At 55.3% G+C, this 56,073-nt stretch carries 57 protein-coding genes (2 of these 57 only partly in view); 26 read left to right on the forward strand and 31 right to left on the reverse strand.

Annotation, left to right across the window (positions count from 1 at the left end; translation table 11 throughout):
• Nucleotides 1-523: the 5' portion of an HNH endonuclease gene (locus tag HEQ61_RS04085; protein ID WP_168019364.1), read on the reverse strand. 101 nt of this gene lie to the left of the window's left edge; 523 of the gene's 624 nt are visible here — the first part of the coding sequence; its start codon is at nt 521-523; its stop codon lies beyond the left edge, outside the window.
• Between the two features lie 86 nt (nt 524-609).
• Here HEQ61_RS04085 and gluQRS point away from each other — a divergent pair, with 86 nt between their 5' ends.
• Nucleotides 610-1,449, forward strand: a complete 840-nt coding sequence (gene gluQRS, locus HEQ61_RS04090) for a tRNA glutamyl-Q(34) synthetase GluQRS (protein ID WP_168019362.1) — start codon at nt 610-612, stop codon at nt 1,447-1,449.
• Here gluQRS and pgsA read toward each other — a convergent pair whose 3' ends face one another.
• The 4 genes from pgsA to HEQ61_RS04110 form a co-directional block, all read right to left on the reverse strand.
• The gene (gene pgsA, locus HEQ61_RS04095) at nt 1,450-2,046 is read right to left on the reverse strand and encodes a CDP-diacylglycerol--glycerol-3-phosphate 3-phosphatidyltransferase (RefSeq protein ID WP_168019527.1); all 597 of its coding nucleotides are present in this window, start codon (nt 2,044-2,046) and stop codon (nt 1,450-1,452) included.
• Between the two features lie 46 nt (nt 2,047-2,092).
• Nucleotides 2,093-3,982 (reverse strand): excinuclease ABC subunit UvrC, encoded by a 1,890-nt coding sequence (uvrC, locus tag HEQ61_RS04100; protein ID WP_168019360.1) that lies wholly within the window; start codon nt 3,980-3,982, stop codon nt 2,093-2,095.
• Between the two features lie 429 nt (nt 3,983-4,411).
• Nucleotides 4,412-4,894 carry a dihydroneopterin aldolase gene (folB, locus tag HEQ61_RS04105; protein ID WP_168019358.1) on the reverse strand — a complete coding sequence of 161 codons (483 nt, stop codon included), beginning with the start codon at nt 4,892-4,894 and terminating at the stop codon, nt 4,412-4,414.
• Between the two features lie 46 nt (nt 4,895-4,940).
• On the reverse strand, nt 4,941-5,732 hold the full coding sequence (locus tag HEQ61_RS04110) for an SDR family oxidoreductase (protein ID WP_322099185.1): 792 nt from the start codon (nt 5,730-5,732) through the stop codon (nt 4,941-4,943).
• Nucleotides 5,733-6,079: 347 nt separating this feature from the next.
• Here HEQ61_RS04110 and HEQ61_RS04115 point away from each other — a divergent pair, with 347 nt between their 5' ends.
• Nucleotides 6,080-6,493 (forward strand): hypothetical protein, encoded by a 414-nt coding sequence (locus tag HEQ61_RS04115; protein WP_168019356.1) that lies wholly within the window; start codon nt 6,080-6,082, stop codon nt 6,491-6,493.
• A gap of 70 nt (nt 6,494-6,563) precedes the next feature.
• Here HEQ61_RS04115 and HEQ61_RS04120 read toward each other — a convergent pair whose 3' ends face one another.
• From HEQ61_RS04120 to HEQ61_RS04150, 7 genes are all read right to left on the reverse strand, one after another.
• Nucleotides 6,564-7,043, reverse strand: a complete 480-nt coding sequence (locus tag HEQ61_RS04120; protein WP_168019354.1) for a CreA family protein — start codon at nt 7,041-7,043, stop codon at nt 6,564-6,566.
• Nucleotides 7,044-7,089: 46 nt separating this feature from the next.
• Entirely contained in the window at nt 7,090-7,455 is a 366-nt protein-coding gene (locus tag HEQ61_RS04125; RefSeq protein WP_168019352.1) for a hypothetical protein, read from the reverse strand.
• A gap of 50 nt (nt 7,456-7,505) precedes the next feature.
• On the reverse strand, nt 7,506-8,318 hold the full coding sequence (gene murI / locus HEQ61_RS04130) for a glutamate racemase (RefSeq protein ID WP_168019351.1): 813 nt from the start codon (nt 8,316-8,318) through the stop codon (nt 7,506-7,508).
• Nucleotides 8,319-8,374: 56 nt separating this feature from the next.
• Nucleotides 8,375-9,247: an ABC transporter permease subunit gene (locus tag HEQ61_RS04135; RefSeq protein WP_168019350.1), complete on the reverse strand. Its 873-nt coding sequence runs from the start codon at nt 9,245-9,247 to the stop codon at nt 8,375-8,377.
• On the reverse strand, nt 9,247-10,239 hold the full coding sequence (locus tag HEQ61_RS04140; protein ID WP_168019349.1) for an ABC transporter permease subunit: 993 nt from the start codon (nt 10,237-10,239) through the stop codon (nt 9,247-9,249). The genes HEQ61_RS04135 and HEQ61_RS04140 overlap by 1 nt, the downstream gene beginning before the upstream one ends.
• A complete protein-coding gene (locus tag HEQ61_RS04145; protein ID WP_168019348.1) occupies nt 10,236-11,399 on the reverse strand; it encodes an ABC transporter ATP-binding protein in 1,164 nt (387 codons plus the stop codon). Before HEQ61_RS04145 ends, HEQ61_RS04140 begins: the two co-directional genes overlap by 4 nt.
• Before the next feature lie 196 nt (nt 11,400-11,595).
• Entirely contained in the window at nt 11,596-12,729 is a 1,134-nt protein-coding gene (locus HEQ61_RS04150; RefSeq protein WP_245183117.1) for a polyamine ABC transporter substrate-binding protein, read from the reverse strand.
• A 229-nt stretch (nt 12,730-12,958) separates the two neighbouring features.
• Between HEQ61_RS04150 and HEQ61_RS04155 the strand changes: the two genes are divergently transcribed.
• From HEQ61_RS04155 to HEQ61_RS04170, 4 genes are all read left to right on the forward strand, one after another.
• The gene (locus tag HEQ61_RS04155) at nt 12,959-14,230 is read left to right on the forward strand and encodes an NAD(P)/FAD-dependent oxidoreductase (RefSeq protein ID WP_168019346.1); all 1,272 of its coding nucleotides are present in this window, start codon (nt 12,959-12,961) and stop codon (nt 14,228-14,230) included.
• A 91-nt stretch (nt 14,231-14,321) separates the two neighbouring features.
• Nucleotides 14,322-14,840, forward strand: coding sequence for a MarR family winged helix-turn-helix transcriptional regulator (locus HEQ61_RS04160; protein WP_168019523.1), 519 nt, complete (start codon nt 14,322-14,324; stop codon nt 14,838-14,840).
• A 4-nt stretch (nt 14,841-14,844) separates the two neighbouring features.
• Nucleotides 14,845-15,549 (forward strand): response regulator transcription factor, encoded by a 705-nt coding sequence (locus tag HEQ61_RS04165; protein ID WP_322099186.1) that lies wholly within the window; start codon nt 14,845-14,847, stop codon nt 15,547-15,549.
• Between the two features lies 1 nt (nt 15,550).
• A complete protein-coding gene (locus HEQ61_RS04170; RefSeq protein WP_168019345.1) occupies nt 15,551-16,891 on the forward strand; it encodes an ATP-binding protein in 1,341 nt (446 codons plus the stop codon).
• Nucleotides 16,892-16,954: 63 nt separating this feature from the next.
• On the opposite strand, the gene HEQ61_RS04175 is transcribed toward HEQ61_RS04170, so the two are convergent.
• Together HEQ61_RS04175 and HEQ61_RS04180 are read right to left on the reverse strand one after the other, a co-directional pair.
• Nucleotides 16,955-17,917, reverse strand: coding sequence for an RNA polymerase factor sigma-32 (locus HEQ61_RS04175; protein WP_168019344.1), 963 nt, complete (start codon nt 17,915-17,917; stop codon nt 16,955-16,957).
• 56 nt (nt 17,918-17,973) lie between these two features.
• Complete coding sequence (locus tag HEQ61_RS04180) at nt 17,974-18,492, reverse strand: Hsp20 family protein (RefSeq protein ID WP_168019342.1); 519 nt, start codon at nt 18,490-18,492, stop codon at nt 17,974-17,976.
• Nucleotides 18,493-19,036: 544 nt separating this feature from the next.
• Here HEQ61_RS04180 and HEQ61_RS04185 point away from each other — a divergent pair.
• Nucleotides 19,037-19,747 carry a cytochrome b/b6 domain-containing protein gene (locus HEQ61_RS04185; protein WP_168019340.1) on the forward strand — a complete coding sequence of 237 codons (711 nt, stop codon included), beginning with the start codon at nt 19,037-19,039 and terminating at the stop codon, nt 19,745-19,747.
• A gap of 78 nt (nt 19,748-19,825) precedes the next feature.
• Here the strand turns inward: HEQ61_RS04185 and HEQ61_RS04190 are convergent, their stop codons facing one another.
• Nucleotides 19,826-20,272, reverse strand: coding sequence for a c-type cytochrome (locus HEQ61_RS04190; protein ID WP_168019338.1), 447 nt, complete (start codon nt 20,270-20,272; stop codon nt 19,826-19,828).
• Nucleotides 20,273-20,519: 247 nt separating this feature from the next.
• On the opposite strand from HEQ61_RS04190, the gene HEQ61_RS04195 reads away from it, so the two are divergent.
• The 3 genes from HEQ61_RS04195 to HEQ61_RS04205 all read left to right on the forward strand — a co-directional run bounded on the left by HEQ61_RS04195 (nt 20,520) and on the right by HEQ61_RS04205 (nt 22,994).
• Complete coding sequence (locus HEQ61_RS04195) at nt 20,520-21,122, forward strand: TIGR00730 family Rossman fold protein (protein ID WP_168019336.1); 603 nt, start codon at nt 20,520-20,522, stop codon at nt 21,120-21,122.
• 177 nt (nt 21,123-21,299) lie between these two features.
• Complete coding sequence (locus tag HEQ61_RS04200; RefSeq protein ID WP_066132465.1) at nt 21,300-22,517, forward strand: NADP-dependent isocitrate dehydrogenase; 1,218 nt, start codon at nt 21,300-21,302, stop codon at nt 22,515-22,517.
• A gap of 51 nt (nt 22,518-22,568) precedes the next feature.
• Nucleotides 22,569-22,994, forward strand: coding sequence for an organic hydroperoxide resistance protein (locus HEQ61_RS04205; protein WP_168019334.1), 426 nt, complete (start codon nt 22,569-22,571; stop codon nt 22,992-22,994).
• A 35-nt stretch (nt 22,995-23,029) separates the two neighbouring features.
• Here the strand turns inward: HEQ61_RS04205 and HEQ61_RS04210 are convergent, their stop codons facing one another.
• The 6 genes from HEQ61_RS04210 to HEQ61_RS04235 form a co-directional block, all read right to left on the reverse strand.
• Complete coding sequence (locus HEQ61_RS04210) at nt 23,030-24,160, reverse strand: hypothetical protein (RefSeq protein ID WP_168019332.1); 1,131 nt, start codon at nt 24,158-24,160, stop codon at nt 23,030-23,032.
• A gap of 87 nt (nt 24,161-24,247) precedes the next feature.
• Nucleotides 24,248-25,108: a carboxylating nicotinate-nucleotide diphosphorylase gene (nadC, locus tag HEQ61_RS04215; protein ID WP_168019331.1), complete on the reverse strand. Its 861-nt coding sequence runs from the start codon at nt 25,106-25,108 to the stop codon at nt 24,248-24,250.
• The gene (locus HEQ61_RS04220) at nt 25,105-26,706 is read right to left on the reverse strand and encodes an L-aspartate oxidase (protein ID WP_168019330.1); all 1,602 of its coding nucleotides are present in this window, start codon (nt 26,704-26,706) and stop codon (nt 25,105-25,107) included. The genes nadC and HEQ61_RS04220 overlap by 4 nt, the downstream gene beginning before the upstream one ends.
• A gap of 1 nt (nt 26,707) precedes the next feature.
• Nucleotides 26,708-27,709, reverse strand: a complete 1,002-nt coding sequence (gene nadA / locus HEQ61_RS04225) for a quinolinate synthase NadA (protein ID WP_168019329.1) — start codon at nt 27,707-27,709, stop codon at nt 26,708-26,710.
• Between the two features lie 176 nt (nt 27,710-27,885).
• A complete protein-coding gene (locus HEQ61_RS04230) occupies nt 27,886-28,926 on the reverse strand; it encodes an NrtR DNA-binding winged helix domain-containing protein (protein WP_322099187.1) in 1,041 nt (346 codons plus the stop codon).
• A 16-nt stretch (nt 28,927-28,942) separates the two neighbouring features.
• A complete protein-coding gene (locus HEQ61_RS04235) occupies nt 28,943-29,185 on the reverse strand; it encodes a hypothetical protein (protein WP_168019328.1) in 243 nt (80 codons plus the stop codon).
• A 31-nt stretch (nt 29,186-29,216) separates the two neighbouring features.
• Here HEQ61_RS04235 and HEQ61_RS04240 point away from each other — a divergent pair, with 31 nt between their 5' ends.
• Nucleotides 29,217-30,950, forward strand: coding sequence for an ATP-binding protein (locus tag HEQ61_RS04240; protein ID WP_168019327.1), 1,734 nt, complete (start codon nt 29,217-29,219; stop codon nt 30,948-30,950).
• Between the two features lie 38 nt (nt 30,951-30,988).
• Here the strand turns inward: HEQ61_RS04240 and htpG are convergent, their stop codons facing one another.
• Entirely contained in the window at nt 30,989-32,869 is a 1,881-nt protein-coding gene (gene htpG, locus HEQ61_RS04245) for a molecular chaperone HtpG (RefSeq protein ID WP_168019517.1), read from the reverse strand.
• 387 nt (nt 32,870-33,256) lie between these two features.
• Here htpG and HEQ61_RS04250 point away from each other — a divergent pair, with 387 nt between their 5' ends.
• The 7 genes from HEQ61_RS04250 (at nt 33,257) to HEQ61_RS04280 (ending at nt 40,300) form a co-directional block, all read left to right on the forward strand.
• Nucleotides 33,257-33,595, forward strand: a complete 339-nt coding sequence (locus tag HEQ61_RS04250) for an HPF/RaiA family ribosome-associated protein (protein ID WP_167805152.1) — start codon at nt 33,257-33,259, stop codon at nt 33,593-33,595.
• 173 nt (nt 33,596-33,768) lie between these two features.
• Nucleotides 33,769-34,614, forward strand: coding sequence for a hypothetical protein (locus tag HEQ61_RS04255; RefSeq protein ID WP_168019326.1), 846 nt, complete (start codon nt 33,769-33,771; stop codon nt 34,612-34,614).
• A 214-nt stretch (nt 34,615-34,828) separates the two neighbouring features.
• Nucleotides 34,829-35,656, forward strand: coding sequence for a substrate-binding periplasmic protein (locus tag HEQ61_RS04260; RefSeq protein ID WP_168019325.1), 828 nt, complete (start codon nt 34,829-34,831; stop codon nt 35,654-35,656).
• Between the two features lie 266 nt (nt 35,657-35,922).
• Complete coding sequence (gene trpB / locus HEQ61_RS04265) at nt 35,923-37,143, forward strand: tryptophan synthase subunit beta (RefSeq protein WP_168019324.1); 1,221 nt, start codon at nt 35,923-35,925, stop codon at nt 37,141-37,143.
• Nucleotides 37,144-37,157: 14 nt separating this feature from the next.
• Nucleotides 37,158-37,994, forward strand: coding sequence for a tryptophan synthase subunit alpha (gene trpA / locus HEQ61_RS04270; protein WP_168019323.1), 837 nt, complete (start codon nt 37,158-37,160; stop codon nt 37,992-37,994).
• Between the two features lie 71 nt (nt 37,995-38,065).
• The gene (accD, locus tag HEQ61_RS04275; protein ID WP_168019322.1) at nt 38,066-38,962 is read left to right on the forward strand and encodes an acetyl-CoA carboxylase, carboxyltransferase subunit beta; all 897 of its coding nucleotides are present in this window, start codon (nt 38,066-38,068) and stop codon (nt 38,960-38,962) included.
• 24 nt (nt 38,963-38,986) lie between these two features.
• Entirely contained in the window at nt 38,987-40,300 is a 1,314-nt protein-coding gene (locus HEQ61_RS04280) for a bifunctional folylpolyglutamate synthase/dihydrofolate synthase (protein WP_168019321.1), read from the forward strand.
• A 38-nt stretch (nt 40,301-40,338) separates the two neighbouring features.
• Here the strand turns inward: HEQ61_RS04280 and HEQ61_RS04285 are convergent, their stop codons facing one another.
• Nucleotides 40,339-41,199, reverse strand: coding sequence for a prephenate dehydratase (locus HEQ61_RS04285; RefSeq protein ID WP_245183118.1), 861 nt, complete (start codon nt 41,197-41,199; stop codon nt 40,339-40,341).
• A gap of 26 nt (nt 41,200-41,225) precedes the next feature.
• On the reverse strand, nt 41,226-42,005 hold the full coding sequence (locus HEQ61_RS04290) for a 3-deoxy-manno-octulosonate cytidylyltransferase (RefSeq protein ID WP_168019319.1): 780 nt from the start codon (nt 42,003-42,005) through the stop codon (nt 41,226-41,228).
• A gap of 137 nt (nt 42,006-42,142) precedes the next feature.
• Here HEQ61_RS04290 and HEQ61_RS04295 point away from each other — a divergent pair, with 137 nt between their 5' ends.
• Both HEQ61_RS04295 and HEQ61_RS04300 read left to right on the forward strand, forming a co-directional pair.
• Nucleotides 42,143-42,406, forward strand: coding sequence for a hypothetical protein (locus HEQ61_RS04295; RefSeq protein WP_168019318.1), 264 nt, complete (start codon nt 42,143-42,145; stop codon nt 42,404-42,406).
• Nucleotides 42,407-42,427: 21 nt separating this feature from the next.
• Nucleotides 42,428-44,329 carry a Crp/Fnr family transcriptional regulator gene (locus tag HEQ61_RS04300; protein WP_168019317.1) on the forward strand — a complete coding sequence of 634 codons (1,902 nt, stop codon included), beginning with the start codon at nt 42,428-42,430 and terminating at the stop codon, nt 44,327-44,329.
• Nucleotides 44,330-44,390: 61 nt separating this feature from the next.
• On the opposite strand, the gene HEQ61_RS04305 is transcribed toward HEQ61_RS04300, so the two are convergent.
• Nucleotides 44,391-44,867 (reverse strand): tRNA (cytidine(34)-2'-O)-methyltransferase, encoded by a 477-nt coding sequence (locus HEQ61_RS04305; RefSeq protein WP_168019316.1) that lies wholly within the window; start codon nt 44,865-44,867, stop codon nt 44,391-44,393.
• A 222-nt stretch (nt 44,868-45,089) separates the two neighbouring features.
• Between HEQ61_RS04305 and petA the strand changes: the two genes are divergently transcribed.
• From petA to HEQ61_RS04330, 5 genes are all read left to right on the forward strand, one after another.
• Nucleotides 45,090-45,641, forward strand: a complete 552-nt coding sequence (petA, locus tag HEQ61_RS04310; RefSeq protein ID WP_168019315.1) for a ubiquinol-cytochrome c reductase iron-sulfur subunit — start codon at nt 45,090-45,092, stop codon at nt 45,639-45,641.
• 14 nt (nt 45,642-45,655) lie between these two features.
• Entirely contained in the window at nt 45,656-46,882 is a 1,227-nt protein-coding gene (locus HEQ61_RS04315; protein WP_168019314.1) for a cytochrome b, read from the forward strand.
• Nucleotides 46,882-47,655, forward strand: coding sequence for a cytochrome c1 (locus HEQ61_RS04320; RefSeq protein WP_168019313.1), 774 nt, complete (start codon nt 46,882-46,884; stop codon nt 47,653-47,655). The genes HEQ61_RS04315 and HEQ61_RS04320 overlap by 1 nt, the downstream gene beginning before the upstream one ends.
• Before the next feature lie 80 nt (nt 47,656-47,735).
• Nucleotides 47,736-48,512: a substrate-binding periplasmic protein gene (locus HEQ61_RS04325; RefSeq protein ID WP_168019312.1), complete on the forward strand. Its 777-nt coding sequence runs from the start codon at nt 47,736-47,738 to the stop codon at nt 48,510-48,512.
• 120 nt (nt 48,513-48,632) lie between these two features.
• Entirely contained in the window at nt 48,633-48,887 is a 255-nt protein-coding gene (locus tag HEQ61_RS04330; protein WP_322099188.1) for a DUF3253 domain-containing protein, read from the forward strand.
• Nucleotides 48,888-49,169: 282 nt separating this feature from the next.
• On the opposite strand, the gene HEQ61_RS04335 is transcribed toward HEQ61_RS04330, so the two are convergent.
• The 3 genes from HEQ61_RS04335 to HEQ61_RS04345 all read right to left on the reverse strand — a co-directional run bounded on the left by HEQ61_RS04335 (nt 49,170) and on the right by HEQ61_RS04345 (nt 51,920).
• Entirely contained in the window at nt 49,170-50,087 is a 918-nt protein-coding gene (locus HEQ61_RS04335; RefSeq protein ID WP_245183119.1) for a LysR family transcriptional regulator, read from the reverse strand.
• Nucleotides 50,088-50,192: 105 nt separating this feature from the next.
• Entirely contained in the window at nt 50,193-51,140 is a 948-nt protein-coding gene (trxB, locus tag HEQ61_RS04340; protein ID WP_168019309.1) for a thioredoxin-disulfide reductase, read from the reverse strand.
• A 156-nt stretch (nt 51,141-51,296) separates the two neighbouring features.
• On the reverse strand, nt 51,297-51,920 hold the full coding sequence (locus HEQ61_RS04345) for a peroxiredoxin (RefSeq protein WP_168019307.1): 624 nt from the start codon (nt 51,918-51,920) through the stop codon (nt 51,297-51,299).
• Between the two features lie 281 nt (nt 51,921-52,201).
• On the opposite strand from HEQ61_RS04345, the gene HEQ61_RS04350 reads away from it, so the two are divergent.
• Nucleotides 52,202-52,741, forward strand: a complete 540-nt coding sequence (locus HEQ61_RS04350) for an Lrp/AsnC family transcriptional regulator (RefSeq protein WP_168019305.1) — start codon at nt 52,202-52,204, stop codon at nt 52,739-52,741.
• Here the strand turns inward: HEQ61_RS04350 and HEQ61_RS04355 are convergent.
• The 3 genes from HEQ61_RS04355 to carB form a co-directional block, all read right to left on the reverse strand.
• Nucleotides 52,694-54,568, reverse strand: a complete 1,875-nt coding sequence (locus HEQ61_RS04355) for a potassium transporter Kup (protein WP_168019303.1) — start codon at nt 54,566-54,568, stop codon at nt 52,694-52,696. The genes HEQ61_RS04350 and HEQ61_RS04355 overlap by 48 nt on opposite strands.
• Nucleotides 54,569-54,881: 313 nt before the next feature.
• Nucleotides 54,882-55,355, reverse strand: a complete 474-nt coding sequence (gene greA, locus HEQ61_RS04360; RefSeq protein WP_066132382.1) for a transcription elongation factor GreA — start codon at nt 55,353-55,355, stop codon at nt 54,882-54,884.
• A gap of 110 nt (nt 55,356-55,465) precedes the next feature.
• Nucleotides 55,466-56,073, reverse strand: partial view of a carbamoyl-phosphate synthase large subunit gene (carB, locus tag HEQ61_RS04365; RefSeq protein WP_168019301.1) — the end only. 2,704 nt of this gene lie beyond the right edge of the window; 608 of the gene's 3,312 nt are visible here — the last part of the coding sequence; its start codon lies beyond the right edge, outside the window; its stop codon occupies nt 55,466-55,468.

Raw genomic sequence — 56,073 nt, forward strand, 5'->3', positions numbered from 1 at the left:
TGGACGGGCGGAACGGTTCACGTATCAGGGGCATGTAGGCTTCCGAGGGAGTCCGGTTGGCTTTGCGGAGATTGCAGCACCCGCACGCAGCCACCACATTGATCCAGTTCGTCCGCCCTCCGCGAGAGCGGGGAATAACATGATCGAAAGTCAGATCGTGTGTTGGAAGTCGTCGTCCGCAGTACTGACAGCGGAACTGGTCGCGCAGGAAAACATTGAAGCGGGTGAAGGCGGGGTTTCGGGCGGGGGGGGCGTAGTCTTTAAGGGCTATGACACTGGGGAGTCGGAATTCTACGGATGGCGATCGAACAACCCTGTCATATTCCGATATTACATTGACCCGTCCCAGAAACACGGCCCTGACGGCATCCTGCCAAGACCACAGGGAGAGCGGGAAGTAACTCAAGGGCCTGAAATCAGCATTCAGGACCAAGGCCGGGGATTTTTCGAGCGTTGCCAGCAAGGTCGTTCCCCTCTTGCTTTGGGAACGGGGCTGTGCGATGTCCGTTCCCGATGCTCCCATGGTGCGCGTCTTGTCTGTTCTTGTCAAAGCCCTGGGGTGGGTTGCTGTTGACGGGACATGTCAGCCCGCAATCCCCGGAAAACAAAATGCCTGATGTTACCCGCTTTGCCCCCAGTCCTACGGGCTATCTCCACTTGGGCCATGTTTTTTCCGCGTGTTATGCCTGCCGGCAGGCGGGTCCCGGTGGGCGATTCCTGCTGCGGATTGAGGACATTGATCAAACACGCTGTCAGGACAGGTATGCAAACGCCCTGATTGATGATCTGGCGTGGCTTGGATTGTCTTGGGAGCATCCCGTCCGTTACCAGTCGCAGCATCTTGGTACATACAGTCTTGCCTTGGGACAGCTTGAAAATCAGGGGCTGATTTACCCTTGTTTCTGTACCCGTTCCGATATTATGCGGGAAGTGGGGGATATTCACCGTGCTCCCCATGGTCCTTATGGCCTTTTATACCCGGGGACATGCCGCTCCTTGCCGCGTCATGAGTCTGAGCGGCGTCGGGAATCAGGGGTTCCATATGCCTTGCGGCTGGATATGCAAGCGGCTCTGAGCCGGACTGGCTCTCTCAGCTGGAGAGACGGCAGCCGGGGTCTTGTCGGGGTGCCAACGGATGGACTTGGCGATGTTGTCCTGGCACGCAAGGATACGCCGACCAGCTATCATCTTGCTGTTACCCTGGATGATGCTTTGCAGGGTGTGACATTGGTAACGCGGGGCGAGGACCTGTTTCAGGCCACCCATGTCCACCGTATCCTGCAGGCGCTTCTGGAGCTTCCGGTCCCGCAGTATCACCATCACCCCCTTCTGTTGGATCCGCAGGGGCGGCGCTATGCCAAGCGCGACCGGTCTGTCACGATACGATCCCTCAGGGCAGCCGGGGCCACCCCTCAGGATATTCTGGCCATGATCGACCGGAAGGGGTGATCAGGTTTCCGTTGCGCGTACCGTGTTTTTATCATGCGTTGGTGTCTGATCCATGTGGTGCAGTCCGGCACGAAGGTAATCCCACCCGGTTACAGCTGTCAGAAGGGCGGCAATCCAGAGCAGGACCGTTCCGATATGTTCTGCCGGTAACCAGGATGGCGCAGCTGATCCCACCAGCAGAACCGGCAGGGCAACCATCTGAACGCCGGTCTTCCACTTGGCCAAGTTGGTCACGGGCAATCCCACCTTGGCTTCAGCCAGAAATTCCCGCAAGCCTGACACCAGAATCTCCCGACACAGGATAACCAGCGCCGGGAGAACACCCCATGCATCGATCCGGTGAAAAGCAACCAGCATCATCAGGACAGAAGCAACCAGAAGCTTGTCGGCAATCGGGTCCAGGAAACGTCCCAGACTGGACACCTGTTGCCATCGGCGCGCCAGCCAGCCATCCAGAAAATCGGATATTCCGGCCAAGGAGAACAGCCCGAGGGCAATCCAGCGCATGGTTGGTGAATCAAGGTAAAACGTGGCAACCAGCAACGGGATTGCCACAATGCGGAACAATGTCAGCAGGTTTGGCAGGCTGGACACGATGCAAGAAGCTCCCCGGAGCATGGACAATGAAACAATCCGGCACAGTTTAGCGGCCGGGATGGAAGTAACCATAGATTTTTTTTGCCAGCGCCTGGCTTATTCCCTCTACAGCAGATAAATCACTGATGCCGGCTGCGGCTATGCCACGTGCTGAACCAAACGCGTTTAAAAGGGCTTTTTTACGGCGAGGACCAATGCCTGGCAGATTGTCCAGGGTTGAGGTACCGATCGCCCGTGATCGTTTTGCCCTGTGTGTGCCGTTGGCAAAGCGATGCGCTTCATCCCGCAGTCTTTGCAGGAAGTAATGTACTGGATGGGATGGTGGCAGGGTAAACGGCTCCCGTCCGGGTTGGTGATAGGTTTCACGTCCGGCATTCCGGTCCGGACCTTTGGCAATACAGATCAGGTGGACGTTGTTGATGTTCAGGCTTTCCAGAACGCCCAAGGCGGCATTCATCTGTCCGGCACCGCCATCAACCAGGATAACATCTGGATAGGTACTGCCTTCGTTATCCCCAGCCTTGCCACGGCGAAAGCGTCGGGCAAGAACTTCCCGCATCATGCCAAAGTCATCGCCGGGTGTTATGTTGTCTCCACGAATGGAGAATGTGCGATAAGCCTGTCGCACAAAGCCTTCCGGTCCTGCGACAATCATACCGCCTACAGCGTGGGTACCCTGGATATGGGCATTGTCATATACCTCAATGCGTTCCGGCGGAGCAGGAAGGGCAAAAACTGTGGCCATCTCCTGAAGAAGAGTGCGCTGGGCCGATGTTTCGGCCATGCGCCTTCCCAAAGCTTCCCGGGCGTTGGTCAGAGTGTGTTCAACGGCCTTCATTTTGCTGCCACGGCGCGGAATGCGTACATCAACCCTGTGTTCGCATCGCAAACGCAGGGCATGCTCGAGTGTTGTGTGATCCAGTACATCTTCTGACAGCAGTACCAAGGGGGGAGGTTGGTGGGTTGCGTAGAACTGTCCGACAAAGGCCTCCAGTATGGCGCCGGATTTGTCTTCGAACGCATGATATGGAAAATAGGCCCGGTTGCCCCAGTTCTGCCCACCCCGGAAAAAGAAAACCTGGATACAGGTTTGTCCACCAGCCTGGTACAAGGCGATGACATCGGCATCGGCCAGTCCTTCGACATTAATATCTTGGTGTGCCTGAACCTGCGACAAGGCTTTCAGCCGGTCGCGCAAACGGGCGGCCTGCTCAAACTCCAGTGCTTCGGCATGAGCTTCCATGTGTTGCACAAGCTGCTGGCGAATTTCGGTGCTGCGACCTGACAGGAAAGACCGGGCCTGGTCCAGCAATGTTGCATACTCGCTCTGTTCGACGTGGTTGACGCATGGTGCGCAGCATCGCCGTATCTGGTGTAAAAGGCAGGGGCGGCTGCGGTTGGCAAAAACCGAGTCTGTACAGGTACGGAGCAGAAATGCCTTTTGCAGGATGGACAAGGTCTCGGTGACAGCTCCGGCTGATGCAAAGGGACCAAAATATTCCCCGGGAAGGTCGCGTGCTCCGCGGTGTTTGACCAGCCTGGGAAAGTCATGCCCACTCGTGATGACAACATAGGGGAAGGATTTGTCATCGCGTAGCAGGATATTGAAGCGTGGTTTCAGCTTTTTGATCAGGTTGGATTCCAGAAGCAGGGCTTCGGCTTCGGTATGTGTGGTCACAATGTCCATGGACATTGTTTCCCGTACCATCCGTTGCAGGCGCAAGGACAGGGATTCTGGTCGCGTATAGGCGACAACCCGTTTCTTCAGGCTTTTGGCTTTCCCAACGTACAGGACCACTCCCTGCTCATCCAGCATCCGGTATACGCCCGGAGAGTCCGGAAGGGTCTTCAGGACAGAGCGTATCAACGCCTCGCCGCGCATGGCTTCTGGTGCGGTGTCATGGTTGTCTGATGGAGAGGGTGGGCGCTTGCTCATGGTATGTTCTATCGCACGGGGGTCCCTGATCCGTCAAAGGCCCACGGTGGGCTGACATGGACTCTCTTTTCCGGCTGTCCACGGAATCTGTGGATAAAGTCGTGCATGATATGGGTGCTCTATCCTGAGTCCCCCGTAACGCCTTACTATCAAGCCATTTGCCTAAAAAATAGGCAAATTTTCTGTTTAATGATGGAGGGAAGCTTCAGGCGATACTGGAATACCTTACGATCTGAAACGGCCTTGGTGTTGATAACGTACGGCAAGAGTAGGAGTAAGTGTGTGGATATCCTGTTTGCGTAATTATCCTGTTTTACAAAGAAAGTCAGTATAGCCACCTGTTTGAGACGTCGTGCTATTTTATCCACAACCATGAGGCGCCACCATGATCATGAATGGTCCTTTCCGGGCGGTTGTTCAACAGCAGTCTCAGGGAGGAAGGAGGTGGCTCAGCCGTTCAATTTCCACCCCGACAATGGCATCGGGGATTACATCCAGCTTTTCGATGCGCACCCGGGCCGAGCGGATCCGGCGATCCTGCAGGCAAATGTCGGCAATGCGGGTTGCCATGGTCTCCACTAGGTTGACATGACCGTCATGGGCAACGGACCGGACACAGTGGCAAATGTGTTCGTAACAGACCACTCCGGCCAGGTCATCATGTTGTGTTCCTGGCTGCTCCAGAACCCCAAGGTCAACATTGACACGGACCCGCTGGGGAGCTGTGTGTTCGTGTTTGTAGACGCCGATCAGGCACGATACGATCATGTCGCGTACGAAGACGTGGCGGATCCTGTGCGATGCATTGGCAATGGATGGTATGACAGGCTTTATTGGCGCAAGAACGGGGCCAGAGGGGTGGTCTGTATGGTCTACGGGGCCCGGTTCGGGCTTGGCTAGCCGTGTGGTCATTAAAAACAGTACTCCGGGTACGGAACGGGAATCAAAAGAGCCCCTGTTATCTCTTTATTCTTCGGGGGGGGGTGCCGGGGGCGGGAAAACTCCAACCAAGATGCTGCCCGCCATCCAAGGCTATCATTTGGCCTGTCATGGACCGGGCTGCAACAAGAAAGCGCACAGCATCGGCAATTTCTGACGGGTTGGTCCCGTGATGCAGGGGGACGTTGTCGCACTGCGCACGGAACTGTTCTTCCGTTTGCCGGCTGCTGGGAAGTGTCGGGCCGGGCCCTATGGCATTAACCCGTATGCGTGGTGACAGGGCCAGGGCCAAGGTCTGTGTCAAAGCCCAGAGTCCGGCCTTTGAAAGGGTATAGGTCATGAAATGGGGAGTTAGATTCCAGACCCGCTGGTCAATAATGTTAACAATACAGCCCTGTTGATCAGCTGTCAGCATGGATGCCATGCTCTGGGCCAGGACAAATGGTGCTCTGAGATTGGTCTCCATGTGATGATCCCAGCTGTCCCGGGTGGCCGTTACCACATCGTCATAGGTAAACGTTGATGCATTGTTGACCAAGATGCCGATGGAACCCAAGTGGCTGGTAACTTTTTGGCACATGCTTTCTGTTTCATCATCCCGTGCCAGATTGGCCCGGGCAACAATGGCTTTTCCGCCCTTGGCTTCGATTTCGGCAACAACCTGGTGAGCTTCTGTTGTTGATGTGTGGCAGTGCACAGCCACAGCGATGCCATCGGCAGCCAGAGAAAGGGCGATCTCGCGTCCAATCCGGCGCCCGGCACCGGTCACCAGAGCTGTCGGGGGAAGTGTTGGAGGCAAGGTGCAGGCCACAGGGGTCTCTCCGTCGGGTAGAAAATCAGCCCTCTTTCCTGCCCTGACAAAGGCATTCTGTCCAGTCCTGCCGTGTCGGAACCCGACTCCGGTGCATTGTGGCCCGGCTTTGGGTTTCCATCGCTGGCCTTGTGGAAAGACTGTCGCCCACGGGACACAGGGTATTTCTCTGTATACGAGCGGGTTCACGATGTTTTCGGCGTCCGTTGGGCCTGTTCGTTGCCCCGGGACTATCGTCAGGAATTGACTTGAATATTGGATAAAATTAAGACTTACGCACATAAGCACTGTGGAATGCGCCGGGCCTTGCTGCGGCGCCCTCTTGATTCGGGAAGGAAGCAACGAACATGGCCAGATACTGGATAGTCGGAACGGTCTTCTCGATTGTAGCGGCTGCGGCGCTATATGGATCAGCGGCCCTTGCCAAGACGGCAACCGGGCCTTCTGTTATCTTGCTGATCGTATGCCTTCTGGCAGGTTTCGGGATTTTCCGGACCATATCCATTGCCTTCGCCCCTGATGCCGCGCAAGAGGAGTCACCGGAGCCTTGGCGTGGTACATTGGCAACAGTCGGTGTTTTGCTGGTTGGTCTGGTTGCGCTCTTTCTCTACATCGGCACTTATGTTGCCGGTGTATTTGGTGTTAGTGGCTTCCTGACTTTGCCTGCTGTCTTGTTGACGTTCCTAGCCTTGATCCTGGTTGTCATGCTGACAGGAGGCAAGGTTGAGGGTGAGGGCGAACGTCACGACGGAATGCCCTGAAGATACGGTGTGTTGAGAGGATCAGCGTATGGGGTGTGCCCTTTGGTCGGGCATCACCCCTTTGTTTTCATTATGGTACTGTTTCAATGTCCCACGGCATGACAGGCACGGCTGTCAGGGCATTTTTCGGTGATCCTTCAATCAGCTTGTCAGAATAAACAAGGTATAGCAGAACATTCCGGCTCTGGTCATAGAACCTGACGACCTGCATCGTCTTGAAGAGGATGGATCGCCTTTCGCTGAATACGTTGTCGCCGTCTTTTGCTTTCAGATTGGCGGGGACGGTGATGGGTCCAACCTGACGGCAGGCTATGGATGCGTCCGATGTGTCTTCGGCCAAGCCCAGGGCACCGCTGATGCCACCTGTTTTCGAGCGGCTGATGTAGCATGTAACCCCGGGTACATCCGGGTCATCAAAAGCTTCTATGGCAATTTTGTGATTGGGTCCCAGCAGCTTGAAGGCCGTATCGACGGATCCAATGTCTTCTGCCCCTGAGGGGGTACTCTTTAGCAGGGTGATGCAAGCAAGGGCGGCGGCAAGGTATTTCATCCGTTTCTCTCTCCGTATCGGCTGTCTGTTCAGGTGTGTGCGTCTTTTACGGAGCTACGAATACTATGCACTGGCTGGTACCGTCACGGTAGAAATGATACGTTTTGCCGTCCAGTGCCTTACCATCAACATCAATCAGGTTCCAGCCCTTGAGGGCAATGCCTGTCAGGCCACGGCCCTTGTCACCGGAAAATTGGATGTACATCCGGTTCTTGTATTTCTGATTGAACCGCCCCAGTCCACACAGGCGTGAAAGATTATTGTCGCGCCGCCCGACATCCCAGTATGGCGCGTTGGATTTGGCATAAATACGTGCATTTCCATCCCATGCCTGGCTTGTGGAAGGCCAAGGCAAGGCAAGGGCCAGAGCCGCCCCGTACCACAGGATATGCAACAGAAAAGCCTTGGCCATGCCCTGAAACCCGTATACATGAGGCCATGATACGCCCGCCTTGGGGTAGTCTAGGGATGATTGCTTGCCAAATCCTGAACAGCAGGGTGTTTGTTGATATTCCACACGATTGGTGCCGGGAAGCCATAGTGTGCCATAGCTTTCTCGTATCCGGCAGACAGCCGGGATACCAAAGCCCGGTCCGTGCCACCGGGGCTGACCATGCCAGTCAAGCGTGCGGTTTGCCGGGCTATGGCCGCACCGGAATCAAGCCATGTCACGGGGCGGGGTGCGGTATCTTCCAGAATATGCCGAAGAAGGGGGTAGTGGGTGCACCCCAGAACCACCGTATCCAGATCCGGATGCTGGAAGAGTGGTGCCGCTTCTTCGGCAATATCTGTATCCTTGATCACATCACCCCGCAACCAGGCTTCAGCCATAGCGGCCAGACGGGCGGTACCATGCCGAACCAAGATACAATCCGGTGCTACTTTCTGCTTCAGGGCATCGATATAGGAGCTTGTAATGGTCCCCGGTGTTGCCAGAAGACCGATCACGCCGCTTTTGCTGCCCTGGGCTGCTGGTTTCAGAGCGGGTACGGTCCCAACAAATGCCATTCTGGTGAAGGTATCCCGAAGTGTATCCAAGGCCAGTGTTGAGGCCGTATTGCAGGCGATGACAACAATATCAGGGCGCTCTGTCTCTATAAGATGACCCAAAGTCCTGACAAGATGGGAACGCAGAAACAAGGGGTCGCGATCTCCATAAGGGAAGAACGCTGCGTCTGCGGCATAGGTCAGTGCCGCCCCCGGCAGGGACAGACGGATCTCTGGCACAACAGAAAGGCCACCAAGGCCGGAGTCAAAAACAAGAATACGGGTCATTCTGAGAGAAAAAGGGCTCGTGGATGTGAAAACCAGGAGCCCTTGATGACGGTCTGCTATGATCGTGTCAAGCCTTGTACTGCGATATTTTGCTCTTGCTCCGCAATGGCGCGGGCCATTGCGGCCTTGCGTTGCTTTTCGCGTCGTACCATCAGCCAGCCTGCGACCAAGACACAGATTGTAGCCAACGATATCAGGATGGTTGCCAGTGCATTGATCTTCGGAGTTACCCCCAAGCGGACGCTGGAAAAAACAACCATGGGCAGGGTTGATGACGATGGGCCGGCAACAAAGCTGGTAATGACCAGGTCATCGAGAGAGATTGTAAACGCCAGGAGCCATCCCGCCAGAAGGGCTGGGCTGATGATTGGCAGCGTTATGAACAGGAAGGTCTTGAATGGCCTGGCCCCCAGATCCATGGCTGCTTCTTCCACGCTTTCGTCCATCTGGGACAAGCGTGCTCGCACAACAATGGTGACGTAGGACATGCAGAACGTGATGTGGGCAATGGTAATGGTTGTGATACCCCGTCCGTCCGGCCATCCAATCAGGTCTTCCAGGGCGACAAACATCAGAAGAATAGAAAGCCCGGTGATGATTTCGGGCATTACCATGGGAGCGGTGATCATCCCGGAAAACAGGGTTTGTCCCCGGAATCGACGAAACCGTGTCAGCACGATGGCCGCCATTGTACCAAGCACGGTGGCAAAGGTAGCGGTCAGGGACGCAACAAGCAGGCTGACCTTTGCCGCAGCGATAATTTGCTGGTCACGAAACAGCTCACCATACCAATGCGTTGAGAAGCCACTCCATACTGTTACCAACCGGGATTCGTTGAACGAATAGATGACCAGCAACAGGATCGGGATATACAAAAACGCAAACCCGAAGGCCAGTGTTGTAATGAGAAAGGGAGAGCGACGGTTCATCAGGTTATCTCTCCTTCCTTTCCGTTCTGGCGGTTCTGGTAATGCTGGAACAGCATGATGGGTCCGACCAGGAACAGCAGCATCGCCACGGCAACAGCTGATGCAGCGGGCCAGTCACGGTTGTTGAAGAATTCAGCCCACAATACTTTGCCGATCATCAAGGTTTCTGCGCCACCCAGAAGATCCGGGATGACAAATTCCCCGACGGCAGGGATGAAAACCAGCATGCAGCCAGCGATAATACCCGGCATGGACAGGGGCAAGGTGATGCTCAGGAATGCCTTGAACGGGCGACAGCCGAGATCTTCTGCCGCTTCCAGCAGTGAGGTGTCCATCTTTTCCAAGGTTGTGTACAGCGGCAGCACCATAAAAGGGAGGTACGAATATACAAGGCCGATATAGACCGCGATTTCCGTGTTGTAGATGGGCAGGGGCTCATTGATCAGGCCAAGGCCCATCAGGAAGTTGTTCAGAAACCCTTGTGGCTTCAGGATGCCGATCCAGGCATAGACGCGGATCAGGAAGCTGGTCCAGAACGGCAGAACCACCATCAGCAAAAGGACGCTGCGGATTCCTTCAGGGGATCGCGCGATGCCGTACGCCATTGGGTAGCCGAGCAGCAGCGTCAGCAATGTCGAGATCAAGGCGATCTTCAGCGAGCTGAGATAGGCACCGATGTATAGGGGATCGGACAGAAGGTACTTGTAAGCTTCCAGCGATACGGTCAGCTTGAGATATTGATCATCAACCCACTCAATCAGTGGCGTATACGGCGGAATACCGACCATGAATTCAGCAAAGCTGATTTTCAGGACGATGACAAAGGGAGCCAGGAAGAAAAGCAGCAGCCAGCCATAGGGCACGGCAATTACCAAACGCCGTCCGCCCAGTCCCAAGCGGTTCGGAGGTATTGTGGCGCTGTCACTGCTGTTGTGCCGCGAATGGTGGGGATGAACAGCCCCTTCATCCTCAAAGATGACAGGGTTGCTCATGACGTTACGACCACAACATTACTGCCCTCAAACACGATCCAGACCCTGTCCTCCCACGTGATTTCCGGCTGGGAGGAGCGGGTCTGGTTTTGCATGTCCACGCGTACGATGCGACCGGTATCCAGCCTGACCAGGTACGTGCTCTCACCGCCCAGATAGACAATGTCCTGAACGGTGCCGGCAGAAATGTTGTGACTGGTATCCGTCGGCATTTCTTTTGACAGGGTGATTTTCTCAGGGCGGATTGCCGCGTATACCGTAGCCCCTTCACGGGCGCTGATGCCGTGCCCGACATAGATTGGTGTATCAAGGTCACTTGATTGTGCCACGATATGATCAGGCTCGTCTTCGATCAAGATGGCTTCAAACAGGTTTACGGATCCAAAAAATTCCGCAACATACCGGGTGTTGGGATACTCATACATGGCGTATGGAGTATCAACCTGGAGGATGTGCCCCTGGTTCATGATGGCAACCCGGGTTGACATGGTCATGGCCTCTTCCTGGTCGTGTGTCACAACCACAAAAGTCACGCCGAGACTCTCCTGGATACCAACCAGTTCCAGCTGCGTGCGTTCGCGCAATTTCTTGTCAAGGGCAGCCAAGGGTTCATCCAGCAGCAGGACTTTCGGTCGCTTGGCCAGGGCACGGGCCAAGGCTACGCGTTGACGCTGGCCACCCGATAATTCATGTGGACGGCGGCGTGCCAGATGCCCCAGTTCCACCATATCCAGCATTTCTTCAACCCGGTTGCGGATTTCAACGCGCGACAGGTTGTCCTGCTTCAGGCCAAAGGCGACGTTCTGTTCCACAGACATATGCGGGAACAGGGCGTAGGACTGGAACATCATGTTGACCGGACGTTCATAGGGCGGAACGTCTGTCATGTCCTGTCCGTCGATCAGGATCCGTCCGGCAGACGGGGTCTCAAATCCTGCCAGCATGCGCAGCAAGGTCGTCTTTCCGCATCCAGAGCCGCCAAGAAGGGAAAAGAGTTCCCCCTGATATATGGTCAGGGATACATCGCTGACAGCGACAAAGTCACCGAAACGCTTGGTGACATTTTCAATACGGATGAGTGCTTTTACAGTCTCTTCCGGGCCTTCTCCCTTTTCGGTCTTGCTAACCTTGTCGCGGAGATTTCTGGCAAGTTGTGACATTCCGTGCGTGATCCCTGATTCAAAAGCACGCGGCCGTTACGCCCTGGTCTTCCGAACCGGCGAGAGCGAGGGTCGCCGAGCAGGCATACCGATGACTGGAGCGAATGGTGCCGACCAATACAGGTGAATAGGCCTGCCGTAAAGGGCGAACCGCCTGCCCGGCCACGATTGGGGGCAGGCGGAGACCAAATATTTCTTATATTCCTGTCTTGATCCGATTCCAGATCCGGGTGAAGACCCGTTCAGCTTTTTGATCCGGAACCTTTTTGACAAACAGATGCTTCATGACGGACTCCGGAGGATAAACCCCTGGGTCGTGGCGAATGGCATCATGAATCAGGTCAAAAGATTTGGTGTTTGCATTGGCATAAAACACGCTGTTCGATATTCCGGCCGTAATCTCCGGCTTCAGGATATGATTGATAAACTTCATGGCATTGTCCGGATGTGGGGCATCCTTCAGAACACCCATGAAGTCAAACCAGATTTCGCTGCCTTCCTTGGGAATGACGTATGTGACCTTTACGCCTTTGCCTGCTTCTTCAGCACGGTTGATGGCCTGGAACATGTCGCCCGAGAAGCCCATTGCCACGCAGATGTCGCCGTTGGCAAGGGCATTGATGGACTCCGAAGAATGAAACTTGGTCACGAAAGGGCGAACTTTCATGAGCAGGGCTTCAGCTTTCTCGATATCCTTTGGGTCTGAAGAATTTGGATCAAGTCCAAGATACTTCAGTGCAGAAGGAAAAACCTCGGACGGGCTGTCCATCATATACAAGCCGCATTTTGATACTTTTTCGGCCCACACAGGATCAAACATAAGCGCCCATGAATCCACCGGCGCATCCGGGCCGGCGACTTCGGCGACCTTGGCCGGGTTATAGGCCATGCCGTTGGTGCCCCACATGTAGATGATGCCGTGGGTGTTATGTGCATCGAACTCCTGGGCATCCTTCATCAGTTTTTGGTCTAGGTTGCCCAAGTTGGGGATCAGGTCCTGTTTCAGGGGCTGGTACACGCCGGCCTTGATCTGGCGCTGGAAGAATGCGCCGGTAGGGACAGCAAGGTCATAGCCGGACTTGCCGGCCAGAAGCTTGGCTTCAAGCATTTCATTGGAATCGTAGACATCCACGGTCACCTTGATTCCTGTTTCTTTCTCAAAGCTCTGGATCGTATCTTCACCCAGATAATCCGACCAGATAAACAGGTTCAGCTTCTTCTCTTCCTCGGCCTTCACCGGTGTGACAACCGTCATCAGGGCAAGCGCGGGGGCAAGAAGGCCGGAGAGCGCAATCCGGAACCTGGACATCGATAATTCCTCCCAGATCATGGCCGGTTCCCGCACATCAAACGGGACCGGGAAGTGTTTTGCATGCCATGCAACAGGACACAGCCAAGCAGGACCGACATTGTGTGGACGCCGGTGTGCCCGATTTTACAGCATGGCGCGTACGCGGATGAAATGTCGCAACCTTTTGGATGCTGTGCAAGTTGATATTCTTGCTGAATTCATTCAAGTTACATCTTGCTGATGTGGACGGACAGAACCGGGAGACAACATGCAGAATTTCTCTATGTCGTGGTATGCTGCCTCCGCCCACGAGGCTGCCCCGCGTCCTGCATTGTCAGAAAACTGTCATGTTGATGTCTGTATTGTTGGTGCAGGTATTACAGGGTGCTCTGCCGCCTTGCACTTGGCGCAACGCGGCTATCGTGTTCTGGTCCTGGAAGCTGGACGGATCGGATGTGGTGCATCCGGGCGTTCCGGCGGGCAGATGATTGCGGGCTATAATCTTGGGCAGGACAGGATTACCCGGCTGGTTGGCAGGGATGATGCCCGCCATTTGTGGGATTTGTGTGAAGAGTCCCTCTCACTGACCCGTTCGCTTGTTGCAGAGCATGCCATCGATTGTGACTTTGTGAATGGTCACGTGATGGTCGGGGAGAAGGGCCGGCATGCCTCTGCCTTGCATGCGCTTTGCCGGGAGTGGGAGGACGGTGGGCGCAAGGGGCTGGAGCTGTGGGACCACGCGCAAACCCAGACCCATGTTGCAAGCCCCCGTTATACATGCGCTCTCTATGATCCCGGTGGCGGGCACTTGCATCCATTGAACTATACCCTTGGACTTGCATCTGCAGCCGAGCGTGCCGGGGCTGTTTTTTGTGAGCAAACTCCGATGGTGTCCTGGCAGGATGGCGATCCTGCTGTTGTCCGGACCCCTCATGGGCAGGTTTATGCACGCTTTGTTTTGTTCTGCGGTAATGCCTATCTGTGGGGAAACGAGCCTACCCTTGCCCGTACGATTATGCCGGTTGGTACCTATATTGCGGCGACGGAGCCTTTGGGGGAGGCGCGTGCCCGTGCGCTCGTTCCCGGTAACGAAGCGGTGGCCGACTGTCGCTTTGTCCTGAACTATTTCCGCCGCTCACGTGATCATCGTTTGCTCTACGGTGGGCGCGTCAGTTACTCGCGCCTGGATCCCCCCAGCGTGTCGGAGGCTATGCGAAAAAGCATGGTGGATTGTTTCCCGCAGCTGGCCGATGTGCGTATTGATTACGCATGGGGTGGATTGGTTGCCATTACCATGAACCGTATGCCTCACTTCGGACGTCTGTCACCAAATGTCTTGTTTGCTCATGGTTTCTCCGGTCATGGCATTGCCTTGACCGGATTGGCCGGCAAGTTGATGGCCGAAGTGATTGATGGCCAAGCCGGTCGGTTTGATGTCTTCACCCGTATACCACACCATGCCTTCCCCGGGGGCCGCTGGATGCGCACGCCGTTGCTGGTTCTGGCAATGATGTGGCGTCGTTTGTGTGATGTCTTGTAGCGGTCTGGAACAGGTTAACAAGGGCCGGAGTTGCAGCGTGGCTGTTTTACAGGTATTCCAAGGTAAGGTGAAGGATGACGGTGAGTTCCTCATGACTGATCTCAAGGCGGGTGTGAACCAGCTTTTTCTCCGCGAGGAGGAGCTGCGGCGCGGTATGGAGCTTCTGTTCTTTGCCTATCGTGATTTTACAGCTGAAGCTGATCTTGTGTTACGCAAGCTGGGCCTTGGTCGTGCGCATCACCGGATGATCTATTTTGTCGGGCGTCATCCCGGGCTTAGCGTATCTGATCTGCTCTCGATCCTGAAAATTACCAAGCAAAGTCTTTCGCGTGTTCTGGGGGAGCTGGTGCGTGATGGCTACATTATCCAGAATCCGGGCACCAAAGACCGGCGACAGCGCCTTCTGGATCTGACCGAGAAGGGCTATGCCTTGGAACGCCAGCTTTTTGAGAGTCAGAAAAGTATTCTGGCGCGTTCTTACCGTGATGCGGGGGGAGAAGCTGTTGATGGTTTCCGGCATGTCCTCTCGGGCATGATCCTGCGTGAAACAGACCGTGCAAAGCTTTCTGTGCCCGGTGGTGCCAAGGTACCTGATCTGGACCGGACCTGATGCCGTGAATGATCCAGTCGACGCGCCGGCTCATATTCTGGTTGTGGATGACGATACGCGTTTGCGCGATCTTCTGCGTCGTTTTCTGGGGCAGGCGGGATATATGGTCTCTGTTGCTCCCGATGCGGCCGAGGCCAGAACGCAAATGGCCGCCGTTGAATTTGATCTGCTGATCGTCGATATCATGATGCCCGGTGAAGATGGTTACAGTCTGACCCGTGCAATTCGTCAACAGTCTGATGTTCCCGTTCTGATGCTGACCGCCAGGGGAGAGCAGGAAGATCGGGTTGCTGGCCTTGAGACCGGGGCGGATGATTATCTTGGCAAGCCTTTTGATCCGCGGGAGCTTTTGCTGCGCATCCAGGCTATTCTGCGCCGGCGGCAGCCAAGGCCCGTTGATGTTCAGTCTGCTGTTCGTCATATCCGTATGGGGGAGTGTTCTTTTGACCTTCAACGTCGGGAACTCGTGTGCTGTGGGAGCCGGGTGCATTTGACAACGGCAGAAGCAGATTTGTTGGTGGCTTTGGCCTTGCACAGCGGGGAAGCTTTGCCGCGGGAGGATCTGGCCGATGCCCTTGGTATTGAGGGGGGTGTTCGGGCTGTTGATGTGCAGGTCACGCGCCTGCGGCGCAAGATAGAGGTTGATCCGCGCCAGCCCCTTTATCTGCAGACGGTGCGTGGCACCGGTTACTGTTTGAGGCCGGACTGAGATGCGTTTTGTAACAGGTACACCGCGTGCTCTGCGCAACCTTGTTCCAAGGGGTCTTCTGGGTCGTTTTCTGCTGATTCTTGCCGTTCCTCTTGTCGTGTTGCAGGCTGTGACGGCGCAGGTCTTTTTTGATCGTCACTGGGATACAGTCTTGCGGCGGCTGGCATTGGGTATTGCCGGCGATGTTGCCGTTATCGTCGAGCTTCTGGCCCGTTTTCCGGATGAGGGACAGCAGGGCTGGATTCTTGATTTGGCCCGTAGCCGGATGCACTTGGACAGCGTTTTTGCTCCCGATGAGATTCTTCCGAACCTTCCGCCACCCAGTGCAGGAGAGCAAGCGGCCGATGTTCTGGCTGCCAGCCTGCGTGAGAGCTTGCAGCGTCCGGTTCTGATCGAGGCCAATTTCTTTTCCGGAGATATCGTCATCGCCGTTCAGCTGTCCGATGGTGTGTTGCACGTGGTGGCACCACGCAAACGGCTTTTTACATCGACAACGTATATCTTTCTGCTCTGGATGGTTGGCACGTCGTTGATCCTGCTGGGGATCGCGATCCTTTTTACATCCAATCAGGTGCGCTCCATCCGTCGTCTTGCTGCCAGTGCAGAAGGTTTCGGCAAGGGACGTGACCTTCCACCGATCAAACCGGAAGGAGCGCGAGAGGTCCGGCAGGCTGGCATCGCCTTCAATCAGATGCGGGCTAGAATTCGTAGGCAAATCGATCAGCGTACAGAGATGCTGGCGGGTGTTTCCCACGACTTGCGTACGCCATTGACGCGGATGCGACTTCAATTAGCGATGATGGGGGATAATGCGGAAACGTCTGATCTCAAGGATGATATTGCCGAGATGGAAAGGATGCTGGACGGATATCTGGATTTTGCCCGTGGAGAGGGGACAGAAACAGCCGTCGAGACCGACCTCTCGGACTTGGTTGACAGAATGGCTGGTCGGTTTCGTCGCCACGGGGTGAATATTGAGCTTGTTCCTTTGCCTGATGCGCCGGTCCTTCTGACGGCAAGGGCCCAAGGGCTGGAGCGTGCCCTGGGAAACCTGCTGTCCAATGCAGCCCATTACGGGACGCGTGTGCGTTTGGGGCTTGAAGTGGGGGAAGAGTGGATCAACCTCGTTGTTGAAGATGATGGACCCGGTATACCGTTTCCTGTCAGAGAGGATGTGTTCAGGCCTTTCTGGCGGGGTGATCCTTCACGCAACACCCAGACCGGCGGTGTCGGCTTGGGGTTGAGCATTGCGCGTGAGATGGCCCACGCCCACGGGGGTGAGGTTTTGCTGGATGACAGCACCCTCGGTGGACTGCGGGCCGTTATTCATCTTCCACGCTAAATCTATACCTTCTCTGGCAGGATCTCCTCTTCATGTAGCCCTTTCCATCAGGAACCATCTGTCTCAGGCGGGGCATACTCCCCCCATTTTTGAGTTTGCCAGTATTGGACTCTTCCAGCGTTGCAGGGCCTGTCGGATGTTTCGATGTTCTGTTGCAATCAGCTCGCGGATACGGGTTTCCAGCTTCTGTAGCGCGCGTGCTTCAATCTGGCGTATGCGTTCCCGTGACAGGCCATAGTCTTCGCCCAAGCTTTCAAGAGTGGCCGGATCATCCGTCAGTTTGCGACGTGTCAGGATATCCTTCTCGCGTTCGTTCAGTGTACCGAGCGCCGTGTGTACAAGGTGGTGCGAACGGTCACGTTCCTCGGTTGTCTGCAGCACAGACTCCTGATCTGGCCGTTCATCGACCAAAAGCTCGAGACGCTCTGTATCACTTTCGGCTCCTGCCATCGCGTTCAGCGATCCGTCCCGTCGGTTCAGGCGGGCATCCATAGCCAGCACATCATCTGCGCTGACATCCAGGGTGCGGGCAATCTCCTCGGCCTGTTCATCCCGGAGCGGTTTGTCTCCATAAATGCCAAGCTTGGCTTTCATTCGTCTCAGATTGTAGAAAAGCCGCTTTCTGGTCGAGGCCGTTCCGATTTTGACAAGAGACCAAGAGTTCAGGACGTACTCGTTGACGGCAGCCCGTATCCACCACACGGCGTAGGTGGAGAGGCGGAATCCCTTGTCCGGCTGAAACTTTTGTATGGCTCGTATCAGGCCAAGGTTACCTTCGGCAATAAGGTCTGCCATGGGCAATCCATAGCGTTTGTACTGCATGGCTACCTTGACGACCAGTCTCAGGTGGCTTGTAACCAGACGATGCAAGCTTTTCTGGTTGCCTGTCAGGGTAAAGTCACGTGCCAGTCCATGCTCTTCTTCCACAGAAAGAAGAGGGAACTTCCGTATTTCGGCCAAGTAGAGAGCCAGGCTTTCCTCTATCAGCAACGACGAGCGGGGGGGCGAGAGTGCCTGTGTTGTCATGATGATCATCTCCCTGCTGTGTGGCGATGCAATTATCCCTCATGACCGGGGCAGGATCATGGCGCCTGCCCCGGTACAAGACGGCATCCAGCGGCGCTGGGCAATGTTTTTGCTGCTGTCGCGATGGCAATATGCCTTGGTTTCGATGCCTCAGGGATCTCGCGAACCAGTGTGATGGTCAACAGCCCGTTTTCCAGATGGGCACCTGTAACCGTCATATGGTCTGCCAGCTGGAAGTGGCGCACAAAGCCGCGGAACGCTATACCGCGATGCAAATAGCGACGCTCACCTTGGTCCCCGTCATTCGGGGTGGCATCAGTATCACCGGCCAAGGGAGACCGATTGCCACGGACAACCAGCAGGTCATCGTGCACTTCAACGTCCAGGTCGTTCTCAGGGAAGCCGGCAACGGCCAGCGTGATAGCGTACGAATCTTCGCCTGTCTTTTCAATGTTGTATGGTGGCCAGCTTGTGGCCTGTTCTCCCGAATGCCGCAACGTGGCTTCCGCCAGACGCGCAAGACGGTCAAATCCTACGCCAGAGCGGAACAGGGGAGAAAAATCAAACGCATTCATGTCCATCCTCCTTCGAGCGATGTTACGCTGCCCGTCCTGTAGACCAAGCAGCACCGACTCCAGGTCCGATTCTTGCGATACGAACCCGGTAACTCATGAACGTGTGGTGGAGTGCGCAGGCTCCCTGCCCGTAACTGCAGAGCAGCATTGACAGACCCGCATCGGCGCATCTTTGGCATATGGAAAGCCAAAAAATTGCCGCTTTTCATGTCCTTAATCCGTGATTTCCCATCAATGGACCAAGGCAGGAACTCCGACATGAACAAAGGTGCCATTATGGCCACCACACGTCGTACCACCCGTGCGGGTCAACCTTTTGAAAAGGAAGATTTTCCAGCCCGGGTTTCATCTGGCACCAAGCGCACAGCACCCGCTTTGCGGCGTGTCATGCTACAGTGCAGGCGCAAACCTGCGTTGTTTTGCAGCATTTGCGCGAACGAATTATGGGGGGTACACTGTTATGTGTCAAGGGGAGCTCTTCTCTCTACTGGAATAGTATTATAGCCTTTTTACAAAGCATTGAAGTATGTAGAGGAGGTTATTGATGAGCGGTGATGACAAAGGAGTAGAGGTCTGGGATTTGCCGGTAAGGCTTTTTCACTGGTCTCTGGTCACATGTGTTCTGATACTGTTCTTGACGGGCGAGATTGGCGGCCTTGATTTCAGCATGCCATTTACAGGGATGCTGGTTGGAAATATGGATTTGCACATGACCTTGGGAAGTATTGTGCTGGCCTTGCTGATTTTCAGGGTGTTGTGGGGTTTTGTGGGGTCATCAACGGCTCGCTTCATTCACTTTGTGCGTGGCCCATCTGACGTTCTCGATTACCTGCGTGCACTCCTTCGTGGTGAATTGCCGCGGCATGTTGGCCATAATCCCGCCGGTGCCCTTATGGTTTTGGCTCTGTTGGGTGTGCTCTTCCTGCAGGTTGGAACAGGGCTTTTTTCCAATGATGATATATTCTCCGAAGGTCCCTTGGCGCATCTGGTCAGCAAGGACGTCAGCGATTTGATGACGGAGCTTCACGAGGCTTCGTTCGGTCTTTTGCTGTTGTGCGTGTCGCTACATATCAGTGCAGCGCTGTATTACCGGATACGGGGGGAAGATCTGGTAACGCCGATGATAACGGGACGGAAACATTCTGCCGATATCCCTGCCGATTCCCCGCTGCCAGCTTTTGTCGGGCCGGTCTGGGCAGCAGCTCTTTTTGCTTTTTCGTGTTTCATTGTATGGGGTGTCATTCTGAAGTTGTGATGTGAGCCAAGGCAGGTCTGTGTATGTGTTGTATCACGTGGGAAGGAGCTGTTGCTTCCCACGTGACCGTAAGGCGATCTACTTCTTGTTTCTGAACGTATCGTGACAGTTCTTGCAGCTCTTGCCGACATCCCCGACGGCGGCCTGCACAGCAGACATGTCCCCGGATGCGGCGGCTGTTTCCAGTTTGGCTGTGCTGGTCAGCATCATTTGCATGGCTTCATCAAATTTTGCACTGTCAGACCAGATTGTGTCCTTGGCTGTCGTATCTCCGCCGCTGGTTTTTTCCTTGAAGGCAGCGCTGCTCATTTTAGCTGCTGCCGACAGGCCGCTTGCGTGTGTTGCCAAATGCTCTTTATGCGGAACTTGTTCCTTGATGATGGCCACGATTGAGTTCATGTGAGAACCTATGATCTCCATATTGTTCTCACGGTATTTGATGGTTTCTTTTTCGCCGGCCTGTGCGCAGATCGGAAGCGCCAGCAGGCAGGATGTGACCAAGGCCATGGATTTGATCGCATGCATGAGATGATTCCTTCGTATGATGTTGTCCAGGAATGTGAATAACGAAACTTTACTGACAAATATGGCGGAATTTTACTAATCTTTATTGTAAAGTATCGAAAAAAAATCGTCCATAAAGATGTCCTGTTATGTTAATTGTTTTGATGGACATGATTTGTTGTCATGTTTCTTGATAGATTGAAAGTATTCTGAACATAATCCGTGCGTCGAACATTTGATTTGATGTCTAACAATCGGGAATCCTGACATGTCTTTATTGCAGTCATCCTTACATGCTCTGTGTGTTTTTTGTGGATCCTCTTTCGGTTCCAGCCCACGCTATGCTGATGCCGCAAGTCGTTTGGGAACTCTTCTTGGGGAGAACGGAATTCGCCTGGTTTATGGCGGTGGTGCCGTTGGCTTGATGGGAACTGTCGCCAAGGCATGTCTGGAGGCCGGTGGGAAGGTAACCGGTATTATTCCGCAGCATCTTGCCAGTGCCGAGGTGGCAATGGAAGGCCTGACCGAATTGATTGTTGTACCGGACATGCATACACGCAAGCGCATGATGTTCGAGCGTTCCGATGCCTTTGCTGTTCTTCCCGGTGGTTTCGGGACCATGGACGAGACATTCGAGATCCTGACGTGGAAGCAGCTCAAGCTCCATGATCGCCCGGTTGTTATTGCGGATATCGGGGGGCACTGGACTCCGTTCCTGCGGTTCAATGAATCCATGGCGGCCGAGGGATTCGTGCGGCCCGAGGGCCTTGAGCTGTATTCGGTTGTCAGCGACGTTGATGATGTTCTGCCGGCGGCACGTAATAATCTTGATCTGGCCAGCCGTGTGCATGAAAGGGTCGGGTTGTTTTGATGTCGCGTGTCTTCTTTGTTTTTCAAGTCAGTAGATAATATGGGTTCGGCTCTTGCGTGACAGGTGCTGTTGCGCTTAAGGTTCGTGCATCCGTCTGATTTCCTCAGGTGGGCCGGACCGGGCCGATCCCTCCATCCCGGGCGTGTGGTCATCCTCAAACCGTAAAAGGGTCCGAACATGAGCAAGATCAAGGTCGCCAAGCCGATCGTCGAACTCGACGGCGACGAGATGACCCGCATCATATGGAAGTTTATCAAGGACAAGCTGATCCTTCCGTATCTGGATATTGACCTGAAGTATTATGACCTCAGCATCCAGAAGCGTGATGAGACTGCTGATCAGATTACGGTTGATTCTGCGAATGCGATCAAGCAGTACGGGGTTGGTGTCAAGTGTGCGACCATCACGCCGGATGAGCAGCGGGTTCAGGAATTCAGCCTGAAGAAGATGTGGAAATCCCCGAACGGGACAATCCGCAATATTCTGGATGGAACCGTATTCCGCGAGCCGATTATCTGCCGTAACGTTCCCCGTTATGTCCCCGGCTGGACCAAGCCAATCGTCATTGGTCGCCATGCTTTTGGTGACCAATATCGCGCCACCGATTTCAGGGTTCCGGGCAAGGGCACCCTGACCATGACGTTTACGCCGGATGGTGGTGGTGAGCCTGTCCAGTATGAGGTTTTCAAGTTCCCCGAGGCCGGGGTAGCCATGGGCATGTATAATCTGGATGAATCTGTGCGTGGCTTCGCCCGGTCCTGTTTTAACTATGGACTGATGCGGAGCTGGCCGGTTTATCTGTCCACCAAGAATACTATTCTCAAGGCGTATGACGGGCGCTTCAAGGATCTCTTCCAGGAGGTTTTCGATCGTGAGTTTGCCTCTGAGTTCAAGGCGCGGGGCATAACGTACGAGCATCGTTTGATCGATGACATGGTTGCCTGCGCCATGAAGTGGTCCGGTGGTTTTGTTTGGGCCTGCAAGAATTACGATGGTGATGTGCAGTCTGATACTGTGGCTCAGGGTTTCGGGTCGCTTGGCTTAATGACGTCCGTTCTTCTTAGCCCCGATGGTAAAACAATCGAAGCCGAGGCCGCCCACGGCACTGTGACGCGTCACTATCGTCTGCATCAGCAGGGGAAAGAAACGTCGACAAATCCCATAGCCTCGATTTTTGCATGGACTCGTGGCCTGAAATTCCGTGGTGAGTTTGACAATACGCCACAGGTGATCAAATTTGCGGAAGCTCTTGAGACCGTGTGTGTGGAGGCGGTTGAGGATGGAAAGATGACCAAGGACTTGGCCATCCTGATCGGTCCGAATCAGCCATGGATGACGACAACCCAATTTCTGGAAGAACTGGACGGTCGTTTGCGTCGCAAGATGGGAAGCTGACCAGGGCGGCCTGATGGTCTGTTCGCTTGGGTTCACTACGGAGCATGTTTCATGTCTATTCCGCAGGTTCTTTACCGTGCCCATGCCAAGGCGACGGGCGGTCGCAATGGTCATGCCTCGATCCCGGAAGCTGGTCTTGAGCTTAAGCTGACCAGTCCCAAGGAGCTGAATGGCTCCGGTGGCGAGGGAGCAAACCCCGAACAGCTGTTTGCCGCCGGGTATAGCGCCTGTTTTCTTGGGGCCATGAAGTTTGTTTTGAACCGCGACGGCATAGCGATGCCAGCAGATGCCAGTATAGAGGGGGCTGTTGGCATCGGTCCGATTCCGGACGGCTTTGGGATAGAAGTCGAGCTGAAAATTTCCTTGCCGGGTATGGGTCGTGCAGCGGCGCAGGGCTTGATCGACAAGGCTCACAAGGTTTGCCCGTATTCCAATGCCACCCGTGGGAATATTGATGTTCGGCTGACCCTTGCCTAGTGCCTCAGGAGTCCTGATGGTGCCGGTGCTTTGGATCAGCGGGAGGCGAGTTGCCCGGTTGTATTCTGCGCGGGTTTCTTTCTGCTTTCCATGGGCAGTGATGTTAGCTGGTTGATCATGGCCCGGACGGATCGTATTTGGATACCGTCGCGGTTCAAGTAGTCTTGGTTGGTGTAGCCCCACCAGTCCCAGCATCCTGCCGGGTTATAGAGAGGGGCTGCGCTGACTTGGGGGTACAGCACAACAATCCGGTTGCTGGCTGCCCACTGATTGTAGCCTGTTTCTGTGAAAAAGCGATTTCCTATAAAAAACTGGTTCTGCTGGCATCCGTGGAAAGCCACGTGCAGCCGGCAGGTTTCCCCTGCTGTGCAGTCATCAGGAATAAAGACATGGCCGGTTTCGTGCATGCCATCCCGCGTTGGTGTATTGGGGACAAACGGGCGTTGCGAGAAAGCAAATAATGTCCCCCGATCTTTGTCGGCAGGCTGTAGCGTCTCGTCCATCAGAAAGGATAGAGCCCGGCCTGCACCATCCATATGACAGTCGTTGATATAAGGCAGGCGTGTCACCGGGCACGGGACAGAGCCTTGCAAGCTTAACATTCCGTGGCCGGCGTTCACATCAAAGAGCGTTTCTATCTGAGAAGCAGGCATCAGTTTTCCGTACCAGTTTCCCAGTGCCTGCATAACAGCTTGGGGAATCAGGGTGTCATTGATTCCTGAGAACAGGAAAACACGATGATTTCTGATGTTTGACAGCGCATCAATTTTGTTCTGCTCTTCAAGTTTTTGTGCCCCGTTCATCAAGGCCAGCGTATCGGGAGGCCCCATAAAGCTGCTGATAGGATTCCACGGCATGCCAACAACATTTTGGCAATGAGCCGCGGCTTCTGTCAGTGTCGCCATCGTGCCGTCGCCACGGGCACACCCGAAAGGCCCTCCACCAAAAACAGCGGCCCCCTTGATCGATGCCGAGTGTGCTACCTGCATCTGCACAGCCATAAATGCGCCGGAACTCAGGCCGGAAACGGTGACGCTGTCGGCCTCAAGTCCCAGTGCAGGAAGATTGATGGAGGGGGGGGCGCTGCCTGCCCAAGATCCGGAATATGCAGCGGTAATGCCAATCCATGCCATAACAGCAGGCCATAGGCTTTGTCCCCGTTTCATGTGCTCACCCCCATCAGGCACAGTGATGCCATTATGATAACAGGGGTTGATGCTTATGGGGAGTCGTCCCCATATGGGTGTGTTTGTTTACACGGGCGCCACGTCCAAGCCGATATCAAGTTGGCGTACGCTGTGCGTAAGGAAGCCAAGAGATATGACATCTACGCCCGTGGCGGCAACGTCTGCAATGGTATTGGGGGTTATACCGCCGCTGGCCTCTACAACAAGGCGGCGGTTTACCATGGCTACTGCCCGGCCCAGGGTATCTGCTGTCATGTTGTCAAGCAAGACGACGTCAACAGACAGTGAAGGTGGAAGAGACAGGATGTGGTCCAGCTGATCCAGGGTATCGACCTCGATTTCTATTTTCACCATATGACCGACATGCTTGCGGACACGCCGGATGGCTTCATCGACAGAGCCGGCCACTGCAATGTGATTGTCCTTGATCATGACGGCGTCATCGAGGCCAAAGCGGTGATTAATTCCACCACCGGTCCGGACGGCACATTTCTCCAGAATACGAAGCCCTGGTGTTGTTTTGCGGGTATCGGCAATCTGTGCCCTGTGCGGTTGGGCTTTCTGGACACAGAGCCGTGTTACCGTGGCAATGGACGAAAGGCGGGCCAGAAGGTTAAGGGCGACCCTCTCGCCAGTCAGGATGGAGCGCGCTGAGCCTGTAACCGCAGCAACAACCGTTCCGGCTTCAACGTCATCCCCGTCTTTTGCCAGGCTTTGGAAGGTCAAGGATGGGTCCACCAGCATCATGGTCCGTTCTGCTGCAGCAAGACCGCACAGGCGCCCTCCTTCACGGAACCGGAATTCAGCCTGCATGGTCAGATGTGGTGGCGCAATGGCATCGGTGGTGATGTCACCGGCCCGTCCCATGTCTTCGCGCAGGGCTTGTTGAAGGATTGGGTCAAGCAGAAGGGGGTGGGGTGTGCTCATGGCAAGAAAGGCTCCGGCACAGCATGAGGCAAGGCAGGAGGCATGGCCCCTGTGCCATGGTGCGTTAGTGTAGCGGGTGTCAGGATTTGCTTGTGACGGTGTGCGAGGGCAGGGTCACAATGGGGGAAATCTGTGCGCATATGTGCGCCCCGGCTTTCCTTGCGTTCCAGTGCCGCAGTACAGACAAGGCGGGCTGTCATCAGAAGGGAATGTGTTTCCAGTGCCGCCCTTGGGTGCATCCCGTTTGGGGCTTTTGCTGTTCGTTCATCCAGGAAGGCAAGCATGCGTCCCATTCCTTCCGCGTTGCGACTGATCCCCAGTGCCTGACCAGCCAGAAGGCGCAAGGTTCCAAGGCCGCCAGGATCGGGCAGGGTGTTGAAAGGTGGCTTGTCCCTCTGCTCCACTTTGTATTTTTTACCAACAGAAGGTGTGGATTGAATATCTGTAGCTGCCCTTTGTCCAAAAACCAGAGCCTCGGGCAGGGAGTTCGAAGCCAGGCGATTGGCACCGTGGATGCCCGTACACGCAACCTCTCCGACAGCCCAAAGCCCTTGGCAGCTGGTTCGTCCGTGACTGTCTGTTACGATACCCCCCATGGCGTAGTGCGCGGCGGGTTCTACGGGAATTGGTGTTCGTCTGGGGTCCAGCCCATGTGACTGACAGATTTCAATCACCTGAGGAAACGTGTTGCCATCTTTCTTGGACAGGGCAGGGCGTAAATCCAGAAAGACAGTTTGTCCGCGCAGGCGTTCGGCTTCTATGGCGTGGGCAACGATGTCGCGCGGGGCTAGTTCATCGACAAAGCGGTGTCCGTGTTCGTTCAGCAAAATGGCGCCAGCCCCGCGCAGTGCCTCTGTCAGCAGGGGAAGGCGGGAGAAGCCGTGTATGGTACGGGACGGAACGGAAAGAGCTGTTGGATGGAACTGCATGAACTCCATGTCTGCGATCATGGCCCCGGCCTGAGCGGCTATTGCCAGACCATCACCCGTATTTTCCACCGGGTTGGTCGTGCCGGGCCATAGCTGCCCCCAGCCGCCCGTTGCCAGAACAACAGCCCGGGCCGGTTGATGGAACCATCCCATCGTGTCGCTGTACAGCCAGATACCATCCACGCGGCTGTCTGTTGATGTTAGCTGTGCAGCTATGGTTGATGTCAGGACCGCTATATGCTCTGCAAACTGCACCTGTTTGACCAGCCAGGATGCGAGACCAAGGCCAGACCGGTCGCCATTGATGTGAAGAATCCGATTGGTGGAATGGGCTGCTTCACGCCCCAGGCACAGCGAACCATCTTTCTTACGGTCGGCGGGCAGCCCCTTCTTCAGCGCCTCCAAGAAGTATGATGCACTTTCCCTTGCCAGCAGATGGGCCATGCTGGAATCTGTCAGGCCCGCCCCTGCGGCAATGGTATCGGCTGCATGCTCCCGTACATGATCGTCCGGAGACAGGACAGCCGCCATTCCCCCCTGTGCCCAAGGCGTTGAGCCTGAGATGATGGCATTGGTTTTCGTGACCAGAACAACCGGAAGGGGCGCCAAGGCCAAGGCTGTTGCCATGCCTGCGGCACCGCTTCCTACCACAACGACGGGCTGATTCATGTTACGAGCGCCCGACAGCCAGCATCCGTTCAACAGATACCCGGGCACGGCGTGCCAGTTCGACCGGGATATCAATGCGTGGCTCCAAGGTTTGCAGGCTGTTTGCAATAGACTCCAGGGTAATGCGCTTCATGTGCGGGCACATGTGGCAGGATCGGATAAAGTCTGTTTCAGGATGGGACTTCATCAGATTATCCCCCATCGAGCATTCTGTGATCAGAAGTACGCGACCGGGTTTTTCTCGTTCCAGGTAATCTGCCATCTGGGCGGTTGAACCGGCAAAGTCTGCGGCCTGGATCACGTCAGATGGGCATTCCGGGTGGGCAATTACAACCAGGTTATTGTTGTAGTCTTCGCGGATGCTGTGTATGTCCTCGGGACGATACTGTTCATGCACCTCGCAGGATCCATCAAAGGGGATAATACGGACATCGGTCTGGGTCTGAACCCATGCGGCCAGATAGCGATCAGGCAGAAACAGAACGCTGTCGCTGCCGGTTTCGCGGGCAATCGCCTCCACAATCCGTACGGCATTTCCTGATGTACAGCAGATGTCTGCTTCGGCTTTGACGGCAGCCGAGGTGTTGACATACACACACACAGGCACCCCGGGCCATTGTTGTCTCAAGGCCCTGATATCATCTGGTGTGATAGATTCAGCCAGTGAACACCCGGCGCGCATATCCGGGATCAGGACTGTGCGTGTCGGGTTCAGAAGCTTCGCTGTTTCTGCCATAAAGTGAACCCCGGCGACGACGATAACCTCGGCATCTACCTCAACGGCCTTCTGTGCCAAGGCCAGGGAGTCCCCTGTGATGTCGGCGACGCCGTGGAAAATTTCCGGGCGCATGTAATTATGGGCCAGAATAACGGCCTGACGCTCTGCTTTCAGGGCCTGAATGTGTTCGATAACCGGTGTTATGAGGGACCATTCCATTGGCGTCAGCATGGACTGCATGCGCATATAGAGAAGGTCAAGATCCGGTTTCCGGGGCATATTCATAGGAAAAACTCCCGATGATTCCTTGCCGCCTGTAGGAAGCGGGCAGAATCGTGCTCATCCTGAGTATAATTAATATGCTCTTCTAGAGTATATTGCGGGATGTGGCAAGAGGAATGTGAGTCCGGAAACAAAGATGCAGGTGTTTATGCCTGCTCTATGCGATATATATCAATGTGTTAGGATTGTTCTCCGCGTACAACCGGGACGCCAATACCCAGCGTGCGGCGTTCCAGGATAGCGGCGCGGCGGAATCGGAACAATTCAGCCGGGCGACCACGTCCCTGGGTCTCCATTTTCCCTGTTGGTTCCACCAGATCCATGCTTGCGATGGTCCGTCGGAAATTCTGCTTGTGAACTGTGGTGCCAAACAAGGCTTCAACAACGCGCTGAAGCTGCAGCAGGGTAAAGGTATCCGGAACCAGGTCAAACACAACCGGGCGCCATGCCAGCTTGCCCCGCAACCGGGTCAGTGCGCTGGCCAAGACACGTCGGTGATCCATTTCCATGGGTTTGCCCAAGGCGGCTATCACGTTTCTTTTGGTGTCAGGCACAGGTGGGGCTTTTTTGCCATTGGCCTGGGCCAAGGCATTGGCGTCACGCCGGGACTCATGGACCAAGCCGGCTTCGTAGAGAAGTTCGTAGCGATCTAGGGCCCTGACAGGATCGAATGTGCCGGGGGCTATCGTTCCAAAGGCAAGATCAATACGATCCAGGCGGTGTTTACGTACGGGAAAGGCTTGTTCCTCTGCCCATGAGCGCAGGCATGGCATAATGACACGATCAATCAGTTCCGGACGTCCTGCTCGCCAGTCCTCCCATGGCAGAAAGCTGTACCAGTCATGCCATGTTGCCTTGTTGTGTTTGTCGGTTCCTGTTTCGCGTGTCAGGGCCAGATATGCGATTGAAACCAGGCGCCCAGCTCCGTGTAATTCCTGTGGATCACGATTCCGACCGCCGAACGTATATAACTGCTCCACATATTGCAGGGCCAAGCCTGTTCGTGTTTCGACCCACTGCCGACACCCGTGATCAAGGCTACGATGGCTGGCCGGATCAAAGGGGCCGCAGGGCAGTGTTCCTGAAAAGGCAAGGTTTTTATAGCCAGTGACATCAGATTGCGAGTGTTGATCTCTGGCAAGCAGGATCCGTGGAACATCGTCGGTCACTGCGGCGATGACCGCCATCAGGGACAGTGATACCGAAGGTGTATTGGACACAGGAAGCAGGCTCCACTCAGATCATGAAAGATGTGATCGCTCCAAGCACCGGACGCCCGGACCATCCTATGCAAACCATCGGTTCTGGCAAGGGGAATGCTTGACCATACACCACAGGGCTTGTCCACGAGAACTCTTCTGCCATAATCGCAACCGGGCGGATGGGGATTGCCGGGGGGAACGGACCAATGCTTGATATGCCAACGTTATGGGTGTCGATGGTGGCTATATCCACCCTGATGGCAGTAACGACCGGCATGATGGCCTTCGCGCCAGGATGGCGTCCTATTATGGCGCCTTTATGCCTTTCCCAGATACTCAAGGCATTGGGCAGTTTTCTGCTTGCCCTGCGTGGATCTGCTGGGGACTGGTTGTCTGTCATTGTCGCCAATATCTTTTTGTTGGTGGTTATCGCGCTGTCTCTTGTCGTGGTCGATCGTCTCAGTGGTGTGCGCCGTTCACCTCGGGTTACATGGGCGTCGGTACTGGGTGTGGTTGTTTTCGCCTGCCTGATTACTTGGTTCACGATTGTAGATCCCAGCTTGCCGGTACGTATGGTTCTTATGGGAATCTTTGCTGCTTTTTTCTGTTGGGTTGCAGCATGGAGGATGTTTTCATCCGTCGAAGGTGAAGCGGGCACGGTTGGTGCCATTATTCTTTTCTTCTTGGGTGTGGCCATGGGCAGCCGCGGGATGTATGGAGTTTCCCTGCCGCCTGGTATTGATTTTCTACAGCTTGGGAACGTCAATTCCGTAACCATTCTTGTCGCGGAAATGCTGCAGTATGCTGCAATTGTTGCCTTCAGCTGGGTTATGACCAGCCGCTGGCAGGCGACTGCCGTGGCGGCGGCCCGTGCGGGGGCAAAGGCAGAGCGTGCGCGCGAAGAGGCGGACGTCCGTTTCCAGGCTGTTTTCCGCCAAGCTGCTGTTGGTATTGCCCTGATGGATCTTGATGGTCGCATTATTGTAGCCAACGATGCGTTTGTCCGCCTGTTTGGGTATGACGCCTCTGATCCTGTTGTGGGTCTTTCATGCCATGATTTTTCTGTCTCCGAAGATATACAGGCCGAGCGGGATGTCATTGCCTCCATGCTCAGGGGCGAATGTACAGTCAGCCATGTTGAGAAACGCGGCCTGCATCGTTCCGGCCAGGTTATCTGGGTTGACCGTATGTTGGCCATGGTATGTCGTGCGGGTGGCGATCCGGTCAGTCTTGTTATGTCTGTTGTTGATGTGACGGAGCGACGTCATGCTCAGGCTGCCTTGGTCGAGGAACGTGCTGCTCTGCGCTGTAGTAACAAGGATCTGGAACAGATTATAGCCCTTGTATCCAGCCATATCAGAGGCCCGGCTCGCTCCATATCCGGCTATCTTGGTCTGTTGGAGCGCCGTATAGAATCGCTTCTGGGTGAGGGAGAGCGTGAGTATCTGCGTTTGGCATCGGAGGGTGCATTATGTATAGACCGGTCCCTTGAGGGCCTTCTGGACTACATATCCCTGACACGTGTTCAGGCGCACACGGATCAGGTCTCTGTCATGGATGTTATCAACGATGTCTTTGATGCTCTCCGGGGGCAGATTGAAGCTGTCGGCGCCTTGGTGCGGGTCATCGGTACGGACGCCGATGTGCGTTGTAACCGTGACATGTTGTGCCGGGTTTTTGGTAATCTTCTTGATAATGCATTGAAGTACAAGAAAGAAGGACACGCACCGGAGATGCGCTTTTCTGTATGCCGCACAGAACAGGGAGTGGAGGTATCGATTGCTGATAACGGCATTGGTATTCCGGATGATGTGCAGGTCAATCTTTTTGATTTTCAGCCGGGTTCCAGTTCCGTGACAGAATGCGGACGACGTGGCATTGGGCTGGCTGTCAGTCGCAAGATTGTCGAGAGTTTCGGCGGTAGCATCCGTGTTTCGTCAGCTATAGGACGAGGCTCGACGTTTGTTGTCTTCTTGCCATTGACGGTATGTGACGACAAGTCAAGGGCAGCGGCTGTTTACGAAGCCGTAGCGACAGCCTGACCGGTTTTTTGTGGTACCGGTCAGGCTGTCTTTTTCAATCAACCCAATCCTTGTTCCATCAGGCGAGCCATGCGTCCTGCAAAGGCGGCGGGGTCAATCGGCAGTTCCCCTTCAACAATCCGCGCCTGATCAAGCAAGAGGAACGCTGCATCTTCCAGTGCCGGGCTGGTTGTTTCTGCATTGGCCCGGGCGGCCAGGCTGCGGATCAGGGCATGTCCGGGATTGATTTCCAAAACCCGTGCAGCGGCTCCATCTGTTTTTTCACCCCTGTGCTGACGCATCAGCCGTTCCAGGTGAATGGACATTTGGCCTTCGTCCGAAACAAGGCAACACACAGATGTTGTCAGACGTGACGATGGACGAACATCCTTGACCTTGTCGCCCAGCGTTCCTTTCAGCAAGGCAACCAGGCGGTCCATCTGGTCGGTTGGCGGCACGTTCTTTTCTTCGTCAGGCTTGCTGTCCTCGCACGCGATCGCGTCCAGGTCGGCTGCGCCGCTGCTGACGGAACGGAACGGTTTGTCACGGAATGACGGCACCATGCCGGTCCAGAACTCATCAATCGGGTCAGAGAGAAGAAGAACCTCGATCCCGCGGGCAAGATAACCTTCCAGCTGAGGGCTTTTGCGCAGGGCTTCTGCGGAATCGCCCGTTATGAAATAGATGGCTTCCTGTCCATCCTTCATGCGTTCCAGGTATTGCGTCAGGCTGACAGGCGTATTGCTGGCTGTGGAATGGAAGCGTGCCAGTTCCAGAATATCAGTACGCCGCTCAAAGTCTTCGTACAGGCCTTCCTTGAGGACAGGGCCAAATGTTTTCCAGAAAACAAGCCAGCTGTCCGCGTCGTTGGCCTTCTTGCCCAGATCGGCAAGGAGTCGTTTGACCAGGCCGGTGCGTATTTTCGATACCATCGGGTTGTTTTGCAGCATTTCACGGCTGACGTTCAGCGGCAGGTCTGCACTGTCCACGACGCCGCGCACAAAACGCAACCAAGCAGGCAAAAGCTCTTCGCAACTGTCGGAAATCAGGACGCGGTTGGCATAGAGCTTCACATGCTGGCGACGGGATGGTTCGAACAAGTCCAAGGGTTTTTCGGACGGCACAAACAGGAGGGCCGTGTATTCCAAGGTTCCTTCAGCACGGTAATGCGTTGTCATCCATGGTGTGTCAAAGGCATGAGCAACGTGTTGGTAGAAGTCCTTGTACTGATCCTCTGTGATGTCATTGCGGTTCAGTGTCCAGAGAGCCGAGGCGGTGTTCAGTGTTTCATCATCGCTTTTGCCATCATTGCCGCCCACCAGAATGACTGGCAGCCCGATGTGCTCGGAATAGGACTTTACAACCTTGCGCAGGGTCCATCCTTCCAGGAACTCTTTTGCCTCTTCTTTGAGGTGCAGAGTAATGACGGTGCCACGTGTGGCACCGGGGGCTTCTGTCACCGTGAAGCTGCCGCGCCCGTCACTGGACCATTTCCATCCCTGTTCTGAGCCGGCCTTGCACGATACAACTTCAACCCGGTCGGCGACCATGAAGGCAGAGTAGAAACCAACGCCGAACTGGCCGATCTGGGTAATATCCTTGCGGGCGTCGCCGGACAGTGACTTCAGAAATTCGCTGGTGCCGGAACGGGCGATGGTTCCCAGATTGGTGACAAGTTCATCACGGCTCATGCCGATGCCATTATCAGTAATGACCAAGGTTCCCGCATCCCGATCGGTTTGTAACCGTACAGCGAGGGTACTGTTTTCAACAATCAGCTCAGGCTTGGTCAGGGCCTCATAACGCAGTTTGTCGCAGGCATCCGAGGCATTTGATATCAGCTCTCTCAGGAAGATGTCCCGCTGCGAGTAAAGAGAGTTTACCACTATATCAAGCAGGTTGTTGACCTCGGCTTGGAAGGTCATCTTCTCTTCGGTGATCGTCATGGTTTTCCTCTGGTCATCATAATTGTTTCGGTTGCAGGATGCCGTACATCCGTGTTTCTTCCACAGCTAGGGGCCCATATGGTGGAGATTGCCATATTTTGCAAGGGGCAAGAAATATCCTCCGGTGAAGCTTGTTGATGCCTGTTGCGGCGCCGGAGAAAAGGGATCAGAATATGAGGATGAGTGAATCAGAGTCGTCTTTATAAACAGATGGTTGTCTGAATTCCCGGGCGCGGTGTTGCGCCCCTGAAGATCTGGCCGGTGGGCGTGATCTACGCAGCCCTTGGATGGTGTGCAGATCAGCTCTGGCGGTCGGTGTGTTCAGTGCCCCACTGCTACCGCACGAGTATGGGTGGGGTCCGATCCGAGGGAGAGGCCTTGATGCAGATTCCCGTTCAGGTTTCCTTTCATGGTGTAGATCATTCCGATTCGGTAAAGCAGAAGGTGCATGACAAGGTCGCCAAGCTTGGGCGATTCTGTCCTGATATTATCAGCTGCCGTGTCACGATAGGTAAGCAGCGAAAAAGCCCGCATGTCGAATATCACAAGGGAGAGCCGTTCCAGGTTGGTATAGACGTTGCTGTGCCCGGTGATGTGCTGGTGGTGCAACGTGGTCCCCATGAAAGCGATGGGGGTGAGGATATTGCGATAGCGCTCAGGGATGCATTTGAAGCCATGAGCCGAAAGGTCAGGAGTTATGCTGATCGTCGGCGGGCCTAGAGCCAGCAGGCATAATGAAAGCATATTATTTCTGGATTTCTGCCTTCGTCCTCCGCTACAGCGGGGGACTTTTTTGCGTATTATGTCACATGGATTGTGTCATTAATTATATTCGTGTCATGGTGGTGGCTATGTGCAAAAGTGCACTGGCTTGCATATTGGGTTTCGGTCTTATGTTTTCTTGGCGTCCTGTTTCTACACTTTCACTGATTATGCTTCTGGTCTCTGGGTGTGCGCGGAATCTGGAGTCTGATCCGGAGTCTGATATTGTTGATACATCGGCGGCTGTTTTGGAAAAACGTTATCGTGATGCGCCTTCTGTCTTGTACGTTCCGGAAGACGGAGGAGTAAAGATACCAGTTGGCGCCCCGCATGGCGCTTCTTCCCCGCCGTTTGTTGATTTCGGGGCGTCTGAATCAAAACCGTCTCCGCGTCTTGCTGAAGGTGACCGTTCCACGATCGCTGATTTTTTATCCCGTCCTCCCACAGTCCCTCCAGATTCTGGTAATGCGCAGGATATTTACAGCAATGCACGGTGTCCGGTTGCGATCGAGGGTGCCCTTGATGCTGTTAGCGGTTATCTGGCTTTGCCATCGTCGCGCTTTGATGAACGTACGTGGGTTGAGCATGCGTTGCGGGCAACGGCTTTCGCTGTACATGCCTGTGAAGGAACGCACGGAGAACCCATCGCAGCGTACTGGCGGGCCACATCATTTTTTCTTCATGGACAATACCCGCGAGCTGCCTTGTATTTCCGGCGCGTGGCACAGTCTCGCTCCGTACTGAACGCTCACGGCTATCCTTTGGCCTTGGCTGTGCTTCTTGAGACCTGTCAGGCTGACAGGGAAGGTCTGGATGCATACCGATTGGCCGGCCTGCACGAGACTGCCGGGCTTTGGCATTCAGCGGCAGACTTGTACAGGCAGGCCGCGTCCGGCTCCTGTCGTTTGCTGGCAGAAAGGGCAGAAACGCGCCTGGTTGCCTTGGGGGATCATGCCAAGTCGTTTGCGCAGCACTAGGAAGATCCTGTTTTGTGGTACGCGTATGTTTGTGCCGATACATATCCGTGGCTGTATCCAGTTCTTATACCCGAAGTTGCCTCTATAGCGGGTTGAAGGATCGGTCATTTATCCCGTCAGACAGCCAATCCAGAACGTTCTTGCGGTGTTATTGGCCGCGTGTTCAACTGCCAGCGGGGAAAAGAACGGGGTGCTACGGCAGGAGAGTGTCGCAATGGCTTCTTTCTGGGGGTGTCCAAGGCGTTTTGGTGCGGCCGTGTGCGCTGCTCTTACGCTTCTTCTGGCCGTTGATGGGCCGTTGCGCCCGGCAGAGGCATCCGGCCCCGTCATGCGCTGGGAGCGCGGGACATGCAGCCGTCCCCTGTATTTTGGTATTACGCCGGACTGGCCACCTTATCAGTATGTCAGCCCCAGTGGATCCCCCTTGGGCGATGATGTTGCGCTTATTCGCGAAACGGCCAAGGTCCTTGGGTGCCCTCTGGTCGTTGAAATTACATCTTGGAGCCGCCTTCTCAGTGGTCTTCTGTCTGGCAAGATTGATGTCATTGGCGGGGCTTCCTGGACCAAGGAGCGGGCCCGGAACCATCATTACAGCAGTCCGTATCGTCAGGAAACGCTGGGTCTGTTTGTTCGCAGTGCGGATGTGGGGAAGCTGACCCTGACCGGTTTGTCCTCGTTCATTGGAACACCGCTACGGCTTGGTGTTGTGGCTGATACCTACATTGGTGGCGAATATGAGAAGCTGGTTGATGACCCTGCTTTCAAGAAGATTGTTGTTGAAGATCCCCGGCAGGACCAGTTTGCCTTGGTAGCAACCAAGCGGATTGATGCATTCCTGACAGACAGTGGATCCGGCCTGTATTCCATCTACAGGAATGGGCTGGATGATACGGTCACATTGTATCCTAGCTATCTGCTTGATAATGGCCCTGTTTATTACATGTTTGGCAAGGCATCGGTGGATGCAAGCGTGATTGCCCCTTTCAACAAGGCGCTTGAGGATGTGCTGGCCCGTCGGAGCGCGGCAGGTACCCAGCAGTAGAATAGTGATGCCTCTTGCGTCTTGGTTCAGGATGTGCGACCGTTCTCCCCGTTCGTTTACGGTTACCGTGGGAGCCGTGTGTGTTTCGTCTTTTCTCCTTGTTGTCAGCAGGGCGCGTGCGGTGTCGGCCGCCGATGCGGTCCATGCGGCGCTTGGTCTTGAGCGCTACGGTCTGGACAGGAACAGGGGCCTGGTAAAAGGCTGCCCCGCGGGATTGGCTGCTGTGCCGGTCCCTTGTTTCCCTGTTTTGATGAGACGACTGTTCAATGACACATCATCCAGATTCTTCCTCCCTGCGTGGGGGAGCCGATTCGCGCGGCCATTTTGGTATCTATGGTGGCCGCTATGTTGCAGAAACCCTGATGCCGCTGATCCTGGAGGTTGAGGAGGCTTATAATACCCTTCGCCGAGATCCCGCGTTCCGGGCCGAGTTGAACCAGCTGTTATCCGCCTATGTTGGACGTCCCAGTCCGTTATATCTGGCCCGTAGTCTGAGTGACGAGCTGGGTGGGGCCAGGATTTACCTGAAGCGGGAAGACCTCAACCATACTGGTGCCCACAAGATCAACAGCTGCTTGGGGCAGATTCTTCTGGCCCGTCGGATGGGGAAGACGCGCATTATTGCTGAAACCGGTGCAGGTCAGCACGGGGTTGCAACAGCAACGGTTTGCGCCCTGTTTGGTTTGTCCTGCGTCATTTATATGGGGGCGACAGATATAGCCCGGCAGCAGCCCAATGTTTTCCGCATGAAACTTCTGGGGGCCGATGTCAGGGCGGTCCAGAGTGGTGCTGCAACCCTCAAGGATGCGATGAATGAAGCGCTGCGGGACTGGGTTGCCCACGTCCGGGATACGTACTACCTGATCGGGACTGTTGCCGGTCCGCATCCCTATCCGACCATGGTACGTGATTTCCAGTGTGTTATTGGCGAAGAGACCCGTGTCCAGATGCAGGATGAGTGTGGGTCGCTTCCAGACAGCCTGGTGGCCTGTGTCGGTGGTGGATCCAACGCCATGGGTTTGTTCCATCCTTTTCTTGATGACCGCGATGTCCGGATTATCGGGGTGGAAGCAGCCGGGCATGGCCTGGAAACGGGCAAGCATGCGGCCAGTCTGGCCGGTGGGCGTCCCGGTGTTTTGCACGGCAACTGTACCTCTATCCTGCAAGACGATGATGGGCAGATTGCAGAGGCTCACTCCATTTCAGCAGGTCTTGATTATCCCGGGATTGGTCCGGAGCATGCGTGGTTACACGATACGGGGCGTGTTGAATATGTATCGGTTACAGACGAGGAAGCATTGGAAGCCTTTCACCGTCTGACACGGCGGGAGGGGATTATACCAGCTCTTGAGTCAGCGCATGCCTTGGCGCATGCCATCCGTGTGGCCCCGGATTTACCGCAGGATCATCGGATGGTGGTTTGCCTGTCCGGGCGGGGGGACAAGGATATGAACACTGTGGCTGCGGCCATGGGGATCGCGCTGTGAAGATGGAGAGACCAATGCACACCCATACGCCGACCCTTGTGGTCAACCGCCTTGATGATTGTTTTGCCGGCCTGAAGCAGGCAGGGCGGGCTGCTCTTGTGACCTATATCATGGCCGGTGATCCTGATCCGGCTTTGTCCCTGGAGGTTATGGCCGGTTTACCGGCAGCCGGGGCTGACATCATCGAACTGGGAATGCCTTTCTCGGATCCCATGGCTGATGGTCCCACCATTCAGGCCGCAGCCGGTCGTGCCCTGAAGGCAGGTATGACCCTGCCGGGTACGCTGGAGCTTTTGAGGCAATTCCGCCGTCAGGACCGCAAGACGCCGGTTGTTTTGATGGGGTATTACAATCCTGTTTATTCTTACGGGCCGGCCCGTTTTGCTGCGGATGCGGCAGAGGCTGGTGCTGATGGTGTGATTCTTGTGGATCTTCCGCCCGAGGAAGCCGAAACCTTTGTTGTGGATTTAGCCCATAACGGTCTGCATATGATCTGCTTGGCGGCTCCCACGACGGACAGTCGCCGTTTGTCGGTCATACTGGACCGTGCGGGTGGTTTCCTTTATTACGTCTCTGTCACGGGAGTAACCGGGACTGTCCTTGCCGATGTCGAAGAAGTTCGGTCTTCTGTTGATCGTCTGCGGCGGACGACAGATTTGCCTGTGGCAACTGGTTTCGGGATTCGTACGCCGGATCAGGCTGCGGCTTTTGCCCGATTTGCTGATGCCGTTGTCGTTGGTTCCGCCCTTGTTGAGGTGATTGCCGACAAGAGCAAAGGATCAGGGCAGGTGCCGGCAGCGCTTGGGTTTGTAGCCTCTTTGGCAGAGGGGGTGCGCTTGGCGGGGAAATAGGGTATACGCTCTGTCCTGCCCCCGAACAGGTGGGTTATTTTATAGTCGAGGCAACACGGGATTTCCCGATAATGAACTGGCTGACCAACTTCGTCCGCCCCAAAATCCAGCAACTGGTTCGTCCCAAGGATGTGCCGGACAATTTATGGGTCAAGTGTCCTTCGTGTGAGCAGATGGTATTCCATCGCGAGCTGGAGAAGAACCTCCACGTTTGTACGCACTGCGGCCATCATATGCGGATTGCCGTCAAGAAGCGGCTGGAATTGCTGTTTGATGATGGAAAGTACAAGCGGGTTGAACTGCCCAAGGTGGCTGAAGATCCCCTGCGCTTCAAGGACCTGAAGAGCTATTCCTCCCGTCTTCGCGATGCCCGGTCCAAGACCGGGGAGCATGATGCGATTATCGTGGCAACCGGTACGATTGGCGGTATTGAAACCGTTGTCGCCGCCTTTGACTTTGCCTTCATGGGCGGATCGATGGGGATGGCTGTCGGTGAGGGCATTGTTACCGCAGCCGAGCTGGCTGTTGTACAGGATGCGCCGTTGGTCGTTGTGCCGGCATCCGGCGGGGCTCGTATGCAGGAAGGGGCGCTGTCCCTGATGCAGATGGCTCGTACCACGGTGGCTGTGGACAAGGTCAAGGAGAAGGGGCTGCCCTACATTGTGCTTCTGACGGACCCAACCACGGGCGGGGTAACAGCAAGCTTTGCCATGCTGGGGGATATTCACGTGGCTGAAGCCGGTGCCGTTATCGGGTTTGCTGGCGCCCGTGTGATTGAGAGCACGATTCGCCAGAAGCTGCCCGAAGGGTTCCAGAAGGCGGAGTATCTGCGTGAGCATGGTATGGTTGATATCGTTGCCACCCGTCAGGAACTGCCCGGGGTTCTGGGTAATATCCTGAATCTTCTGCGTCACCGAGGCCCGGCGGGACAGGTGGTGGCGCTGCGTTCACGCTTTCCGGCTGAATGACGGGCAGGGGTAAAGGGGCGGTTGATGTTGGTTTCTCCTCCTGCTGTGGGTCCGGACCGTGTTCTGGAGCGCCTTACGGCGCTCCACCCCAAGGCCATCGACCTTTCCCTTGACCGTATGTGGTCGCTGCTGGACCGTCTCGGAAATCCCCAGAACGCCCTGCCGCCAGTTGTCCATGTTGCCGGGACCAACGGCAAAGGCTCAACAATCGCGACCATGCGGGCTTTGCTGGAAGCGGGTGGTTTGCGTGTGCATGTGTATACGTCTCCTCACTTGGTTCGCTTCAATGAACGCATTGTTCTGTCTGGTTCACGGATTACAGACCAAGCCTTGTCTGCTCTTCTTGAGGAGGTCGAGGCTTGTAATGCCGGGCAGCCCATTACGTTTTTCGAGGTGACAACTGCGGCGGCTTTTCTGGCTTTTTCGCGTGTACCGGCTGATGTCGTCTTGCTGGAAACCGGTCTGGGTGGTCGCCTTGATGCAACCAACGTTGTCAAGAAACCCTTGGTGACGGTTCTGACTTCTATCTCTCTCGATCATCAAGCCTATCTGGGAGATACGGTTGCGGCCATCGCTGCGGAAAAGGCCGGTATTATGCGTGCCGGGGTGCCGTGTATAAGCATGAAGCAGAAAGCAGATGTGCTTCCGGTTCTGGAGTTTTCTGCGTCCGCAATCGGGGCCCCTATCCTGTTGCAGGGCAGGGACTTTTCCGGTGTTATGCATGACCAGTCACTGGTTTATACGGGGTTGAATGGGTCGGTGCATGCCCTTCCTGCCCCCGTTCTGCCCGGGGGGCATCAGGCCCATAATACCACCCTTGCCCTTGCCGTGATTGAGCACCTTGGCATGGTCCCATCTGATGTGTGGGGGCGTGGTCTGTCACGTGTCGTTTGGCCTGCGCGTTTGCAGCACTTGGTTCAGGGACCCCTGTCAGATCTTCTGCCAAAGGGGTGGGATCTTTGGCTTGATGGCGGTCATAATCCGGATGCCGGGTTGAATCTGGCGGATCACGTCTGTGGGCAGTGGCAGGACAGGCCGCTGGATCTGGTTATTGGTATGATCGATACCAAGGATGAAGGTGGTTTTCTGGCACCCTTGGCCCGTGTTGCCTCTCGCATCCGGACTGTTCCGGTGCATGGAAGCTTGGCGGGCCGTTCTCCCGAACATTTGGCACAGGTAGCCCGTAGTCTTGGAGTAGAGGATACGGCTGCCTGCGCCGATGTGTCGGCAGCTCTGGCAAGCCTTGCAGCAACAGCAGGGGATTCCCTGCGGCGTGTCCTGATCTGCGGCTCCCTTTATCTGGCTGGTGATGTTCTGGCCCGCAATGGTGGATGCTGAGCATACCAATCCACGTGGCAAAACGGAGGTGATGCCGGCTATGACCCCGGCACCATATCCCTGTTCCGTGCCCTGAAGCGATAGGGGTGAGCGGGCCAGACACCCAGAATGCGCACTTCGGTGCTGAAGAACTCCAGCTCTTCCATAGCGCGTATCATGGATGGGCTGGCTGGATGTCCCTCGATCTCGGCAAAGAAGCGCGTTGAGATAAATTGCCCGTTGATCTGGTAGCTTTCCAGTCGGCTCATATTGACGTTGTTGGTGGCGAAGCCTCCCAATACCTTGTAGAGAGCCGAAGGAACATTGCGGACCTGGAAGATCAGGCCGGTGACAACCGGGCCGGATTCAACAGCCGGAACAAGGGGTGTGCGGGCCATGACAACAAAGCGTGTGGTGTTGTGCGTGTCATCTTCCACATTGGCTTTAAGGGACACCAGCCCATGAATCTCGCCGGCCAGCGCGGATGCAATGGCGGCGACCTGTGGATCCCCCAAGCTGGCGATATCACGGGCGCTGCCGGCGGTATCGGCTGCAATTACAGCATTGAGTCCCAGGTCACGGATCAGGGTACGGCACTGGCCTATGGCGTGAACATGGCTGTAAACGGTGCGTATATCTTCCAGCCTGGATCCAGGTACACCCAGAAGGTGGTGGTGCACTGGCAGGTAGTATTCCCCGATGATATGAAGGCCGGAATCCGGTAGCAGGTGGTGAATATCTGCCACCCGTCCTGCCAGTGAATTTTCAATCGGAATCATGGCGTAGCGAGCTTGTTCATTGCGCACAGACGCCAACGCATCTTCAAAGCTGATGCAGGGCAGGACATCAAGGTCAGGAAAAACATCGCTGCATGCGATATGGGAGTAAGCACCAGGCATTCCCTGGAATGCAACGGACATGGGGTGTTGTGTATTTGGCATGGGACTTACGATTTTGCAGAGTTCAGGATGGAACGGGCTTTCTCAAGATCGGCGGGTGTGTCAACGCCTAGGGGAACAGTCTGGACGCGCACGCAGTCAATGCGCATTCCGTACTCCAGGGCACGCAATTGTTCCAGTTTCTCGCGGCGCTCCAACGGTGACGGGGGCAGGCTGACAAAGCGCTCCAGTGCCTCCCGTCGATAGGCGTAGAGGCCAATATGATGCCATAGCGGTCCATCTCCCCACGGTGCCGTGGCCCGCGTAAAAGCCAGTGCGCGCGCGACAGATGGCTGTCCGGAGGCAGGCAGCGCCGTGACGGCCTTGACCACGTCGGGGCTGGTGCGTTCTTCCGGATCGGAGACAGGTGCAACCAGGGTGGCGATGTCAACCTGGTCGTCGTGCAGGGGTTCAAGTGCCGCGCGAATCAGGGATGGGTCCAGGGTTGGCAGATCTCCCTGAACATTGATGATAACAGGGTGCCGTCCTTCAGGGTCAAACTGCTGGACCGCATGCCATACACGATCCGACCCCGAAGGAAGATCCGGAGGTGTCAGCAGGGCCAGTCCACCGGCCTGCTGTATGGCTGCGGCAATCTCGGGTTCAGCGCAGGCGACAACAACTGGCCCGACGTCTGCCTCGATGGCCCGCCGCCAGACATGGACAATCATCGGCTCTCCACACAGGTCAGCCAAGGGCTTTCCGGGCAGGCGGGTTGAAGCCATGCGGGCAGGTATAACAATCAAAGGGGCAGCCGGCAGGGAGGAAACAGAAGCGGCAGAGGTCATGAGAGGCTGATGCTCCGGTACGACAAAAATTCGAGCACGCACTGTACCAGCAAGATAATGCAGGGGGGAAGCTCTTGCCCGGATGGCTGCAATGTCGCACTCTGGTCGGCATGCTTGTGGGTATGGAGTGACATATTTTGGAGACCCGTGAACATTATCAGCAAATCAGCACGTTGATTGCCTCTGTCGCCAAGGCTCTTGGATTGCCGGATGATCAGGTTGCCAAGGAAATCGAAAGCGGTGCTATTGTGTTGGGCATGGGACAGGATGATAACGGAAATCATTTTGTTGAGGCCCGAAGGGGTCCTGTAGTCGGGCGTATTTTCCGGGGTGCTATCCGTTATGCCGACGGTGTGGAGCCCTCTGGCGCATCGCCTGAAAGTGGGGGCAAGGGACCATGATCTGTTTGTCAGGGGGACACCGTGCGCAGTGAAACGCGCCATTTTCTGGCTGGTGATATCATCTTCCGCGAGGGGGATGACAGCGATGCAGCCTGGGTGATTGAGAGTGGCCGTGTTGAGCTGGTCAAGTCCGGTGTTACGGGCGCGCCAATGCGCTTGTCCATTCTGGGGCGCGGTGACCTGTTCGGGGAAAGCGGGATTCTGGATAGCAGTGCCCGAAGCTTTACAGCCCGTGCGGATACCGATGTCATTGCCAAGGCAATTCCACGGTCCGAGTTCCTGAAGGCCATTCAGACTGATCCGGCGTCTGCCCTGAAGATCATGACCCAGCTGGCCAAGCGGCAGCGAGATACAGATGAGCGCCTGGTGCGTGGCGATATTGACCTGACGGATCCGGTGCTGTCAGCCAGTCGTGAGCTTGTTGCCCTGAGTGGGCCGCCGGCCTCGGTTCCTCCGCCGGGTGTTCCGTCATGGGAAGTGGGGCGTCGTTCCAATTCCCTGTTCGGACGTCTGGCTCGGGCTTTTGTGCCGGGTATCAAGGCACGGGCTGCGCGGCGTCGGGTTCGCACCATTATGGTGACTCCTCTGTCCCTTGAGCCCGAGTACGACCAGCGTCCCTATCTTATTGAGGCGCTGGGCGGGCTGGAGCACATGGCGGTCAAGCCATCATCGGGTTCTTTGTTTCCTCCGGCACTGGGTATGCCGGTTTACAGTGCAGCCGCGTCGCAGGCCCGGGCGCGCCGCATGCTGGAGGACGAGCGTGTCGATGTTCTTGTCTGGGGAGGGGAAACCGGCGACGGGCGCCTGATTGAACTCCGGTTTTGTACCACGACGCCGCCGGTTGGTGATCGTCCGGGGGGGCTCCCACCTGATCAGGCACTGATCCTTCCTGCTGATTTCGATGCGCGTTGGGCTCCTTTGCTGAAGGCATGCGTCCTGACGGCCTTTGCCAACGGATTTCAGCCGTTGATGACCGCCGATGACAGCATGGCCTTGGTGACCCTGACCGATCAGGCGGCTGACGTTGTGTTCAATCCGCCGGAACAGCTGGATGCGGTGGCTGTCGGTCAGTTGCTTGCCACCTATGGCTATGTGGCGGCAACGGCGGCCAACTGCATTCGCCGTCCCGACCTTCAGGAACGCGCGGCGGAGGCATGGCGCAGTGCGCTGAACCGCTTGTCCGATGATACCCGTGGCGTGGCCCGTCTGTCCTTGGCCTTGGGGATGGTGGTTCAGGGGCATGCCGAGAAAAGTGATGACGAGCAAACCCTGCGCGAGGCTGTGCAGATCTATCGCAATGGGTTGCGGGGTGTTCAGCGTGATGATGATCCCCAGTTATGGGGGCGGTTGCAGTACCGTATTGGCACCGCCCTGTTCCGTCTGGACTTGATGACGGGTGATGACCATACCCTGCGTGAGGCTCTGCTGAGTTTCCGGGACGCAACGGGTGTGATCAATCGTGCCGACGATCCGTGGCGCTGGTCCGACGCCATGCATGCCATGGCTCAGGCCTTGCAGGTCTGGGGGGATCATAACCGGAATATCGAGGTCTTGGGCAAGGCTGTGGACTTGTGCCGTGTCGCGCTGGAGGTGCGCACTCCGGAAGCGGCTCCACACCTCTTTGCAGCCACACGGAACAACATGGGATCTGCACTGTTCCTGATGGCAAAGTACACAAGCGATCCAGAGTTTTTGCGGTTGGCCGCTGCTGCTTTTCGTGACGCTTTGGCTGTATACCGCGAGAATGGTGGTCGTGGTCGGGCTTTGTACACAACCATCGAAAAGAATTTGCAGCGGGCTGAGGACATGTTGCGACGCCAGGATATTCGTCCGGTTGCAGCGGTGCGCTGGGCGGATGAACCCGCACCATTACGTGTTCCAGCCCCCCTGCGCGAGGAAGATGACCTGATCTTCCGGCTGTGATGGTTCTTTCATGTCATGTGTGGCTGCAAGGACATATCTGCATCTGCGGCATTTTTCTGCTTCAGACCTGTGATGCATGAACAGGGTGAAAGCCATTGGTCTGGCGCAGGGCTTCCCCGGTAATCATGGCTGCTGCTGTGACGACATTCAGTGACCGCATGCCCGGTTTCATTGGCACACATATCTGTAGGTCAGCACGGTTGTGGACTTCTGCTGGTACCCCGCAGCTTTCACGTCCCAGCAGCAGCGTGTCATCAGGATGGAACGTCACGTCTGTGTGCGGTGTCGAGGCCCTTGTTGTCAGCAGGACAAGGCGACTTTTGCGGCATATGTGTTCATCAAGAAAAGCAGACCATGATGTATGCCACAGGGTATGTGTCCGCCGGGAATAGTCGAGACCTGCCCGCCGCATGCGGCTATCATCGTGTACGAATCCGCAAGGCCCGATAATATCCAGTTCCAGGCCAAGGCAAGCGGTCAGGCGAATCATGGCCCCGGCATTCTGGGGAATATCGGGTTGATAAAGCGCGATGCGCATCGTGGTTTCTCCGGGTACAATGTCAAATGGCCATCTGCGAAAGCCGATGACTTTTCAAAGGGTCTGATTTGTTTTATACCGCGCGGATGGGCTGTGTCTCCGTCGGGAAACGGGGGCAGGGCATACCGAATATCAGGCGTACCAAGGGCCGACGGGGCTGGGTGCGTGTTTTTTTCAGCGTTTGCGCGTTTCCCCAGCGTGCTATGGAGAGGGGTTTAGAGGATGGCTGACACGGCGAATCCCGCTAACGGTTCATCTGATGGCGAGACCCGTCGCGATTTCTTGCTGTATGCATCGACAGCTGTCGGGGTGGCCGGTGCCGGCCTTGCCTTGTGGCCGTTTGTTCACAGTATGAATCCGGCGGCTGACACTTTGGCTCTTGCGTCGACCGAGGTGGACCTGACGCCCATCGCGGAAGGGCAGGCTATCACCGTGATGTGGCGCGGCAAGCCAGTTTTCGTACGTCATCGTACATCTGCAGAGATTGAGGCCGCTCGTGCTGTGAATACGGCGGATCTTCGTGATCCCCAGAAAGACGAAGCGCGTGTCAAGAAGGCGCAGTGGCTGGTGATGGTTGGTGTGTGCACCCACCTTGGGTGTATTCCGCTTGGCCAGAAGGCTGTCGATCCCAAGGGTGATTTTGGCGGCTGGTTCTGTCCATGCCACGGGTCGCACTACGATACCTCGGGGCGTATTCGCAAGGGGCCTGCGCCGCTTAACCTGCATATCCCGGAATACGCGTTTCTGGGCGAGAACACCGTGAAGATTGGTTGAGAGGGGCGCACAGGATGAGTTTCGTTCCAAAAAGCAAGGCCATCAAGTGGCTGGACGAGCGTCTGCCCGTCTTCTCCATGCTGCATCATACGGCCTATGAATATCCGACCCCCAAGAATCTGAGCTACTGGTGGAACTTTGGTTCCTTGGCCGGTCTGGTTCTTGTCATCATGATTTTATCCGGCTTGTTCCTGGCCATGAATTATGCGGCCAACACGGGTCTGGCCTTTGTTTCCGTCGAGCGCATCATGCGTGATGTCAACTATGGCTGGTTGATGCGCTATGTGCATGCGAACGGGGCCTCGATGTTCTTTATCGTGGTTTACCTGCACATGGTGCGCGCCTTCTACTATGGCTCTTACAAACCCCCGCGGGAGGTTTTGTGGTGGCTTGGGCTGATCATCATGCTGGTCATGATGGGGACTGCCTTTATGGGGTACGTCCTGCCATGGGGGCAGATGTCCTTCTGGGGGGCTACGGTTATTACCAACCTGTTCTCGGCCATTCCTTTGGTTGGTGAGCATATTGTGACGTGGCTGTGGGGTGGTTTCTCGGTTGATAACCCGACCCTGAACCGCTTCTTTGCCCTTCACTTCCTGCTGCCATTTGTTCTGGTCGGTATCGTCGTCTTGCACGTATGGGCCTTGCATACTGTCAGTTCCAACAACCCGCTTGGAATTGATATGAAGGGTCCGCAGGACAGCCTGCCGTTCCATCCGTACTACACCATCAAGGATTTGTTTGGTGTGGGCGTGTTCATGATGTTTTTCATGGTGTTTGTGTTCTGGGCACCGAATTATCTGGGGCATCCGGACAATTACATCCCGGCTAACCCGATGGTGACTCCGGCGCACATTGTTCCTGAGTGGTATTTCCTGCCGTTCTACGCCATTTTGCGCGCTGTACCGGACAAACTTGGCGGCGTTTTGCTGATGTTTGGTGCCATTGTTATCTTGGCTGCCATGCCGTGGCTGGATACGTCCAAGGTTCGTTCCTGTACTTTCCGTCCGGTTTACAAGTGGTTTGTGATGCTGTTCATCGCGGATTGCATGCTTTTGGGTTACATCGGGGGCAAGCCGGCTGAAGAGCCCTATATCCTGATCGGCCAGATTGCAACCGCTTGGTATTTCATCCATCTTCTGGTCGTTACGCCGCTGGTTGGCTGGCTTGAAAAGCCGCGTCCCCTGCCGGAAAGCATTGCGCTTGCGGTCACGAAGAAAGCTGCGACGGAGAGCGCCTGATGCAAAAGCTTCTTATTGCCGCCGTTGTGGCGCTTGGATGGTCTGTTGTCGCTCCTGTCTCCCCTGCCCACGCTGCCGGGACCGATACCAAGCTGGTGACACAGCCTTGGTCTTGGCAGGGCGTGTTTGGTCATTATGACCGTGCCCAGTTGCGCCGTGGGTTGCAGGTGTATCAAGAGGTCTGCGCGACCTGTCACAGCCTCAAGCTGATCCGCTACCGCAGTTTGGCGGAGATTGGCCTGACCGAGGATGAGATTAAGGACTATGCGGCGGCTTTTGAATATCAGGATGGCTTTGATGACAGCGGCGAACCGAAGATTCGCCCCGGTATTCCGGCAGATCCGATCAAGGCTCCTTATCCCAATGATCAGGCCGCGCGTGCTGCAAACGGGGGTGCTTTGCCGCCTGATCTGTCCCTGATGGCCAAGGCTCGTCCTCATGGCCCTGATTATCTCTTTACCCTTCTGACGTCCTATGAAGAGCCTCCGAAGGGTACAGAGGTTATGGCGGGGATGTACTATAACCCGGCCTTCCCTGGGCACCAGATTGGCATGCCGCAGATGATTTATGACGAGACCGTTACGTATGCAGACGGATCTCCGAATACGGCGGCAGCGATCAGTCGTGATATTGTTGCCTTCCTGAATTGGTCAGCTGAGCCAGAGCTGGAAGCGCGCAAGTCACTGGGCGTTAAAGTAATGATCTTCCTTCTGGTGATGACGGCGCTTTTCTATGCCCTGAAGCGCCAGATTTGGAAGGATGTGGAGCATTGATCTAGCCTTCCATAAGGCTTCCAGGGAGCCGCCGCGTAAAATACGGCGGCTCTTTCTCTGTTGTTCAGGGGGGTGGGGCTATGAAGAGAAATGGTTTCCACCATTGGAAGTGGATCCGGGATATTCTGACGGTTTTGCTGCTGTCCTTGCTGTCCAAGGAATCTCTTGCTGCTTCTGATGTTTTGGTTGTTGCCAGTCTGGAGCATTATCCCCCTTATTCAGATCATGACCTGAAGGAACAGGGTTTCTGCCCCGATGTGACCAAAACGGCACTGGAGAGAGCCGGATACAAGGTTGAAATACGGCTTATGGATTGGCGCAAGGTTCTGGAGAGTGCGTCCAGCGGGGAGGCTGATGTCATTACCTGTTCTTGGTATGTGCCGTCGCGGGAGAGTTTTCTGATTTTTACACGTCTCCTGCATGCAAACCGTTTGGTTTTTGCTGTATCGAAGATGGATTCCTTTGAATATACGCGGCTGGAGGATCTGAAGGGAAAGAAGGTGGGGGTTGTTGCCGGTTATGGTTATCCCCCTGATTTTCTTGATGCGCCCTATATCCAGAGAGTCGTCGGGCCATCTGTAGAGGACAATATTCGTGCTGTTGCCACGGGTGGGCTTGATGCGACGCTGGATGATGAAGGGCTGATGCGCAGCCAGTTGCGCCGCTCTTTGTCCGCGTTGGCCGGAGATATTCGTCTGACCCGGGGCGCTATCCACGAAACGCCCTTGGTTGCTGGCGTTTCGCGCCATCGCGCTGATGCGGCTGAAATTGTTGAACGGTTTAATGCAGCCTTGGTTGTGATGGCGGGTGACGGTACCCTCAAGGACCTGCGACGGCGGCATGACCTTATTGAGTAGCTTCCCCCTTCCAGGGCTTGCATGATCCTCGTAGAGCCTCTATTGCATGCAGAACTACTTTGTATGTACGAGACTGCGATGACTGATACTGTCCCTGAATCTCCCAAGGGGGATCCTATAGTGAATCTTGTGTTGTCCATGGCTGCTGATGCCGGTGTGCGTGGCGTCAGTGCACAAGAAATTGCCAAGGTATATTTCTCCCAGCGTCGCCGCCCAAAGGATCCTGATGATGGTTGGCGCCGTTTTATGAATCCGGTTAAACAGCAGGTGCTCAGCTTGGCGCGCAGTGGGCGCATTGAGATTGTTCGTGGGGGTGAGGTACAAGATCCAAACGATTTCAGGGGTCTTGTCCGCGTGCGTTTGCCTAGGGAATGACAGGTAACCCTGTAATGCTCTGTTGTTAGAAAAAGGAGCTCCGCATAAGCGGGGCCTGAGTGAACAGGGAGGCATTACGTCCGATGATAGACGCTGGATAAAAACCGCCAGGCGGACCCGGCGCTGGTGTAGGAATAACTTGGGGTTACTCCCGCACCAGTCCTGCTGTTCGTGTGGGTGAACAGCAGGACTGGAAGTGTAGGCGGCGGCGGGAAAACACACCAAAGCAAAAGATCTGTTGCTGCCATGCGCTCTGCGCATGCTTCGTGTGTGTCGTGATTGTCAGGGAGCCGGCGTGTTGTCTTTCTGGAGCTTCTGGAGAAGAAAGTCCCTGAAGACCATGACGCGCTTTGAGTGACGAAGCTCTTCCGGATATACAAAGTAACAGTCAAAACTTGGTCCACGCAATTCAGGAAGCACTTGTACCAAGTTAGATGCGACTGAGGCAAAATAATCTGGAAGAGCTGCAATGCCCAAGCCGGAGTGCACGGCGCGATAAATTCCGTAAATGTTGTTGATGCGCAGAACTGCAGAGCGAGGCGTTGTCGTTCCGGCAGACAAAAGCCAGTTCATGTTGTCAACTGGTGCCTTTGAATCATCACCATACGTGATAAGCCGGTGATTGTCGAGATCCGCCGGTGTTTTGGGTGTGCCATGTTTCTGCAGGTATTCTGGTGCAGCATAGACATTGTAATGCAGGTTGATCAGATGCCTTTGGATCAAATCCGGCTGGCGGGGGGCGTTGAAGCGGATGGCAACATCTGCGGCGCGCATGGCCAGATCCACTTCCTGATCATCAAGCAGAAGCGATATCTCTATGCTGGGGTATTGCTCCATAAAATCGGTAATGCGGGGAGTCAGCCATACGGACCCGAAAGCAACTGTCGTTGTAACCTTCAGCAAGCCTTCAGGGCGTTCCCTGCTCTCGGTTATCCGTGCTTCAACCATTGACAGGCGTGCAAACACCTCGTGCACGGTATGATACAGAAGCTCGCCTTGCTCGGTCAGGATCAGGCCACGGGCGTGGCGATGAAACAGGGAGACCCGCAGGCTTTCTTCCAGGGCACTGATCTGTCGGCTGACGGCAGACTGACTCAGGTGCAGCACATCTCCTGCATGGGTAAAGCTACCAGCCTCTGCGACGGTGTGAAAAACACGCAGTTTATCCCAGTCCATCATGGTGCCCTGTCGCCCGGCCATAATTCTCTCGTTTTCTTCAAATTTTGTTCTATTCCAAGGGTACCGGTACCAAGCCCGGGCTGGCAAGGTGGTGTCGGGAAGAAGTCCTTACCAGCCCGATCTTTCCTAGATATCGTCGTCTGTCCGCAGGAAACGATCAGCTTCAAGCGCGGCCATGCAACCGGTTCCCGCAGCGGTTATAGCCTGGCGGAACACATGATCCTGCACATCGCCAGCAGCAAAAACGCCCGGGATCGAGGTTGCAGTCGAGTCCGGCTGCGTAATCAAATAGCCGTTCTCGTCGGTTTGAAGCTGACCGATAAATAGGTCCGTATTGGGTTTATGGCCGATGGCAATGAACACGCCGTCACAGGCAAGATCAGAAAGGGCCCCCGTTATTGTATCTTCCAGGCGGATGCCGGTTACACCCTCGGGATTACCTCCGCCCAGGATCTCATGGACCTTGCTGTTCCAGCGTACTGTGATTTTGGGGTTTCGCAGCAGGCGGTCCTGCAGTATTTTCTCGGCCCGGAAACTGTCGCGGCGGTGTACAACGGTGACGCTGGCGCAGATATTTGCCAGATACAGGGCTTCTTCTACAGCACTGTTGCCGCCACCAACGACGACGACATTCTTTCCACGGAAGAAGAAGCCATCACACGTCGCGCAGGCAGACACGCCAAGGCCGGCGTATTTCTTTTCGCTTGGTATGTCCAACCATTTGGCAGAGGCCCCGGTTGCGATAATCAGTGTATCGCTTTTCCATACGTCGCCGCCGTCGGTGCGAACCGTAAATGGGCGCCGGGACAGATCAACGGATGTCGCCATATCGTGCACGATGCGGGCACCGCAATGTTCAGCCTGTTGGCGCATCTGTTCCATGAGCCAAGGCCCTTGGACTGGATCGGCAAAGCCCGGATAGTTTTCAACGTCTGTTGTTATGGTCAGCTGTCCGCCAGGTTGGAGTCCTGCCAGGACAACCGGTTCCAGATTGGCGCGGGCCGTGTAGATGGCGGCTGTACAACCAGCGGCTCCGGTGCCAAGGATGAGAACCCGGGTACGATGCTCAGTCATATGTAGAAAAACCTCCGGGCAGTGGTGTGTTTTCAATACGCAAGGGGGTTGCAGCAGGCTTGATCAGGGGCGAGGGAGTATTATTCCCCGATGTGCCAAAACGGGGTCCCGATGGAGCGTCGGGACCCCGTCTTCAGGGTTTGTCTGATGACCGTATTACAGGGCCTCAGCGTTCTCTTTCAGGAAGTTGGCCACGCCCTTGGGGCTTGCTTCCATACCCTTTTTGCCTTTTGTCCAGCCGGCGGGGCATACTTCCCCATGCTCTTCATGGAACTGCAGGGCATCAATCATCCGCAGTGCTTCATCAACGTTACGGCCCAAGGGCAGGTCGTTGATTGTGGCATGCCGGACCATGCCCGCCTTGTCGATCAGGAAAGAGCCGCGCAGGGCAACACCAGCATCTTCGATCAAGACACCAAATGAACGGGCGATGTTCTTCTTGAGGTCGGCAACCAAGGGGAACTGTACATTCCCAAGTCCGCCTTCGTTTTGCGGTGTATTTTTCCAGGCCAGATGAGAAAACTGGCTGTCAACAGAAATGCCTATGACTTTTGTATTGGCTGCTGTGAACTGCTGGAGACGATGGTCGTGCGCAATAATTTCCGAAGGACAAACAAAAGTGAAATCCAGAGGGTAGAAGAATACCCAGCCATAGGATCCGTGCAAGTAGCTTTTCAAGTTGAACTGAGCATTGATGCTGTTGTCGGGCATAACAGCCTGAGCGGTAAAATCCGAGACAGGCTTGCCAACAAGGGTTCCAACGTGTGCAAAATCAGTCATGAAACAATCTCCGGCTGGATAGCGTTCTGGTTAGTGAGGAGTCTAGTTCCTGAAGCTCATAACCATAGGGGAGTGTATGTTTTTTCGCAAGTCTGGAATCGATCTAAAAATGACGCAGGGCATACATCTTATGGGGGATATCAATTCATGGTAACGCTTATGGATGCGATTCTTCTTTTAGTATCTTCGTATTGATCTTGAGAGTTCTGTACCATTTACGGTAATTTCCTTGCGTATTGGGACAGTTGGTTTGTCCCTGACGCTTTGAGAGGAAGCTACAGATGCAGCGTGTCAAGCTGGATCGGACAGACAGGCACATTCTTCATGACCTTCAGGAGAATGGTCGTATGACGAATGTCGAGTTGGCTAACAGGGCCGGGATTTCCGCCCCGCCGTGTTTGCGGCGTGTCCGTGCCTTGGAGGAATCCGGTTGTATACACGGTTATCATGCAGCAGTAGATCCCAAGGTGCTTGGATACAATGTAACAGCTTTTGCGCATGTCGGCCTGGACAGCCAAGCCGAGGCCGACCTGCGTGCTTTCGAGGATCTGGTTGCCGGTTGGGATAATGTGCGGGAATGCCATATGCTTGCCGGCGAGACGGACTTTATCCTCAAAATTGTTGCCCAGGACTGGGACGATTATCAGCGTTTCCTGACGACACAGCTGACCGTTGCGCCCCATGTGACGCATGTCAAAAGCGCTCTCGCGATTCGTACAGGCAAGTACAGGCCCGGTGTGCCGATCGATATTGATAGTGATCGTAAGTCGCGTTCAGATCTCTACTTGGGTGCCAAGCTCGATCAGTCGGTTGGGGGGTAAGCGGAAGTACCGCATGGTGTCTGTGGCGCTTCTTGCCATGGCGATAAACAAGGCAATACGCCACGGTGCCATGCCAGGATTTTTACTTTCAATGACGGTTTCGCGTGACAGGAACCACGAAATCCCCTGTGGTTCGTAGAAGAACCCTAATTTTTCTGATGAAATGTGCGCCAATGTTCTTGGTATGTTTGGTGTTTCCATAAATCCATAGTGCAGGATAATGCGTTGTAGTCCCGGAGCAATCTCCTTGGATTCAAGCCTGTTGTCATCAGAAACAAGGGGAGTTTCTGCTGTAACGGCGCTGAGCAGGATAACGCGCTCGTGTACAACTTTGTTGTGGCGCAAGTTGTGTAGCAGGGCGAGAGGTAGTCCGGAGCGGATGCTGGTGAGGAAGACGGCTGTTCCCGGTACTTTCGCGACATTATTTCCTGTCAGTTCATTGAATTCGGACTCTGGCCGGGAAACATTCTGTAGCTGTTGTAGAAGAAGTGCCCGTCCTGCTTTCCAAGTCATCAAAATGACAACAATAATTGCCGCCACGGTTACAGGCACCCAGCCGCCATCAGGGATCTTGATGGCGCAGCTCAGGAAAAACATCAGATCTGTACCCAAGAAAATGCCGCAAATCACGAAAATCTTGTTTCGGCTCCAACCCCACAAGATTTTCATGGCCAAAGCCATCATCAGGGCAGTGATAACCATATTTCCGGTTACAGCTACCCCATAGGCTGCCGCAAGATTGCTTGATGTTTTGAAACTGAGAACAAGAGCAATGCATGAAACCATAAGGCATGCATTCACTGTTGGCATGTAGATCTGACCCATTTCCTGGCCAGACGTATGAATGATGGTCATTCTCGGCAAGTACCCCAGTTGGATCGCTTGCCGGGTCAGGGAAAATGCGCCTGATATAACAGCCTGTGATGCAATAATGGTGGCCAGCGTTGCCAGAATCACCAAGGGAAGTATCATCGACTGTGGTGCCAGGAGGAAGAATGGATTTTCCGCCGCTTCGGGGGAACGCAACAGAAGGGCACCCTGACCGAAATAGTTCAAAAGCAGGCATGGCATGACAAGAATATACCAGCCTGTTCGTATGGCCTTGCGACCAAAGTGCCCCATGTCGGCATACAGGGCCTCGGCCCCTGTAACAGACAAAACAACGGCCCCGAGAACAGAAACAGAAATTCCCGGTTCCGTAAAAATGAAGAACCATCCGTAGTGCGGGCTGAGCGCGGCCAGGATAGACGGTGTGCCGACGATGCTCCGTAGGCCCAGAAAGCCGATAACCAGGAACCATATCAGGCACACGGGGCCGAAGATCTTGCCAACCATTGCTGTTCCAAACCGCTGGATCAAGAACAAACACAAAAGAATGCTGACGGTGATGGGTATGACAAATTCACTCAGTGCTGGTGCTGCGATATGTAATCCCTCGACAGCGGACAGGACTGACACAGCAGGCGTGATAATGCTGTCGCCGTAAAACAGGGCTGCCGCCAGAATTCCCAATCCCGTTACGGCCGAGAAGGCGCGCCCATCCTGATCCAGGACATTATGCAGGCGTGCCAGAAGCGCCAAGCTGCCGCCTTCGCCACGGTTGTCAGTGCTCATGACGTAAATGACGTACTTGACGGATACAACAACCAAGATGGTCCAGAATATGAGTGACAGAACGCCAAGTATATGAATGTGGTCCACAGTAACCCCATGTTCGGGGGACAGGGATTCCTTGAACGCGTAAAGAGGACTTGTCCCAATGTCACCGAAGACAACGCCTATGGCACCAATAATAAGGGGCAGCAGAGGTTTGTTCTGATGTGACATTATTGTGTTTCAGTCTGTTGTTATGGATGTAAAAGCCATGGCCGGCTTGATTCTGCCTTAGGTAAAGGCTGCCAATTCTAACTGTATCGGCCAGATTGCGCAGTTCGGGAGCGCAAGATGAGTCTTCTCAGACACTGTTGTTCTCTGGTCTGAGGTAATGTCCATTGTTGTCAGCAGGACGATTTATGGCGGGATACGAGGGACGGCAGGAAGCAGAGGCGCTTAGTCACAGCGCCTTCATGTGCTTCTGCATTTCAGGTTTGATTACAGTCCGGGCAATCACGTGTCGGATTGCCCGGATTCTTGGAGTGTTTCAGGAAAAACGAACGTTTACAACTTCATAGGAGCGGAATCCGCCCGGTGCAGATACTTCAGCCGTGTCACCCATGACCTTTCCAATCAAGGCCCGAGCCAAGGGGGAGGCTATTGAAATCCGACCCTTCTCCAAATCTGCTTCGTGGGGGCCAACAATCTGGTAGGTCACTTCACCATCTGTATCTTCATCAGCCAGCGTAACCGTTGCCCCGAATCGGATGGTTGAACCAGACAGCTTGCTGACATCAATAACGTCAGCGCGGGACAGAACGTCCTCCAATTCTGCAATACGCCCTTCAATAAAGCTCTGGCGTTCCCGCGCAGCGTGGTATTCGGCATTCTCTGACAGATCACCGTGTTCACGGGCCTCGGCAATAGCTTTGATGACCGCGGGGCGTTCCTGGCTTTTCAGCATACGCAGCTCATCTTCCAGGGCCTTCATGCCCTGTGCGGTCATGGGGATCTTTTCCATATCCGGGTACGTCCTTACACTTGCTTGTTTGTCGCGAAGGCGACCGGCTGCGCGCAACACCAAGAAACGACCCGGGGCTGCGCAGCGTAGCCCCGGGGCATCGAATCGGATCAGGCGGGGAAGTATACCCTGTTTTGTACTTCCGGAACAGAATAGTGTTGCAAGGGGGTTATCCCCGGTTCCTTGTCCTGCAGGCTTCTTATGGCCTGCGCTGCGGCCCTTGCCCCTGCCATGGTTGTGTAGTGGGTCACAGATCTTGTCAAAGCCGCGCTGCGGATATCCAGGCTGTCGCGTATGCTGTTCATGCCTTCAGCCGTATTGATAACCATATCAACGGTACCGCACAAGATGGCGTCCACGCAGTGAGGCTGGCCTTCCCGTACTTTGTTGATGGCGGTTGCGGGAACGCCTCCCTTGTTCAGGAAAGTAGCTGTTCCGCCTGTTGCCAGGATATCAAATCCCATGGCAAAAAAAGACTTTGCAATATCAAGGGCTTCAGTTTTATCCGAGTCGCGCACAGACAAGAATATGGTTCCCTGCAGGGGGAGTGGGAGCCCGGCTGCCATCTGGCTTTTGGCGAAGGCATGCCCGAAGCTTCTGGCTATGCCCATGACTTCGCCTGTTGATTTCATTTCCGGCCCCAGCAGTATGTCGGTGCCGGGGAAGCGGGCGAACGGGAACACGGATTCCTTGACTGCGACGTGGCTTGGGGTTGTCG

The sequence above is a fragment of the Haematospirillum sp. H4485 genome (genome assembly GCF_012102745.1).
In the GTDB taxonomy this organism is placed as follows: Bacteria; Pseudomonadota; Alphaproteobacteria; order Rhodospirillales; family Rhodospirillaceae; genus Haematospirillum.

Coding starts and splice junctions, on each gene's coding strand:
- HEQ61_RS04160 (WP_168019523.1), top strand. CDS start 14,322: ATGACTGATCTCAAGGCGGGTGTGAACCAGCTTTTTCTCCGCGAGGAG.
- petA (WP_168019315.1), top strand. CDS start 45,090: ATGGCTGACACGGCGAATCCCGCTAACGGTTCATCTGATGGCGAGACC.
- HEQ61_RS04140 (WP_168019349.1), bottom strand. CDS start 10,239: ATGAGCAACCCTGTCATCTTTGAGGATGAAGGGGCTGTTCATCCCCAC.
- HEQ61_RS04240 (WP_168019327.1), top strand. CDS start 29,217: ATGGCGCCTTTATGCCTTTCCCAGATACTCAAGGCATTGGGCAGTTTT.
- HEQ61_RS04170 (WP_168019345.1), top strand. CDS start 15,551: ATGCGTTTTGTAACAGGTACACCGCGTGCTCTGCGCAACCTTGTTCCA.
- HEQ61_RS04180 (WP_168019342.1), bottom strand. CDS start 18,492: ATGAATGCGTTTGATTTTTCTCCCCTGTTCCGCTCTGGCGTAGGATTT.
- HEQ61_RS04150 (WP_245183117.1), bottom strand. CDS start 12,729: ATGATCTGGGAGGAATTATCGATGTCCAGGTTCCGGATTGCGCTCTCC.
- folB (WP_168019358.1), bottom strand. CDS start 4,894: ATGACCACACGGCTAGCCAAGCCCGAACCGGGCCCCGTAGACCATACA.
- HEQ61_RS04350 (WP_168019305.1), top strand. CDS start 52,202: ATGCAGCGTGTCAAGCTGGATCGGACAGACAGGCACATTCTTCATGAC.
- HEQ61_RS04315 (WP_168019314.1), top strand. CDS start 45,656: ATGAGTTTCGTTCCAAAAAGCAAGGCCATCAAGTGGCTGGACGAGCGT.
- HEQ61_RS04175 (WP_168019344.1), bottom strand. CDS start 17,917: ATGACAACACAGGCACTCTCGCCCCCCCGCTCGTCGTTGCTGATAGAG.
- HEQ61_RS04125 (WP_168019352.1), bottom strand. CDS start 7,455: ATGGCCAAGGCTTTTCTGTTGCATATCCTGTGGTACGGGGCGGCTCTG.
- HEQ61_RS04305 (WP_168019316.1), bottom strand. CDS start 44,867: ATGCGCATCGCGCTTTATCAACCCGATATTCCCCAGAATGCCGGGGCC.
- HEQ61_RS04280 (WP_168019321.1), top strand. CDS start 38,987: ATGTTGGTTTCTCCTCCTGCTGTGGGTCCGGACCGTGTTCTGGAGCGC.
- uvrC (WP_168019360.1), bottom strand. CDS start 3,982: ATGAGCAAGCGCCCACCCTCTCCATCAGACAACCATGACACCGCACCA.
- HEQ61_RS04120 (WP_168019354.1), bottom strand. CDS start 7,043: ATGAAATACCTTGCCGCCGCCCTTGCTTGCATCACCCTGCTAAAGAGT.
- HEQ61_RS04155 (WP_168019346.1), top strand. CDS start 12,959: ATGCAGAATTTCTCTATGTCGTGGTATGCTGCCTCCGCCCACGAGGCT.
- HEQ61_RS04145 (WP_168019348.1), bottom strand. CDS start 11,399: ATGTCACAACTTGCCAGAAATCTCCGCGACAAGGTTAGCAAGACCGAA.
- nadA (WP_168019329.1), bottom strand. CDS start 27,709: ATGAATATGCCCCGGAAACCGGATCTTGACCTTCTCTATATGCGCATG.
- HEQ61_RS04235 (WP_168019328.1), bottom strand. CDS start 29,185: ATGCCGGTCGTTACTGCCATCAGGGTGGATATAGCCACCATCGACACC.
- HEQ61_RS04220 (WP_168019330.1), bottom strand. CDS start 26,706: ATGAATCAGCCCGTCGTTGTGGTAGGAAGCGGTGCCGCAGGCATGGCA.
- HEQ61_RS04260 (WP_168019325.1), top strand. CDS start 34,829: ATGGCTTCTTTCTGGGGGTGTCCAAGGCGTTTTGGTGCGGCCGTGTGC.
- HEQ61_RS04190 (WP_168019338.1), bottom strand. CDS start 20,272: ATGCATGCGATCAAATCCATGGCCTTGGTCACATCCTGCCTGCTGGCG.
- HEQ61_RS04195 (WP_168019336.1), top strand. CDS start 20,520: ATGTCTTTATTGCAGTCATCCTTACATGCTCTGTGTGTTTTTTGTGGA.
- HEQ61_RS04250 (WP_167805152.1), top strand. CDS start 33,257: ATGCAGATTCCCGTTCAGGTTTCCTTTCATGGTGTAGATCATTCCGAT.
- gluQRS (WP_168019362.1), top strand. CDS start 610: ATGCCTGATGTTACCCGCTTTGCCCCCAGTCCTACGGGCTATCTCCAC.
- greA (WP_066132382.1), bottom strand. CDS start 55,355: ATGGAAAAGATCCCCATGACCGCACAGGGCATGAAGGCCCTGGAAGAT.
- HEQ61_RS04185 (WP_168019340.1), top strand. CDS start 19,037: ATGAGCGGTGATGACAAAGGAGTAGAGGTCTGGGATTTGCCGGTAAGG.
- HEQ61_RS04355 (WP_168019303.1), bottom strand. CDS start 54,568: ATGTCACATCAGAACAAACCTCTGCTGCCCCTTATTATTGGTGCCATA.
- HEQ61_RS04345 (WP_168019307.1), bottom strand. CDS start 51,920: ATGACTGATTTTGCACACGTTGGAACCCTTGTTGGCAAGCCTGTCTCG.
- murI (WP_168019351.1), bottom strand. CDS start 8,318: ATGACCCGTATTCTTGTTTTTGACTCCGGCCTTGGTGGCCTTTCTGTT.
- HEQ61_RS04115 (WP_168019356.1), top strand. CDS start 6,080: ATGGCCAGATACTGGATAGTCGGAACGGTCTTCTCGATTGTAGCGGCT.
- HEQ61_RS04285 (WP_245183118.1), bottom strand. CDS start 41,199: ATGTCCGTTGCATTCCAGGGAATGCCTGGTGCTTACTCCCATATCGCA.
- HEQ61_RS04210 (WP_168019332.1), bottom strand. CDS start 24,160: ATGAAACGGGGACAAAGCCTATGGCCTGCTGTTATGGCATGGATTGGC.
- HEQ61_RS04200 (WP_066132465.1), top strand. CDS start 21,300: ATGAGCAAGATCAAGGTCGCCAAGCCGATCGTCGAACTCGACGGCGAC.
- HEQ61_RS04320 (WP_168019313.1), top strand. CDS start 46,882: ATGCAAAAGCTTCTTATTGCCGCCGTTGTGGCGCTTGGATGGTCTGTT.
- HEQ61_RS04255 (WP_168019326.1), top strand. CDS start 33,769: ATGTTTTCTTGGCGTCCTGTTTCTACACTTTCACTGATTATGCTTCTG.
- HEQ61_RS04325 (WP_168019312.1), top strand. CDS start 47,736: ATGAAGAGAAATGGTTTCCACCATTGGAAGTGGATCCGGGATATTCTG.
- trxB (WP_168019309.1), bottom strand. CDS start 51,140: ATGACTGAGCATCGTACCCGGGTTCTCATCCTTGGCACCGGAGCCGCT.
- trpA (WP_168019323.1), top strand. CDS start 37,158: ATGCACACCCATACGCCGACCCTTGTGGTCAACCGCCTTGATGATTGT.
- nadC (WP_168019331.1), bottom strand. CDS start 25,108: ATGAGCACACCCCACCCCCTTCTGCTTGACCCAATCCTTCAACAAGCC.
- accD (WP_168019322.1), top strand. CDS start 38,066: ATGAACTGGCTGACCAACTTCGTCCGCCCCAAAATCCAGCAACTGGTT.
- trpB (WP_168019324.1), top strand. CDS start 35,923: ATGACACATCATCCAGATTCTTCCTCCCTGCGTGGGGGAGCCGATTCG.
- HEQ61_RS04335 (WP_245183119.1), bottom strand. CDS start 50,087: ATGGCCGGGCGACAGGGCACCATGATGGACTGGGATAAACTGCGTGTT.
- HEQ61_RS04135 (WP_168019350.1), bottom strand. CDS start 9,247: ATGAACCGTCGCTCTCCCTTTCTCATTACAACACTGGCCTTCGGGTTT.
- HEQ61_RS04290 (WP_168019319.1), bottom strand. CDS start 42,005: ATGACCTCTGCCGCTTCTGTTTCCTCCCTGCCGGCTGCCCCTTTGATT.
- HEQ61_RS04205 (WP_168019334.1), top strand. CDS start 22,569: ATGTCTATTCCGCAGGTTCTTTACCGTGCCCATGCCAAGGCGACGGGC.